This is a genomic window from Saccharothrix isguenensis, from assembly GCF_052936305.1.
Map to the genome: position 1 here is coordinate 7,942,104 of NZ_CP193626.1, position 56,722 is coordinate 7,998,825.

Sequence of the window (56,722 nt, forward strand, 5' to 3'; positions counted from 1 at the left end):
ACCGGGTACTCGACCACGCCCCCGACCAGCACGCCCTTGCTGTTGATGCTGCCGTGCACGTACGGGAACACGTGCCGGTCGACGTCACGGCCGATCCACAGGTGCTGGATGTCCGAGTAGCAGACCTCGGCCTTGTTGCGCTCCTCGTAGTCCGGCGCGCTGCGGCCCCACTGGTCGAACTCGGGACCGGTGCACCGGTCCTTGTTCAGGAAGCCGACGAACATCGTCAGCCCGCACAGGAGGACGACCGCGGCGAGCGCGACGCGACCGAACCGCGGCACCCGCGACCCGGCGTCCGCACGCTCGGGCACGGCCACCACCTCCCGTGTCGCGCTCATCGGCCCAGGTGCTCGCGGAGGAACGCGATGTCCGCCGCTTGGCCCTCGTCCGGTGTCTCGACCAGCACCGGGGAACCGGCGGCGGCGGCCACCGCGACCAGTTGCCCCGGGTCGATCGTGCCGGACGCGATGTTGGCGTGCCGGTCGCGCGCGGAGCCGAACTCGTCGCGCGAGCTGTTCAGGTGGACCAGGTCGATCCGGCCGGTGATGGCCTTCACCCGGTCGACGATGCCGACCAGGTCCTCACCGGAGGCGAACGCGTGGCACGTGTCGAGGCAGAACCCGGCGTCGAACTCGCCGACCGCGTCCCACAGCCTGCCGAGCATGTCGAACGTCCGCGCCATGGCGTTCTCGCCGCCCGCGGTGTTCTCGATCAGGATCGGCACGGCGAAACCGCCGCTGTCCGCCTGCCGCTCGAACATCTTCCGCCAGTTCGCGATGCCCTGCTCCGGGTCCTCACCCTTGGTGACGTGCCCGCCGTGCACGATCAGGCCCTTGGCGCCGACCTTCGCAGCCGCCTCGGCGTGCTGGAGCACGATCTTCCGGGACGGGATGCGGATCCGGTTGTTCAGCGACGCGACGTTCGCCAGGTACGGCGCGTGGACGAAGACGTCCAGGTCAGAGGCCAGCAACCCGTCGGTCTGCGGGTGTGGCGCGGGCGCCTTCCAACCCTGCGGGTCGGCCAGGAAGAACTGGACCACGTCGGCGCCGCGTTCGACCGCGGCGCCGAGCGGGTCGTCGTCGCGGACGTGGGCCCCGATGCGCATGACTGTGCAGGGTAGTCGGGCGCTGCAACGCATCGCCGACCGCCGCCGATAGGAAAATTGTCATCGCGGGGATGGTTCGCGTCACCATCTGCACCTACGCTCGTTACTTGCAAGTAGGTACCCGTGCTCGCCAGGGTCGTGAACGGACCCTGCACCGCCAGGAGGCCAGCCATGCGGACCCGGCTCACCCGATTGTTGAGCGCGGGCGCCGTCGTGTTCGCGGTCGGCGCGGCAGGAGCCGCCGCCGGGTCCGGGGCCGCCGCGGCCGCCGAACCCGTCGTCGTGGGCAGCTGCGCGACGACCGTGCGGGGCACGCCGGGCACGCCCGTGTCGCTGAGCCCGACCGCCGTGCTCGACCCGGTGGTCAACCTGATCCGGGCGATCCCGCTGCTCGGGCCGCCGCTCGCGGACCCGTTCCGGAAGACGTTCTCCGCCCTGCCGCCCATCCCGATCGGCCTGATCCCCACCGACACCGGTGTGGTCACCGGCGGCGAGATCGCGGACAAGGTCAACGCCGAGCTGGCCAAGCTGCCGCTGCTCGGGCCGGTCATCGTCACCCTCTCCAACGGCGTGCGCACCGAGCTGACCAAGCTGTGCGGCGTCACCATGCAGGGCGTCAACGCCGTCGCCGCGCCCGTCCAGGACGGGTCGAAGGCGATCGCGGACGGCTCCCAGCAGGCCGTCGGCGCGATCCCCGGCCTGCCGGGCGCCAAGCCTTCGCCGAACGAGCCGCCGCAGACGGGGCAGCCGGGTGGACAGCCCGGCGGCACCCCGAACCCGACGACCCCCGGCACCCCGACCGAGCGCGAGCGCCCGTTCGACCCGATCGGCGGCGTCGGCGGGCTGGACGTGCCGCTGTACGGCTCGAACCCGTGGGGCGGCAACTTCGGCCGCGTGCCGCTGTTCGGCTACGGCTCCCTGCCGTTCGCCATCCCCGGCCAGTACGCGCCGTCACCGGGCGTGCGCTACGGCGGCGGGGTGACCGGTTACCGGCCCGGCTACGGGCTGCCCGGCGGGGAGGACGCGGACGGCGTGCAGACGGCGGGGCGCGCCCAGGCGCTGCCCGGCATCGGTCGGATGGGCGGCGGCGGCGTCGCGGCTCCCGTGCTGCTGGCCGTGCTGCTGCTGTCCTGCGTGACGGGCGCGCTCGTGCGGACGTGGGTCCTGCGTCGCGCGCTGGCCTGACCTCTCGGCGCGAACCCCTCGGCGAGAACCCCTGCCCGAACCTCCGGCCCGAACGCCGTGGCCCGAACGCCGGGTGGCCGCGAGGCCGCGCAAAGGGGCACGTCCGGGGCCTGTTACCCTTCGTGAAGTTGCTGACGCGACGACCCTCCTGCCACGGAACGTCCGTGGCCGCCGAGTCCACAGGAGGTGAGTGGTCTTCATGCGTCATTACGAAGTGATGGTCATCCTCGACCCCAGTCTCGACGAGCGCACGATCGCGCCGTCCCTCGACACGTTCCTCAACGTCATCCGCACCACGGGTGGCAACGTGGAAAAGGTCGAGGTGTGGGGCAAGCGCCGGTTGAGCTTCGAGATCAACAAGAACCCCGAGGGCATCTACGCCGTCCTCGACCTGATCTCCAGCCCGGAAGCAGTGAAGGAACTGGACCGCCAGCTCGGTCTCCAGGAGACGGTGCTCCGGACCAAGGTCATCCGTCGCGAGCCCGCCAAGGCCGCCAAGGTCGCGGCGAGGATCGCCGCCAAGGCCGCGGTCAAGGCTGCCAAGAAGGCTTAGGAGCCCTCCCCATGGCAGGCGAGACGACGATCACGGTGGTCGGGAACCTGACCGCCGATCCCGAACTGCGCTTCACCCAGTCCGGCGCCGCGGTGGCGAGCTTCACCGTGGCATCCACCCCTCGCACGTTCGACAAGGCGAGCGGCGAGTGGAAGGACGGCGAAGCGCTGTTCCTGCGGTGCAACGTGTGGCGTCAGGTCGCGGAGAACGTGGCCGAATCGCTCACCCGCGGTTCGCGCGTGCTCGTTTCCGGGCGGCTGCGCCAGCGTTCCTTCGAGACGAAGGAAGGCGAAAAGCGCACCGTCATCGAGCTTGAGGTCGACGAGATCGGCCCCTCGCTGCGCTACGCGACCGCGAAGGTCAACAAGGTGAGCCGTGGAGACGGCGGCGGCGGCTTCGGCGGCGGCGGTCAGTCTCGCGGTGGCGGCGGCAGCGCCCCGGCCGACGACCCGTGGGGCTCCGCCCCGCCGGCCGGCTCCGGTGGCTTCGCCGACGAGCCCCCCTTCTAGACCCGGCACCGGTCCACTCCACACTTCACTGCGTAATACCAGGAGTTCACACATGGCCAAGCCGCCTGTGCGCAAGCCCAAGAAGAAGGTCTGCGCGTTCTGCAAGGACAAGAACGCCAACCTCATCGACTACAAGGACACCACCCTGCTCCGGAAGTACATCTCGGACCGGGGCAAGATCCGCGCCCGCCGGGTCACCGGCAACTGCTCCCAGCACCAGCGCGACGTCGCGGTCGCAGTCAAGAACGCCCGCGAGATGGCGCTGCTGCCCTACACCTCGACCGCTCGCTGAGAAAGGGGAGGGCATCGTGAAGCTCATCCTCACCGCTGACGTGACCGGCCTCGGCGGCCCCGGCGACATCGTCGAGGTCAAGGACGGCTACGGCCGCAACTACCTGCTGCCCCGCGGCCTGGCGATCCTCGCCACCAAGGGCGCGGCCAAGCAGGTCGAGGTCATCCGCCGGGCGCAGGACAACCGGCGGGTCCGCGACCTGGACCACGCCAAGGAGATCAAGGCCTCGCTCGAAGGCCTCGGCTCCGTGACGCTGAAGGCCAAGGCCGCGGCGGGCTCGAAGAAGCTGTTCGGCTCCGTCACCTCGTCCGACGTCGTGTCGGCCGTGCGTGCGGCCGGCGGTCCGACGCTGGACAAGCGGGCCGTCGAGATCGCGGGTCACATCAAGACCCTCGGCAAGCACTCGGTGAACGTCCGGCTCCACCCGGAGGTCACCGTGTCGCTCGCCGTCGAGGTCGCGAACGCGAGCTGACGTTCTCCACCGGACGCGCCGTTCGACCAGGTGTTCTGGTCGGACGGCGCTTTCGTGCGTTTGGCTGTGGACAACCCTTGTGACACGTTGCCCGCGACACGCCGTGCCGGCGGTTACACGCGACACGCCGAAGGTGTGACCCACTACTTTTCCACAAACTTATCCACAGGGTCTGACCTGCGGATACTTTTGTCTAAGGCCGAGTTGTACCCAGGTTGTCCACAGCTTTCCCCAGGCCTGTGGTCAGCTCGGCGCGCCCATCCCCAAGCTGTCCACCGGGTTGTCCACAGGCTCGTTTGCCTACGCCATCCAGGTGGCTCTAGCGTCGCTGAATCGCCGAGCGTGGCCTAGCCGAAAATTGTCGGACCCACGGGGTACAACATCCGCACGGCAGCAGATTGGGGTGAGCTCACGGTGGCGCTGGTGGACGACCGGGGCATGGCCGAGCCCGGCTTCGAACGGCAGCCGCCGCAGGACCTCGCCGCCGAGCAGTCGGTGCTGGGCGGGATGCTGCTGAGCAAGGACGCGATCGCCGACGTGGTCGAGGTCCTGGCGCCCAACGACTTCTACCGGCCCGCGCACCAGGCCGTGTACGACTGCATCCTCGACCTGTACGGGCGGGGTGAGCCGGCGGACCCGATCACGGTGTCGGCGGAGCTGGAGCGGCGGGGCGAGCTGCTGCGCGTCGGCGGGGCGCCGTACCTGCACACCCTCATCGCCACCGTGCCGACGGCCGCGAACGCGTCCTACTACGCCGAGATCGTGGCGGAGAAGGCCGTGCTGCGGCGGTTGGTGGAGGCGGGGACGCGGATCGTCCAGCTGGGGTACAACGGCGCCGAGGGCGCCGACGTGGACGAGGTGGTGGACCGGGCGCAGGCGGCGATCTACGAGGTCACCGAGCGCCGGACCACCGAGGACTACGTGGTGCTGGAGGAGCTGCTCCAGCCGACCATGGACGAGATCGACGCCATCGCCTCCCGCGGCGGCTCGTCCCTCGGCATCCCCACCGGCTTCGCGGACCTGGACGAGCTGACCAACGGACTGCACCCCGGTCAGATGATCATCGTCGCGGCGCGCCCCGGCGTCGGCAAGGCCCTCGCCCTCGGCACCCCGCTCGCCACGCCCACCGGCTGGACGACCATGGGTGAGGTGGCAGTCGGCGACCAGCTCATCGGTGCGGACGGTCTGCCCACCACCGTGGTCGCCGCGACCGCTGTCATGCAGGGCCGGCCGTGTTACGAGGTCGAGTTCTCCGACGGCTCGGTGCTAGTGGCCGATGCCGAACACCAGTGGCTGACCGAGACCCGGGCTTCGCGCCGTTCGGCGCGGCACAAGACGGCCGGTCCGGGGCGCGACCAGCGTGACGCCGGCGGCGTGCGAACCACGCGGGAGATCGCCGCGAGCCTGCGCTGCGAGACGGCGGACCGGCGGCTGAACCACTCGGTGGCCAACACTCGTCCGCTGGACCTGCCGGACGCGTCGCTGCCGATCGGCCCGTACACGCTCGGCGCGTGGCTGGGTGACGGTCACTCCGCCGGTGCCAGGTTCACCACGGCGGATCCCGAAATCGCGTGGAACATCGAGGCCGAGGGCTACGACGTGGTGCCGCGGGGTGGTCTGCTCCACAGCATCGAGACCGTTCAGGCGCTCCTGCGCGGCCTCGGTGTGCTGGGTGACAAGCACATCCCGGCGGTCTACCTCAGGGCATCCGTCGCGCAGCGGCGAGCGCTTCTGGCCGGGCTGCTCGACACCGACGGCACGGTGACGACCGGTGGGTCCGTGCAATTCGCGGTGACCAACCAGCGCCTCGCCGAGGACGTTCGTGAGCTGGTGGTGAGCCTCGGCTACCGGTGCTCGACCACGACCAAGCGGGTTCGCGGGCGAAGTGAGAGCACCTCCACCGCCTACATCCTGACCTTCGGCACCGATGACGACGTGTTCGGCCTGGAGCGCAAGCGACTGGTGTTGAAGGAACGCCGGCGCGCCAGGTCCGCGGTGCGGACCGGGTCGCGATTCATCGTCGACGTCCGCCCGATCCCGAGTGTGCCGGTGCGCTGCGTCGAGGTGGACAACCAAGACCACCTGTACCTCGCCGGCCGGTCGATGATCCCCACCCACAACTCGACCCTCGGGCTGGACTTCGCGCGGTCGTGCTCGGTGAAGCACGGGTTGACCAGCGCGATCTTCTCGCTGGAGATGTCGCGCACCGAGATCGTCATGCGCATGCTGTCGGCCGAGGCGCGGATCCGGCTCGGTGACATGCGCGGTGGGCGGATGAGCGATGACGACTGGACCAGGCTCGCGCGGCGGATGAGTGAGATCAGCGAGGCGCCGATGTTCGTGGACGACTCGCCGAACCTGACGATGATGGAGATCCGGGCCAAGGCGAGGCGGTTGAAGCAGCGGCACGACCTGCGGCTGGTGATCGTCGACTACCTGCAGCTGATGTCGTCGGGCAAGCGGACCGAGTCGCGGCAGCAGGAGGTGTCCGAGTTCTCCCGGAACCTGAAGCTGATCGCCAAGGAACTCGAAGTGCCGGTGATCGCGATCAGCCAGCTGAACCGTGGCCCGGAACAACGCACCGACAAGCGCCCGCAGCTGTCCGACCTGCGTGAATCCGGTTCGCTGGAGCAGGACGCCGACATGGTGATCCTGATCAACCGCCCGGACGCGTGGGAACGCGACGACCCGAGGGCGGGCGAGGCGGACCTGATCATCGCCAAGCACCGCGCCGGCCCGACCGCCACCATCACCGTCGCCCACCAGCTCCACTACAGCCGTTTCGCCGACCTCGCCCAGGGCTGACGTCGGTCAGAGCAGCTCCAGGAAGACGTTGTCCTCGGACTCGTCACCACCGGGTCCGTGGTGGCGGATGATGTCGACGATCACGTCGAACAGCGTCGGTCCCTCGCCACGCCGCGCGCTGTCGATCCCGGCCTTGACGGCGGCTCGGTTCGACGGGTGGCAGGTGAGCAGATTCCCCTCCAGCCACCGGGTTGTCGCCTCGTACCCGAGCGCGGATCGGGACGACTCGGAGTTGAGCCACCTGAAAACCCATCCGTTCTCAGGCGTCCCGAAGCCTCCTCGGAGCACGTCGTTGAAGGCGTCCAGATTCCCCCGCCACGTGTAGTGGCAGAGCAGCCGGGAGAACTCGCGGGCGAAGCCGTCGAGATCGGAGAAGCGCGCACCGTCGACGACCAGCACGGGTAGGTCGTCGCTGTGGTCGGCCACGGTCCGAGTATTCCATCGGTCCAAGCCGCCGGGGCTGTGACGCGTCCGGACCGGTCGCCGTGACCCTCGACGGATCGAGATCGACGGGTCACGCGCGCTCTGGTGGTCGTCGGTGCGTTCCCGGACCGCAGAAGTGCGCATACGATCAAGGGATGCCACCCGACGCGGCGCGGCGCAGCGACCGTTCGAGGCGGGCGATCCTCGTGGCCGCGATGGAGTTGGTCGAGGCGCTCGGCTACTCGAAGTTGACCATCGAGGCGGTGGCGGCTCGGGCCGGGGTGGGGAAGCAGACGATCTACCGGTGGTGGCCGTCGAAGGGCCCGCTGCTGTTCGACGCGTTCGTGGAGCTGGGGCCGGTCTGGGCTGGTGTGGCGCCCAGTGGCGACCTGGCCGTCGATCTCAAGCGTGAGTTGCGGGTCGCCGTGGAGGAGTTGGCGGAGCGGCGGTTCGACCAGGTGTGCCGGGTGTTGGTGCACGAGGCCCGCACGGACCTGGTGACGTTGCTGCTGGTGCCGCGCCGGGTGGTGTTGGAGGAACGGCTGGTCGCCGCGCAGCGGTCGGGGGAGGTCCGGGTCGACGTCGACGTGTCGGCGGCGGTGGAGTTGTTGCTGGGGCCGGTCTACCAGCGCTGGTTGTTGCGGACCGCGCCGTTGACCGGGGACTTCGTCGACGCGGTGGTCGATCTCGTGCTCCGCGCGCTGAGGGGGTGACCATGATCGGTAGTCTTCGCCGATCATGGAGTACGCCGTGGTCGACGTGGAGACGACCGGGTTCGCCGCGCGTGGTTCGGACCGGATCGTCGAAGTCGCTGTCGTGCAGCTGGATTCCGCCGGTCTGGTGACCGGAGAGTGGTGCACCCTGCTCAACCCCGGACGTGATCTCGGCCCGCAGCACGTGCACCGGATCCGCGCGGCGGACGTGTGGCACGCGCCGACGTTCGCGCAGGCGGCAGGCGCGTTGGCCGCACGGCTGGCGGGGCGGGTGGTCGTCGCGCACAACCTGTCGTTCGACGCCCGGTTCCTGACCACCGAGTTCGCCCGCATCGGGGTGGACCTGACGGTGGGCGGCCTGTGCACGATGCGGCTCGCCGACCGCTACCTGCCGAATCGGACCGGGCGGTCGTTGAAGGCCTGCTGCGAGGCGGCCGGCGTGGTGCTCGAATCGGCGCACTCCGCGTTGCACGACGCCCGTGCCACGGCGCGGTTGTTCGCCCACTACGTCAGGTTCGGCGTGCCGGACGCCGAGCCGGCGCCGGACGTGCCACTGGACGACGACGTGGTCGAGGTGCGGCGCGGGGCGGCGGCGGCGGTTCCGCAGCGGCGGGCCGAGTTGGTGGCGTTGGTGCGCGGCGACCGGGTGGTGTTCACCGGGCAGATGGACTCACCGCGGGACGAGTGGATCGACCGGGCCGCGTCGTTCGGGCTGGTCAGCCAGGGGTACGTGACCAAGGCGACCCGCGTGCTCGTGGCCGCGGACCCGTTCACGTTGTCGAGCAAGGCACAGCGGGCGCGGGCGTACCGGGTGCCGATCGTGTCCGAGGAGGACTTCGCCGGGATGCTCGGGCGGTTGGGCGTTACACCGCCGGCCAAAGATCACCGGACCGGGTGGCGTCGGGCCTATTGAAAAGCCCGTTGCCCGAGTGGAGGCTCTTCACGGACAGGCTCTGCGCTCGGCGGAAGGCACGAGTCCATGAGTACCGTGCAGATAACGGCTTCCCGTGCGGTGTGGGACGAGCTCGTCTCCGAACTGCCATTCGGGGTGCTGCTCCAGGACGAGAACGGCGTGGTCCTCGCGGCGAACCGGCTGGCGTCGACGCTGCTCGGTGACGCCCTGGCCCGTGACGATTCCGGGGCCCCGCTGCCCAGCTGCGCCGAACTGGCCGCGCAGGTGCTGCGCACCGGGTCCCCGCTGACGATCCCGATGGTGCTGCCGCACGCCCAGGTGTGGGCCGAGTACCACCCGATCACCTTGCGCGGCCAGGTGTTGGTGCTGCTCCGGCCGGTGCGGTCGGACGTGCCGCACAGCGCCGACCTGCTCGACGCGCTGACCGGTCTGCCGGGGCGGGCGCTGCTGCTCGACCGGCTGGACCAGGCGTTGACCCGGGCCCGGACGCAGGGCGCGTTGGCGTCGCTGGTGCTGGCGGACGTGCGCCGGATGGCGTCGGTGAACGCGGTCCACGGCTTCCGTCGGGGTGACGAGTTGCTGGCGGTGGTGGCCCGCCGGCTGCGGCAGGGATTACGGGCGGACTACACGGTCGCGCGGTACGGCGGTGGCTCGTTCGCCGTGGTCGCGGAACACCCGGACGGCACCGGTGAAGCGGTCGCGGAGCGGGTGCGCGAGCTGGCCGGCCGGGCGGTGCGGCTCGGCGGCGCACGGGTCCGGCCCGGCGTGCGGGTGTGCTGGGTGACCAGTGACGGCGAAGCGCCGCTGCACTCGGTGATCTCGCACGTGGAGGAACGCCTGCGCACCTGATCCAGGACGGCGCGCCGACCCGACCCGGTGGCTCGGCGGAAGTGGCTCGACGCAGCGATCCGGTGCAGCGGCCCGACACGGGACCGGGCCCCCGGCACGGTGTGCCAGGGGCCCGGTCGCGGGAGGGTGGTGGATCAGATGCGCGGCATCACGGTGGTGTCTTCGAGCGAGCTGAACACGGTGCGGGCGTCGATGCCGGCCAGCGCGGGCGCCTGGGTGCGGTCCGCGAGGTCGTTGCCCCGGAAGCCCTGGGTCGGGTTGACGTTCAGGCCGGTCAGGGACATCTGCGGCACGGCCGGGGCCGCGGTGCGCGGCTGCGCCAGACCGGGCACCGGCAGCACGAACGGCAGCGCGGCCGGGACCGCCACGGACAGGCCGCGGGTGACCTGGTGGGCAACCGGCACGCTCTTCAGCGGCAGGCGGTCCAGGCTCGGCACGGTGCCGATCTCGCCGACGACCGGCAGGGTGCCGTTCACCGGCAGGGTGCCGGTGAACGAACGCTCGCCCGACTCGGGCAGCTCGCGGGTGAGGCCCGAGAGCCGCTCCGTGACACCCGGCAGCGCGTGACGGGTCTGCTCGACCTTGCCGAGCGGGTCGACGTCGCCGATCCGCGGCAGCCGGTCGGTGACGGGCGCGAGCGCGTCCGCCCCCGGCACGGCGGGCAGCTGCTCGGTCGGCAGCTCCACCTTCGGCAGCACGGTCGTCGCCCCATCCAGGTCAGGGGCGGCGGGCAGCGCCAGGCCGGACGTCGGCGCCAGCAGCCCGCGGGCTCCCTGGTCGACGTCGACCAGGCCCTTGACCGGCAGACCGTGCAGCCCGCCCAGACGGGGCGTGTACAGCGGCAGGTGGCGCAGCATGTCGAGGCTCGGCAGCTCGGTGACGCCCAGCAGGCTGTCGATCGAGGTCGGGAGCTCGACGCCCATGCCGCGGGTCGCGTCGGCGGACGGTCCGTCGGTCGCCTTGTCCGCCCCGGTCCGCATGTCGTTGCGGTCCTGCGTGTTGGCGGTGGCGGTGCCGAGCACGTCCAGCGGGATGCCGAACAGGCGGGCGAACGCCTCGGTGGGCGCCTCGATGTCCCGCGCGCTGCCCGCGCCGTGGCCGGACGTGGTGGTCTCGCCACCGGACCAGCTGGTCGACCGGCTGCCGGTCGCGGTGTCGGCGAGGCCGCCGACGCTGACCGCGTCACCGTGGACCGCCGGGGCCACGCCCGCGGGGGCGGTGACCAGGTTGCCGGACCACGCGCTGTCCTCGCCCGACGTGAGGTGCCTGCCGCCGGCGACCAGGCCGGACTTGTTGTCCGTCCGGGACGAGCCGTTGCCGGCGACGGAGACGGCGTCGCCGAACACCTGCAGCGGGACGGCCGGCTGGGCGCCGACGCCGTTGCCCGAGAACGAGCCGTCGTCGCCGGACGTCTGCACGTCGCCGCCGGAGCGGGAGGCGAAGTCGTTGGTGCTGTCGGACCGGGCGTTGCCGCCCGCGCCGACCGCGCTGCCGAACACCTGCGGGGAGGACGATTCCGGCAGCGACACCACGTTGCCCGAGAGCGAGCCCTCGTCGCCGGTGGTCATCGCCGCGCCGCCCGAACGGGAGTCCATCCGGCTGTTCACGGCGGACGCGCCGTTGCCGACGCCGACGACGGAGTCGCCGAAGACCTGCGCCGGGTTCGAGGTGGGGACGTGCACGACGTTGCCCGACGCGGAGCCGTGCTGGCCGTTCGCGCTCGGCGGGTTGCCGAGGTCGATCGTGGTGTCGCTGTCGGTGCGCGACGTCGGGTTGGCGACCGCGCCGCCCGAGTTGCCGAACACCTGGCCGCCCAGGGCGGTCGGGGCCGACACGACGTTGCTGGACACCGTGCCGTTGTCGTCGATGCTGGTCGGCACGCGGCCCGAGCGGATGACCTTGTGCTCGGTGGCCCGGCCGGACGGGGTGCCCGCCGCGCCGACGCCGTTGCCGAACGCCTCGACCGGCGCGCCGATCGGGACCTGGCCGACGTTGCCGGAACCGACCGCGTCGTTGCCGGTCGTGCCGTTGTAGCCGCCGGAGTCCGCGATGACGTCGTTGCGGCAGCCGCCCTCGGCGATGCCGCCCGCGGTGCTGCCGTTGCCGCACAGGTCGACCGCGCCGGCCGGCGGCAGGTGCGCGCCGTTGGACGACAGCACGGACCGGTCGCCGTTGGTGAACGTGTCGCCGCCCGCGGTCGCGGTGGCCTCGTTCGAGTGCCGGGCCGTGGACGTGCCGAGGCCGGACGTCGCGTTGCCCGCGTTGGACACCGGCAGCGCCACCGGCGCGTCGGCGAAGTTGCCCGACAGCACGGAGTCCTGGCCGGAGGAGGAGCTGTTGCCGCCGGCTTCGGCGGTGTGCTCCATCGAGTTGTCGACGTTCGCGAGGCCGACGCCCGCCATGGCGTTGTCGCCCGTGGTGACGGGACCGGCGAACGCGGGTTGGACCGTGTTGCCGGCCAGGGTGCTGCCGTCGCCGGAGGTGGTGGACCACATCGGCGTGCCGTACCGGTTGACCCGGGTGTCGCCCGCGTCGGCGGAGGCCCGGTTCTCGGAGATCGCGTCGGCGGTGCCGGCCGCGGCGACCCCGTTGCCGCTGACCGCGACGATCGGGGCGAGCGGCGCGCCGATGACGTTGCCGCCGCCGGAGCTGCGGTCGCCGGTGGTGCTCAGCGAGCCGCCGGCGGCGGTGCTGTTCGACGCGGAGGCCTCGCTGTGCGAGTTGCCGCCCGCGGCGACCGCGTTGTCGGTCACCTGGACCGGCACGGCGCCCTGGACCGCGGCGATGTTGCCGGACAGCGAGCCGTCCTGGCCGGAGGTCTTGACGTCGCCGCCCGCCACGGCCTGCTGCTCGGAGGAGCCGCGCGTCTCGGCGTTGGCCAGCGCGGCGACCGCGTTGCCGTCGACCTGGGGTGAGACCGCCGCGGCGCCGTGCGCCACGTTGCCGGCCAGGGTGCCGTACGAGCCGTCGGTCTCGATGTCGCCGGTGCTGGCGACGGACCGGGCGCAGGTGCCGTCGCTGTAGGCGTCGCCGCCCGCCGCGACCGCGTTGCCGCAGGCGCTGAACGGCACGACCACGTCGGCGTCGGCGGTGTTGCCCCGGGTCACGTGGGTCGTGTCGACCCCGCCGAGCCGCTTCTGCGCGGTGCGCACCAGCGGGTTGGCCGGTCCGGTGACGCGGCGGGGGAGGAGGCTCGCCACGCTCGGCGTGCCGATCTCCCGGTGGATCGTCGGCAGGTCGCGGTTGCCCACCGGGGTGCCCAGGTTGTTGTGGTCGACGTCGACCGGGATGCGCACCTTCGCGTCGAGCGGGTTCGGCGGTGCGTCGGGGTTGACGTTGTCCTGGGCTGAAGCGATGCCCGTACCGAGCATCAGCAAACCACCAGTGACAAGTGCGGTCTGGAGACCGCGCTTGGCCCAGGTGTGCATGAGTTCTCCTTCTTTCGGTGTCCCTTGCGGGAGGTGAAGGGCGGTCGGACGCGGAGACCGCGTCACAGACGGACGACCACCCTGATCGGAGGGCGGGGAAGGCGCGGCATGTCGACCGGGAGATGAGCGCAGACGAACAGCGCGCCGGTCGATTACCGGGTCAGCTCGTGGAGAGCTGCCGCGGACCGCGCGCTGTGGTCAGTCGGGCGTGATGCCGGGCTGCTTGCCCGGCATCACGACGTTCCGCTCGGTGGCGGGGAACAGAGCCCGCGCCACCGCAGCGTCGTAGCGGTCGGCCGAGACGGCCGAGAACGGGCCGTTGCCGCCGCCGGCGGATCCGGAAGCGTCGCCACCGCAGGAGCAGTGGACCGGCGCGCCGAGGGGCGCGAACGGCATCAACGGCAGTCCGGACGGGTCACCGGGCAGCGACGACCCGGTGTCGCCCGGCAGTGCGGTGCTCGACTGCCGGGACATCTCCAGCCACGTGCGGCTGAAGGGGTGGGGCACCCCTTGCACCACCGGGGTACCGGCGTGAACCGGAACGGCGGTGGCGGCCGGGGTGGCCTCGGTGACGCGCTGCGCCTCGGTGCCGTCGACCACCGTGTCGGCGGGCGACGGCTGGGGCGAGCGCGTCTGGAACCAGTCGCCCACGTGGTCGACGGCGTCGCGGAGCTCTCCGGTGACGCGGCCGATGGGCGGGCTGGGCTCACGCACCTGCGAGGTGCGGAGCGCGGTGTCGAGCTCCCGGACGGCTTCGCCGATCGGGGCCGGCACGACCGGGTTCTGCGTGGTCGCGTCGAGCGCGGCCTCGAACCTGTCGTGCCGCGCCGCCCCCGTGACGTCGGTGAGCGAGGTGATGCCGGTGACCTGGTCTACCGGTTCCTGCGCCGACGCCGGAGCCGCGGCCAGCGCCCAGGCGGCGGCGGAGCCGGCCAGCGTGCCGCCGACGACCAGCAGGGCGCGGGAGAGCAGCCGCCGAACGCGGCTCGCCCCCGTTCCCACTCGCTGGTCAACGCGCGACATCACTGCTACCTCCGCCGAAAAGCACCGGGATTCGCCGGCGACGTGATCCGATGATCAAGCCGACGACCGAGAGCGTGCCAGTAGGTGAGCCGGCCGCGCACTCATTCGCCGCCCTGTTCGCCGTATCGTGTGACGAACACTCCGTGTTGTCGGTCGCGACGGTGAGTGATCAGACCCGCTTGAGGACCCGCGCCGCGCCGGCGGCGGCCGTGGACGCCAGGATCCAGCCCACCGCGATCAGCGTGCTGGAGATCCACTGCGAGGCGCCGCTGAACCGCCACTTGCCGTCCTGGCCGAGGTCCACGATCGGGATCAGCAGGTCCATCGACAGCAGCCACGCGTTCCACGACGGCGACTCGTCCTCGTTCAGCTTCGGCATCTCGTGGGCCAGGAACCACCCCGCGCCGGCCAGCCAGAACGCGGCCAGCCACGCGATCGCGAGCCACGGCCGGTAGCCGTAGCCGACCGTCCAGCGCTGGAGGAAGCCCCAGACCCGGCCCGCCACGCCGAGTTCCGAGTAGCGCCGGTGCTGCTTCTCCAGCTGCACGACCTGCGCCAGCTCCTCCTCGCCGCCGTCCCGGTACACCGCCGCCAGCTGCTCGTACGGTCCGGGCGCGAAGTCCGGCTGCACCTCGCGCAGCCACCGCAGCCGGGTGCGCACGCCGACGTGCGGCGTGGACGAGATCGAGCTGAACGTGAAGTCCTCCACGTCCACCCCGCCGGTCGCGGCCCACAGCCCCGGCCCGTCCATCACGGTCGTCGCGCTCACCCTGGTCAGCACGACCCGGCCGACCGGGATGCGGTCCTCGGACAGCCGCAGCACGAGTTGGCTCACCGTGAGCCCGTAGGCGTTGAACGCGATGTCGCTGTCCGGACCGCCCAGCCGGGCGCCGGCGAACGTGGCCATCTTGCCGACCTCGGCCAGCCGGATCCGCACGCCGCCGACCGCCGTGAAGCCGTGGCTGCACAGGAAGTCCTTGCCGATGGTGGCCACGCGGGCGTCCAGCGACGGCTTCACCGTGCCGTCGGGGCGGCGGCGCGGTGCGAGGAGGGACGCGCCGGAGCAGTCGAGGGTGGAGCCGATCTCGGCGTTCTGCAGGCGCAGCGATCCCTGGGCGCGCAGGTCGCGGAGGAACAGCGTGCCGCCGACCCGGAACCGGTCGGCGAACAGGACGTCCATGCCGGGGCCGTGCAGTTGCACGCCGGAGAGGGACGCGCTTCCCCTCACGTGCGCGTCCACCAGGCGCACCTGCCCGTACGCGCGCAGGGCGGAGTCGCGCTCGCCGTCGCCGTGGAAGCCGCCGTCGACCGCGCCGCGCGCTTCGAGGTCGCCCTGCACGCGGATGCCGTCGGCGTGCAGCGCCACCGGGATGCGCTGCTCGCCGGTCGTGTCCGCCAGGTCCGCCACCGCGTCCTGCCGGCCGATCACCGCGCCGGACAGCCGCAGGTAGCCGCCGATGTCGGCGTTGGGCAGGCGGACCGTGCCGGACGACGTGAAGCCGTCGTCCAGCTCCACGTTGCCGTCGACCCTGATCCGGTCGGCGACGAGCGCGGCGGCCTCGTCGGCGGTGCCGCGCGGGATCACCAGCACCGGGCGGTCGACCACGCTGGCGTGCAGGCGGGCGCCGGAGAACACCACGCTGCCACCGACGCGCGCGCCGTCCAGCAGGATGCGGCCCTCGGCGGTGAACCGGCCGCCTTCGGCGTCGCAGAACAGGTTGCCCGCGATGGTGACGCCGGTGGCGTCCAGCGCGTTCTGGCCGGCGTTGAGCAGGCGCGCGCCGCCGAGGTGCACGTTGCCGCCGACGTTCGCGCCGCGCAGCCGCACCTCGCCGCCCGCGCGCAGCGCGATGGCCTGGAGGGAACCGGACAGCCGGATGCGGGCGGCGAGCAGGGCGTGGTCGCCGCCCTTGCCCCGCAGCACGGCGCCGGCCAGCCGGAACGTGCCGTCGACCGTGGCGTCGGTCAGGTCGACCACGCCGTCGCTGGTGAAGCCGGCCTCCAGCACCAGGTCGCTGGCGACGCGCAGGTTCCGGCCCCACAGGCCCGGCACCTTGCAGCCGCGCATCCGCAGGCCGACCAGGCGGGCCATCCGGAAGTCCGGCGGCCGTTCGAAGGTGCAGTCGAGGAAGTCGATCACTTGGTCGACCCGCGCGCCCTCCACCGAGAACAGGCCGACGACGTTCGCGCCGACCAGCCGGAGGGCGGCGTTGCGGGGGCCGTGGGCGAGGAGGGACGACAGGAGTTCGCCGCGGACCGTGCGGTCGCGCTTGGGCGTCCTCGGGTCGAACCGCAGCGGGCGTCCGGCGGCGAACGCGGCCCGCACGGCGTCGTCGGCGGTCCGGGCGGCGGTCCGGGCGGCGTCGGTCCGGGCGGCGTCGGCCGTCGTCCGGGCGGTCTCAGCGGCGGCGGTGGTCCGGGCGTCGACGGTCTCGGCGGTGTCGTCGGCGGTCACGTTCCGATCCGATCACCCCCACCGCCGGTTCCGCCAGGGTTCGCCGCAACTCGAAACGTGTGGTTCGACATGCCCGAACGGAGCACCGGCGATGTCGGAGCAGCCCGCTCGCGAGGCCGGTGCGGGCTACCGTGATCAGCGTGACGGGGATGGATTCGGAGATCAGCAAGAGGGTGCCGCGGATGCTGCGCGTGTCCGCGGCGTTGAGCTGGCGGTTCGTAGCGGTGGTCGCCGCCCTCTACGTGGTGTTCCACGTGGTCGGCTTCCTGGCCACGATCATCATCCCGACCGGGGTGGCGCTGTTGCTGGCGGCCCTGCTGTCGCCGGCGGTCTCCCAGCTGACCCGGGCCGGAGTGCCGCGCGGTCTGTCCACGGGCCTGGTGCTGATCGGGGGCATCGCGGTCGTCGGCGGGGTGCTGACGTTCGTCATCACCGAGTTCTCCAAGGGCCTGCCGCAGTTGCAGGAACAGGTGGGCGCGAGCCTCGACACGATCCGCGGCTGGCTCAGGGACGGGCCGCTGCACCTGAGCGACCTCCAGCTCCAGGAGTACCTCGACCGGGTGGTCGAGACGATCAAGGAGAACCAGTCCGAGATCACGTCGGGCGCGCTCACCACTGCGGCCACCGTCGGCGAGCTGCTGACCGGGATCATCCTCGCGCTGTTCATGCTCATCTTCTTCCTGCACGACGGCGACGGGATCTGGAAGTTCATGATCCGGATCGTGCCGCACGACGTGCGCGAGCGGGCCGACGTGGCGGGACGGCGCGGCTTCGCCTCGCTCGTGTCGTACGTGCGGGCGACGGCGCTGGTGGCCGTGGTGGACGCGGTCGGCGTCGGCATCGGCCTGTGGATCGTGGACGTGCCGCTGGTGGTGCCGCTGTCGGCGCTGGTGTTCCTCGGCGCGTTCATCCCGATCGTGGGCGCGGTGATCACCGGCGCGGTGGCGGTTCTGGTGGCGCTGGTGGCCAACGGGCCGATCGAGGCGTTGATCATCCTGGCCGTGCTGATCGGCGTGATGCAGCTGGAGAGCCACGTGCTGCAACCGCTGCTGCTGGGACGCGCGGTGAAGCTGCACCCGTTGGCCGTGGTGCTGGCGATCACCACCGGGTTGGTCGTCAGCGGCATCTCGGGCGCGCTGCTGTCGGTGCCGCTGCTGGCGGTGCTGAACTCGGGGATCAGGTCGTTGCTGTCCGAGTCGGACCGCACTGTCGCGCCGCGCCAGGTGGACGTCCTCGAGCCGCAGGAGAGCGGGCCGGTGGACACCGGCGGGGACCGGGTCGAGGACGTCGGCGACCAGGAGCGCCCCGACTCGGAGCACAGCGGGAACAAGTAGGCGGGTCAGGCCATCTCGACCAGGTTGCGGCCGTAGCCCTTGGCGGCGAGCAGCGCGGCGTCGGCCGCCACCAGCAGGTCGGGCAGCTCGTAGCCGAACCGCTGGGTGGTGGCCACGCCGATGCTCACGGTCAGCCCGGTGAGCAGGTGTTCCCGGCCGTCCGTGCCGACCGTGGGCACGGCCAGTTCCGCCACGGCGTGCCGCAAGCGTTGGGCCACCGAACGGGCGACGGCCGGTTCCGCGTCGGGGAGGAGCACGACGAACTCCTCACCGCCGAACCGGCCGACCAGGTCGCCGCCGCGGACGGTGCTGGTGAGCAGCAGCGCCACCGCGCTCAGCGCCGAGTCGCCCGCCAGGTGGCCGACCTCGTCGTTCACCCTCTTGAAGTGGTCGAGGTCGAGCAGCAGCACGGCCATCGGCCGGTGGCGGGTCCGCGCCTTCGACAGCTCGTACCGCGCCCGGCTGTCCCAGTGCACGGCGTTGGCCAGGCCGGTCTTCGCGTCGCGCTGCGCGGAACGCCGCCAGTGCGGCAGCTGCGCGGCGCGTTCCAGCAGGGCCAGCGGCGGGCCGGCCATCAGCGCGTGCACCGCGGTGGTGGCGGAGGCGAAGCCCATCAGGCCGCCGATGCTGACGGCGACGACGCCCAGCACGACGTCGATGGGCTCGCCGACGACCTCCTCGGCGCGGGCGCTCGGGTTGCGCAGCTTCAGGCCCAGCGCGATCAGGCCGGCCCGGACCACCAGCAGCACCGTCGCGCCGAGCACCATGACCGCCAGGTCCGTGCTCGGCTCGGCCCAGCCGATGACGTAACGGGTGCTGAACACGGCCAGCGCGGTGGCGGAGAGGGTGAACACCCAGCGGTGCGACTCGGGGCGCTGGGCCAGCACGCCGTGCAGCGCGGGGCCGAAGAGCAGCAGCACGAGCAGGTTGCACGGCAGCACCACCAGGCCCGCCGTGAGGTAGCAGAGGTGCGCGGCCCACGGGTTGCGCTCGGGCTCGCCGACCCGGTTGCTGTAGATCGACGTGCCGATGATCACCGCGCCGGCGGTGCCCGCGATGGCCGCGAACCGGCCGATCTGGACGGGTGTGGGCTGCGGTGACGACACGATCGCGAAGACGACGACGGCCAGTGCGCCGAGGTAGACGAGCAGCCAGTAGGCCAGCGCGGACCGCCTGAGCGTCCACAGTGGCCAGCGGCGCACGCTGAGCCCTCCCTCGCCACAGCAGCCTGCGAGCGCCCCCTCCCCCCAAGGGTCACGCTCCGTGACCTCCGTCAGCCTTCCACACATGTCGATGTCGGAACAGACGGCCACCTGGGGGTTAGCCACACCACTCGGACACGGCAAGATTGGAGCTGAAGGGAGCACACTGTGCACACAAGGCCAACCGACCAGGCTCCATCGGTGATGGAGGACCCGGTCGCGCACCTCTGGCGGGGAACGGTAGCTCTACGCATAGTGACGTTCCTGTTCGCCTTGGGGAACGTCGTGATCCACCGCGACCAGTTCGAGCGCGAGTGGCTGGCGTGGTCGGCGATCGGTGCGATGGCCCTGTGGTCGGCGTTCACCATCCACGCCTACAGCCGGGTGAGCGGGCGGCGGCCGTGGATCGTGGTCGCGGACGTGCTGGTGACGTGCGGGCTGATGTCCCTGTCCAAGTTGATCATGACGGACGCCCAGCTCCTCTTCAACATCCCGCTGATCACGACCATCTGGGCGGCCGGACCGCCGGTGGCGGCGGGCGCGCTCGGCGGGCAGGTCGCGGGCGCGCTGTCCGGGTTCGCGGTCGGGCTGAGCACGTACCTCAGCCGCGGTGGGCTCACCCTCGACGTGGTGCGGGACGTGGTGCTGCTGACCGGCGCCGGGTTCGTGGTCGGCATGGCGTCGTCCACGGCGCGGCGCTCGGCGGTCCGGTTGGCGCAGGCGTTGCGGACCGAGGCGGCGACGGCGGAGCGGGAGCGGCTGGCGCGGTCCATTCACGACGGTGTGCTGCAGGTGCTGGCGCGGGTGCGCAAACGTGGCAACGAGCTGGGCGGTGAGGCGGCGGAACTGGCCGAGCTGGCCGGTGAGCAGGAGGTCGCGCTGCGGTCGCTGGTCGCCGCCGCGCCGACCGACTCCACCATGGACGGCGACGCGGACCTGCGGCCGGCGTTGCAACTGCTGGCCACGTCGCGGGTCCAGGTGTCCACGCCGGCGACGCAGGTGATGCTGCCCGCAGCCACGGCGTTCGAGCTGACGTCCGTGGTGCGGGAGGCGCTGTCCAACGTGGACAAGCACGCGGGCGCGGACGCTCGGGCGTGGGTGCTGCTCGAAGACCTCGGCGACGAGGTGGTGCTGAGCATCCGCGACGACGGCCCCGGCATCCCCGAGGGTCGGCTCGCGTCCGCCGAGGCGGAGGGCCGGATGGGTGTCGCCCAGTCCATCCGGGGCCGGGTGGAGGCGCTGCGTGGGACCCTTGAGCTGCAAACGGGGCCGGGGGAGGGCACCGAATGGGAGGTGCGGGTCTACAGATGAGCGTTTCCGTGATGGTGGTGGACGACCACCCGCTGTGGCGTGACGGCGTCGCGCGCGACCTGGCCGAACGGGGCTTCGAGGTCGTCGCGACGGCGGGTGACGCCGCGTCGGCGGTGCGGATCGCCCGTGCGGTGCGGCCGGACGTGGTGCTGATGGACCTCAACCTCGGTGCGACGACGGGGGTCGAGGCGACCACGATGATCACCGGGGCGCTGGAGGGCACCCGGGTGCTGGTGCTGTCGGCCAGCGGTGAGCACAGCGACGTGCTGGAGGCGGTGAAGGCGGGCGCCTCCGGTTACCTGGTGAAGTCGGCGTCGGCCGAGGAACTGGTCGAGGCGGTGAACCGGACCGCGGCGGGTGACGCGGTGTTCACCGCGGGCCTGGCGGGGCTGGTGCTCGGCGAGTACCGGCGGATGGCCGCCACGCCGGACGAGGACAAGCCGCAGCTCACCGAGCGGGAGACCGAGGTGCTGCGACTGGTGGCGAAGGGGCTGACGGCGCGGCAGATCGCGAACCGGCTGGTCATCTCGCACCGCACGGTGGAGAACCACGTGCAGTCCACCCTGCGCAAGCTCCAACTGCACAACCGCGTCGAACTGGCGCGGTACGCGATCGAGCACGGGCTCGACGTCGAGCCGGAGGACTGAACCATGACCGACCCGGGCACGAACGACCCGGCCAGGATGGACCCCAAGGACTTCAGGGTGTCCGACGCCGAGCGCGAGCACGTCGTCGGCATCCTGCAGAAGGCGATCGGCCGCGGGCTGATCACGTTGGACGAGTTCACCGAGCGCACGGACACGGCGCTGGCCGCCCGCACGCGCGCGCAGCTCAACGCCGTGCTGCTGGACCTGCCGGGGGTGGTGAGCAACGAGCAGGTGTTGCCGGTGGCGAAGGACCGGCAGGAGCTGAAGGCCACCATGTCCACGGTCAACCGCAAGGGCGCCTGGGCGGTGCCGCGGCAGCTCGTCGTGCACAGCCGGATGGGGTCGACGGAGCTGGACTTCCGCCAGGCCTCCATCCCGCACGCGGTGGTGGACATCGAGCTGGACGTGACGGCCGGGTCGGTGAAGCTGGTGCTGCCGGAGGGCGCGACGGTGAACGCGGACGGGGTCGAGCTGGCCGCGAGCAACCTGAAGGACAAGGTGGGCACGGGCGCGAACGGCCGGCCGCACTTCGTGGTGCACGGCCAGGTGCGGGCGGGCAACGTGGAGATCAGGATGAAGAGGTCCCGCTGGCTCCGGCACGCGTGACGCGAACGGGCGGTTGATCAGCATCGCCGGTTTGCTGTGAAGCTGCGCTTACGAGTGAATTCAGAAAGACCTGATGGACTGCACAAGCGTCCAGGAGCACACTCGCCGGCATGAAGGCACTGGTCAAGGCGACCGCTGGTCCGGGACTGTCCCTGACCGACGTCCCGGACCCCACCCCCGGCCCCGGTGACGTCCTGGTGCGGGTGCTGCGCACCGGCATCTGCGGCACCGACCTGCACATCGACGCCTGGGACGACTGGGCCGCGCACAACATCACGGCGCCGCTCGTGCTCGGGCACGAGTTCGTCGGCGAGGTGGTGGAGGCGGGCGCCTCGGTGACCGGGGTGAAGGTCGGCGACCTGGTCAGCGGCGAGGGCCACCTGGTCTGCGGCACGTGCCGGAACTGCAAGGCCGGCCGCCGCCACCTGTGCGCCAACACGCGCGGCCTGGGCGTGCACGACGACGGCGCGTTCGCGCAGTACGTGGTGCTGCCCGAGCAGAACGCCTGGGTGCACCGAACGCCCGTCGACCTCGACGTGGCGGCGATCTTCGACCCGTTCGGCAACGCCGTGCACACCGCGCTGTCGTTCCCGGTCATCGGCGAGGACGTGCTGATCACCGGCGCCGGCCCGATCGGGATCATGGCGGCGGCCGTGGCCAAGCACGCGGGCGCCCGCAACGTCGTGATCACCGACGTCAGCGACCACCGGCTGGACCTGGCCCGGAAGGTCGGCGTCGACCTCGCGCTGAACGTCTCCGAGCACTCCGTCGCCGAGGCCCAGGTCAAGCTGGGCCTGTCCGAGGGCTTCGACATCGGCATGGAGATGTCCGGCAAGCCGGTCGCGTTGCAGGACATGATCGCGAACATGACCCACGGCGGCCGGATCGCGATGCTCGGCCTGCCCGCCGAGGACTTCCCGGTGGACTGGAGCAGCGTCGTGCTGAAGATGCTGCAGATCAAGGGCATCTACGGCCGGGAGATGTTCGAGACCTGGTACTCGATGTCGGTGCTGCTGCAACGCGGCCTCGACCTGACCCCGGTGATCACGCACAGGTTCGACCACACGGCGTTCGCCGAGGCGTTCGCGACGGCGCGCGAGGGCAAGTGCGGCAAGGTCATCCTCGACTGGACGGGAGCTCACTGATGTACGGCGCGATGCGCGAGGACCTGCGGGCAGGCTTGGACGAGATCCGGGCGGCCGGGCTCTACAAGGCGGAACGGGTGATCGGCACACCGCAGAACGCCGCCGTCCGCGTGGGCTCCGGCGCCGAGGTGCTGAACTTCTGCGCCAACAACTACCTGGGCCTGGCCGACCACCCGCACCTGGTGCGAGCGGCGCACGAGGCGTTGGACCGGTGGGGATTCGGCATGGCGTCCGTGCGGTTCATCTGCGGTACGCAGGAGCCCCACAAAGCGCTCGAACTGCGGCTCTCCGAATTCCTGGGCACCGAGGACACCATCCTCTACAGCTCGTGCTTCGACGCCAACGGCGGCCTGTTCGAGACCCTGCTCGGTGCCGACGACGCGATCATCTCCGACGAGCTGAACCACGCGTCCATCATCGACGGCGTGCGGCTGTCGAAGTCCCGGCGGTACCGGTACAAGAACCGCGACATGGACGACCTGGAACGGCAGCTCAAGGACGCCGCCGACGCGCGGTACCGGCTGATCGCCACCGACGGCGTGTTCTCCATGGACGGCTACCTCGCGCCGCTGGACGAGATCTGCGACCTCGCCGACCGGTACGACGCGCTGGTGATGGTGGACGACTCGCACGCCGTCGGCTTCATCGGCCCGAACGGCCGCGGCACGCCGGAGCTGTTCGGGGTGCAGGACCGGGTGGACATCGTCACCGGCACGCTCGGCAAGGCGTTGGGCGGCGCTTCCGGCGGCTACACGTCCGGGCGGGCGGAGATCGTCGAGATGCTGCGGCAGCGGTCGCGGCCGTACCTGTTCTCCAACTCGCTCGCGCCGTCGATCACGGCCACCGCGATCGCCACGCTGGACCTGCTCAGCTCGTCCGGCGAGCTGCTGACCCGGCTGCGCGAGAACACCGCCCTGTTCCGGTCGCGGATGACGGACGAGGGCTTCGACCTGCTGCCGGGTGAGCACCCGATCATCCCGGTGATGATCGGTGACGCGGCACGCGCGGCGCGGATGGCGGACCTGCTGCTGGAGCAGGGCGTCTACGTGATCGGCTTCTCGTACCCGGTCGTGCCGCACGGCAAGGCGCGGATCCGGACCCAGATGTCGGCGGCGCACACGACCGAGGACGTGAACCGGGCCGTGGACGCGTTCGTGGCGGCACGCGCCCGGATGTGACCGGCGCCGGTGTGACCGGCGCCGAGGTGAGCACCGCCGGACCGGGGCCGGCGTCGGACTTGCCGGCGTCGGACTCGGGCCGGCGGCGGCTCGGCCGGCGCCTGCCCCGGGTGCCGAGGCCCGCGATGACCGGTGCCGGGGTGCGGTTGGATCGCACGCCCTTTCGTACCGCGCCTGCGGCGCTACCGCTTCGCGACCTCGAAGAGGACCCGCTGGGAGTGCGCCACGAACGGGCCGTGGCGCTCGATGAAGTCGTGCAGCCGGGCCAGGCGGTCCCGGTAGGCGGCCACGGTGAAGCCGGGGACGGTCCAGATCACCTTGCGCAGGAAGTGGACCACCGCCGCGATGTCGTGGAACTCCATCCGGAGGGCTTCCTGGCGCAGGTCCACGACCTCCAGCCCGGCCGCTTCCGCCTCGGCCACGAGCACCATCGGGCTCCGGCCCGGGTGCACCGGCTGCGGACCCATCATGGCGTCGGTCAGCTCGCGCACCGAGCCGGCCCCGACCTGCTGGGACAGGTACGCGCCGCCCGGACGCAGCACGCGGTGCACCTCGTCCCAGCGGGTCCGCACCGGGTGCCGGCTGACCACCAGGTCGAAGTGGTCGGCCGGGAACGGCAGGTCGGCCGCGTCGTCGACCTCGCGCACGTCGGCGTCGAACTTCGCCAGCGTGCGGCGGGCGATGTCGAGGTTCGGCGGCCACGACTCGGTCGCCGCCAGGACGGGTGGCGCGACCGGGATGGTGGCCAGCACCTCGCCGCCGCCGGTCTGGAGGTCGAGCGCCGCCTCGGCCTCCGCCATCCGGTCGGCGACCAGGCGCGCGTAGCCCCACGAGGGACGCTGCTCCGTCGCGCGACCGGTGAACCAGGAGAAGTCCCACCCCTCGGTCGGCACTGTCTCGCCCTCGGCGACGAGGTCCTCGAAGGTCCGCATGGGGAGAGGGTGGCAGGTGGCGGTTGTCCACGCACCGGCATTACGCGGTGGGCGAGGATGTGCCGGTGATCGACCCACGAAGGCTCCGGGTGCTGCGCGCGCTCGCCGACCACGGCACCGTGACCGCGGCGGCGCAGGCGTTGCACCTCACGCCGTCCGCGGTCTCGCAGCAGTTGGCGGCGCTGGAGTCCGAGGTGGGGCACCCGCTGCTGCGGCGGCGGGGGCGGCGGGTGTCGTTGACGGCGGCCGGTGAGCTGCTGGTCGGGCACGCCAACGCGGTGGCGGCGGAGCTGGAACGGGCGCAGGCGACGTTGGCCGCGTTCACGTCGGGCACCACCGGGCCGGTCGAGGTGGGGAGCTTCGCGTCCGCGATCACGCAGGTCGTGGCGCCCGCGTTGGCCGCGTTGCGGGTGTCCGCGCCGGGCGTGACGCTGCGAGTGCGGGACGTGGAGGGGCACGCCAGCGTGCCGCTGCTGCTGGACGGCGAGATCGACCTGGCGATCACCGAGGAGTACCGGTTGCGGACGGATGACCGGCGGCTGACCCGGTTCCCGCTGTACACCGAGCCGTTCGACGTGGTGCTGCCGCCGGGGCACCGGCTGGCAGGCCGGTCGGACGCGGCGGACGTGGACCCGGCGGACGTGGACCCGGCGGACGTGGACCCGGCGGACGTGGACGTAGCGGACGTGGACCTGGCGGACCTGGCCGACGACGACTGGGTGGTGACGCTGCCCGGCAACCCGGTGCGGGACGTCGTGCAGCTGGCCTGCGAGCACGCCGGTTTCGCGCCCCGGATCACGCACACGTCCGACGACTTCCGTGCCATCGACGCGCTGGTTCGCGCCGGGGCGGGGGTCGCGCTGGTGCCGCGCAACGCGGTGCGCGGCGTGCCGGTGCGCGGCACGGCCCCGCTGCGGCGGGTGGTCGCGGCGGTGCGGCGGGGCAGCGAGGAGCACCCGTTGATCAGGCTGGTGCGGGACGCCCTGCTGGACGCCGTGCGCCAGTGAGCTGGACGCCGTGCGCGAGTGGGGCGCGGGCGGTCACCGCACGTCCGGATCAGCCGGGACGTACTCGGACTCGTAGAACCACACGACGTCCTTGACGTGGATCGGGGCGCAGGTGTCGTACCCGCCGTTCTGGTCGACCTCGACCAAGTAGGCCCCGTATAGACCGCCATCGCACTGCCCTGCGCTCAACTGCTCCAAGGCCCACAGCCGCACGCCGCTCTTCAGCTCGTCGGGCGTGGCGTTCGGGTCTACCGGCGTCCGCCGCACAAGCCGCTCCCACTGCCCCACGCCCCCCTGGTTCTTGACCTCGCACAGCACATAAGCGATCACTAGGACACCTCCTGGTCAACCTTGCGATGCAAAGTTAACTTTGCAGGCTCTACGTGACGATCCCCTGTTCGAGTACTGATCAAGCGGGCGAGCACACTGGAATCGATCACAGGGAGGGGACGACAGTGGCCGAGACCGAACCGCCCATGCTCAGCCCTACGGTGGGTCGCCGCTGGCTCGCCCAGGAGATCCGTCGGTTGCGCGAGGCGGCCGGCCGGAAGCAGTCGGAGGTGGCCGGTCGGCTGCGCTGCAAGCCGGCCAAGATCGCGCACATCGAGAGCATGCGCAACTCGGTGAGCGGGCCGGACCTCGAAGCGATGCTGCCGTATCTGGGCGTGGCGCCGGAGCGGATCGACTGGTACCTGCGGATCTGCGACACCTCCAAGGAGAAGGGCTGGTGGGACGGCGACCAGTCGATCCCGGACTGGTTCTCGATCTACGTCGGCCTGGAGGCCGGTGCGAGCGAGGTCAAGTGTTGGGACGCGGGCTACATCACCGGCCTGTTCCAGACCACCGAATACGCATCCGTGATGCTGGCCGACGAAGGTGCGGCCAAGGCTCGGCTCCGTCGCCAGGAAGCGTTGCACCGCAGAGAGAACCCACTCACCGCGCACGCGATCCTGGACGAGGCGGTGTTGTTCCGGCGGATCGGCGACGCCGGGATCATGCGGTCGCAGTTGGATCACTTGGTCGTGCTCGGCAAGAGTCGTAATATCACCATTCAGGTGATGCCCTTCGGCACCGCAGGCCATCGGGGGCACCTGGGGTCCTTCAAGTGGCTGGGCTTTCCGCAGGCGGGTGATCCGGGCGCGGTCTACCTGGAGAACCAGTGGGGTGGACTGTTCCTGGAGAAGCCCGAGGAGCTGGCCGTGGCCCACGCCCAGTTCGCCGACCTGGCCGAGCGGGCGCTCCCACCGGAGGACAGCGCCGCCCTGATCGCCCGGCGAGCGGAGGAATTGCGATGAACTGGCGCAAGAGCAGCCACAGCGGCCCGAATGGCGGCGACTGCGTCGAGGTGGCGCACACCGTCGAGGTGACCGGTGTGCGCGACTCGAAGAACCCGGATGGGCCGGTGCTGCGGTTCGACGGGACGGCGTGGACGCGCTTCCTAGTGGGGGGCGCGGGCGGCGAGCTTCGCTGAGGCCGGGTCGGCGGCGGCGAGGGCGCCTTCGGCGGCCAGTTGGCACAGGTCGAAGCTGGTGGACGCGAGTTTCGCGCCGACGCCCGCCAGCGCCGTGTGGTTCATCGACAGGCTCGTCACGCCCAGGCCGGTCAGCACGCACGCCAGCAACGGGTCGGCGGCGGCTTCCCCGCACACGCCCACCGGCTTGCCCATGGCCGTCCCGGCGTCGCCGACGAGCTTGATCAGCCGGAGCAGCGCGGGCTGCCACGGGTCGTTGAGCGCGGCCACCGCGCCTACCTGGCGGTCCGCCGCGAAGACGTACTGGGCCAGGTCGTTGGTGCCGATGGACACGAAGTCGACCACGTCCAGGATCTCCCGGGCGGCCAGCGCCGCCGCCGGGATCTCGATCATCACGCCCGCGCGCTGGACGCCTGCCGCACGCGCCCGTTCCACGAACCACGCGGCCTCGGCGGCGGTGGCGACCATCGGTGCCATCACGGACACCTCGGCCTCGGTCTCCGCGCCCGCCAGCGCGATCGCTTCGAGCTGGCGTTCCAGCAGATCCGGGCGGCCGAAGGCGACCCGCAGGCCGCGCACGCCGAGCGCCGGGTTCGGTTCAGGCTCGGGGGACAAGAACGCCAGGGGCTTGTCCGCGCCGGCGTCCAGCGTCCGCACGACCACGGGCTTGCCGGCGAACGGGGCGAGCACCGCCACGTACGCGGCCCGTTGTGCGTCGACCGAGGGCTCCGACGACGCCGACAGGAAGCAGAACTCGGTCCGGAACAGGCCGACGCCCTCCGCGCCACCGGCTGCGGCGGCCACCGCGTCGGCGGGCGAGCCGACGTTGCCCAGGACCTTCACCCGGTACCCGTCACGCAGCACGCCGACGCCGTTCCACGACGCCCGGCCGGCCACGTGCGCCGCGCGCACCGTCCCGTCGGACACGTCCACCACACCGGTGTCGCCGTCCACGGAGAGCGCCGACGCCTCCAGGTCCAGCACGCCGCGGCACGCGACCACGGCCGGGATGCCCAGCGACCGGGCCAGGATCGCGGTGTGCGAGGTGGGGCCGCCCTCCTCCGTGACCAGCGCCAACACCTTGCTCGGGTCCAGCCCGGCGGTGTCGGCGGGGGCGAGGTCGCGGGCCACCAGCACGGACGGCGACGTCATCGACGGCACACCGGGCGCGGCGACGCCGAGCAGTTCGGCGACCAGCCGGTCCCGCACGTCCCGCACGTCGCGGGCGCGTTCGGCCATGTACCCGCCGGCTGCCTCCAGCGCCGAGATGAACCCCGCGGCGGCCTGGTGCACGGCCCGTGCGGCGGGCAGCGAATCGGAGACCACCAGCTTCTCCGCCTGGGACAGCAACGCCGGGTCGGCCGCCATCGCGGCGGTCGTCTCCAGCACGTCCTTGGCGTCACCGCCGGCGTTGGCCGCCCGCGCGTGCAGCCGGGCCACCACCACGTCCGCGGCGGGCCTGATCCGCGCCGCCTCGGCCGCCGGGTCCGCGGGCGCGGGCGCGGCGGGTGGCTCACCCAGCGGCTCGGCCACCCTGACCACCGGACCGGAAGCCCGACCGGAACTCACTCCGACACCGCTCAGCCGCGCGCTCGACATGGTCTAGACCATACCCTCCAGCTCGACGGGACGTGAAGGACAAGACCCCTGAAGGGACAAGCCAACGCCACTCGTGCCCGACCCGCTACCCCACCCGCTGCCGCAACCACCGCACCGCCGGCACGCCCTGCGCCGCCTGGAACGCCCGCAGCGTCGGCAGGCCGGGCGGCGCCGGCAACAACGACGAGTGCACGAAGTACCCCGCACTCGCCGCTACAACCGCCGTCACCGCGTCCGGATCGGCTCCCCGCGACAACGGCGACGACCGCCAGACGTCCTCCGGCTCGGGTCCGCCCTGCATCGCCAAGCACGGCAGCAGGAGCACCAGGTCCACCCACGGCGCACCCGAACCGGCCTGCGGCCAGTCCACGAACACGACACCGGACGAGGTCAGCAGCACGTTGTCGGCCCGAACGTCACCGTGCACCAATGACGTGCCGACGGCAGCCTCGGCCCACTCCGACTCCCACTCCGCCAACTCGTCCAACCGCTCCGACGCCCACGGGTCGACCCCAGGCAACGGTTGAGCGGCCAACGACCGCCACCCCGAGAACACGTCCGGATCAGCACCGACGGACCGCAGCCACCCCGGTGCCTCGACCGACGCCAGCGCGACCACGGCGGCGTGGACCCGTTCCCACTCGTGCGCGACCCACGGCAGCGCCGGCGCCCGACCGACGACCTCCTCGAAGACCAGGGCGACCCAGTCCCCGTCGTCGTAGGACCACAGCAGCCGGGGACCGGGGACGACCGCGGCGACCTCGGCCTCACGCCGGTGCATGGTCGGGCTGTGGTTGCACACCGACCCCACCACCTTGGCGAACACCCGCCGCCCGTCCGCCAGCTCCAGCCGCGACGCCAACCCCGGCGAGAACCCGCCCGCGCAGTTCACCGCCCGGACCACCGGAGACCCGAGCCCGTCCTCGATCGCGGCACGGACCGCCACGGGCACCTCGGCCCACGTCAACCGGTTGCCACCGACTCCTTCCACGTCACCATCGTGCCGGCTGCGAGGCTGGGGATCACCTCGTCTTCCGGACCTGCTCCAGCGTCGGGTACGACGGCTGCGCGCCGGCGGACGTCACCGACAGCGCGGCCACCCGGGCGGCGAACCCGGCGGCGTCCACCAAGGACGAGCCGGACGACAGGCCGAACGCCAACGCGCCCGCGAACGCGTCACCGGCGCCGGTCGTGTCCACAACCGACACTTCAGGCGCGCCCACCTCGACCACCCCGGACGACGTGACCACGGCCGTGCCCAGCGCGCCCAACGTGACCACGGCGGACCGCGGCCCCAGCTCCAGCAGACCTTCGAACGACGACGCCAGCGAGGCCGCCTCGTGCTCGTTCACGATCAGCGGGTCCAGCAGGGCCAACGTCTCCGCCGGCACGTCGACCACCGGCGACAGGTTCAGCACCGGCCGCACCCCGCGGGAAGCCGCCACCCGCACCGCGTGCGACACCGTCGGGACCGGCACTTCCAGCGAGCACGCCAACACCGTGACGTCGTCCCAGGTCAACGCGTCCACATCGGACACGTCCAGGTCCGAGTTGGCGCCGGGCGCGACGACGATCGAGTTCTCCCCGTCCGGGGTCACGGCGATGTAGGCGATGCCGGTGGGCCGGGACGACCGGCGCACGAAGTCCGTGCGAACACCCGACGACGACAGCGATGCCAGCAGCAGATCGCCGTACTGGTCCGCGCCGACCGCGCCGACGAACCCGACCGACGCCCCCAGGCGGGCGGCGGCGACGGCGGTGTTGGCGCCCTTGCCCCCGGGCAGCACGACCGTGTCACCGCCGAGCACCGTCTCACCGCCGGCGGGGCGGCGTGGCACGGACACGACGAGGTCGGCGTTGGCCGAACCGAGCACGAGAACGGTCACGGGGGAACTCTGCCAGGTCCTGGCGTGACCGGTTGGGTACCCGGTTGAGTAGTGGTACGGATTCCGGATACACGCCGGAGCGGCGACCCTGGTCACATGACCGGGATCGGGCAGGACCCCCTGACAAGGCTGGCAGACGAACTCGGCCACCTGGGCCGTCGCTTGGAGGCGGTGGGGCAGGAACTGCACCGGGTGGGCAGTGCCCGGTCGGTGGCCACCCCGCCGGCGCCCGCTGCCCCAACGTCAGCCGGCGCACCGGCCACCAGCACCGCCGGCGAGCAGGGACCGGCTCAGCCCGGGACCGACCGGCAAGCCGCACCAGCTCCGGCCCAGTCCGGCGAGCAATCGGTGACCACGCCCATCAGCTCGACCGCGCACGTCCAGGGCCAGTCGGGCTCGACCGCCGCCGCCTGGGGTCAACCCGGCTCGGCCGGACACGACCCGGGTCAGTCCGCCGCGGTCACCAGTGGTCAGCCCGGCCAGCCCGGCCAGGCCGGGTACACCGCAGGTCAGCCCGGCCAAGCCTCGTACACGCCAGGACAGTCCGGTCAGTCGCGCCCGTCCGGCCAGCCAGGACGGTCCGGATACGCCCCCGGCCACTCCGGCCCCTCCGCGTACCCGCCGCCGCAGCAGCCCCAGCCCTGGGGCGCACCAGTCCCGCACTGGACGCCCGTCCCCCCGCAGCCGCCCCGCCCCTCCCTCTTCGACCGCCTCAGCCAGGACGGCGCGGGCAGCAAGCTCCTCGCGTGGGTCGGCGGCGCGGTCACCCTGCTCGGGGTCGTCCTCCTCCTCGTCCTCGCCGTGCAGCGCGGCTACCTCGGCCCGCTGCCCCGCGTCCTCGGCGGCGCGGCGCTCGGCGGGGTGCTGGTCGGCCTCGGCCTGTGGCTGCACCGCACCCCGGCCGGCCGCACCGGCGCGTTCGCCCTCGCCGCCACCGGCATCGCCGTCCTCTACCTGGACGTCATCGCGGCCACCTCGATCTACGAGTACCTGCCCGCGGGCGGCGGCCTCACCGCCGGGCTGCTCATCGCGGGCGGAGGGCTGCTGCTCGCCCTGCGCTGGGACTCGGACATCCTCGCCATCGGCGTGGTGGCCGCCTGCGCCGTGTGCGCGCCCGTCCTCACCCAGGGCTTCACACCGCTGCTCGTCGCGTTCCTGCTGGTCCTGAAGATCGCCGCCAGTCCCGTGCACCTCAAGCGCGACTGGCCGTGGCTCGCGGTCACCGCGGGCGTTCCCCCGCTGCTCGCCTCGGTCCTCGTCATCGGACGCACCGACCAGCACACGCTCGCCGGGATCGCCCTGCTGGCAGCGGTGATCGGCGTGGCCGCCGCCGTCCTCACGATCAAGGCCCGGCCGAACGACATCACCGCGCTCGCGCTCGCCGTCGGCTCGCCCATGCCCGCCCTGCTCACCACCGCCGTCCTCGACCGCCACCTCGGTGCGGCGGTCGCCGGTGCGGTCGCGGTGATGATGATGGCGCTGTGGGCGGCCGGGCGGCGCGCGTTGCCGGCGAACTTCAGCGCCGCGGTCGGCGGTGTCGGTGTGTTCGCGTTGTTCCAGGCGACCTCGCTCGCCCTGGACGGCAGCACGCGCGCCGCGGTGGTGTTGGCCGAAGCCTTGCTGTTGGCGTTCCTGGCCAAGGTCCTCGCGTCCCGCGGCCCGCTGCTGGGTTCCGCCGTGTTCGGTGGCCTCGGGTTCGTGCTCGCCGTGTCGCACGCCGTGCCGCCGCGGCTGATCCTGGACGAACCGTGGCGCGTGGACAGTGCCGGTTTCCTGGTGTCCGGCATGCTGACCTCGCTGGTCCTCGGCGTGCTGATGGTCGTGCTGCCGTGGGTGGCGACCAGCCTGGACGTCCTCGGCAGGCACCCGTTCCCGTGGGTCGCGGGCGGTGTCATCCTGCTGTACGCGGCGGCCGGGGTCGTGTTGTGCGCGGCGCTGCTGGTGTCGCAGGACGTGACCGGATTCCTCTTCGGTCACTCGATCGTGACGGTGTCGTGGACGGTCGCCGCACTGGTGCTGCTGGTACGCGGCATCGACCGGAAATCCCTGCGGGTGGCCGGATTGGTGCTGGTCGGAGCCGCGGTGGCGAAGCTGCTGCTGTTCGACATGGCCGCGTTGGACGGTATTGCGCGCGTCCTCGCGTTCATCGGCGCCGGTCTCGTCCTCCTGACAGCGGGCACGCGTTACGCCAAGTTGGTGGCAACTCGACGAATTTCGGCTGATTCGTAGCTGTCGGGATCCAAAACGGCCCGGATTACGTCAACCTGGTGGTAGTTCTAAGTCGTCGGGGTGCGACCACCGGTGCATTGCACCGGCAGGTGTCCGGCGTCGGTCGTTTCGCCCCCCGAGCGACCGGCGCCGGGCAGACAACCCCGCTGCCGCCCGTCCCGCCGTCGCGGGCGGCAGCCGGACACGCGATTCCCGTGGCCGCCGGACGCGCGGTCCCGGTCGCAGCCGGGATGAGCCGTTCCCCTGTCAGGTCACCCGGTCCGGCACAAATGGCACCCGTCCGTAGGACGAAGGTGGAAGCGGCCCGAGCGGCGGTGTTCCCATCCAGGCCATGTGGGGACGACGACGCACCGCAGCCCTCGGCACCGCCGCCCTCCTGATCTCCGCCGCGCTCGCCGCCGCCGGCCAGTCGCGATCACCCCTGATCACCGCCACCGGCAGCCCCGCGCCCAAGGCGTACGTCATCGCGCACAACGGCCGACTGCAGGTCCTCGACACGACCGACGGCCGGATCCTCGCCGGCGCGAACACCGGCGCGTGGAGCACCGGCGCCGCGGTCGGACCGGGCGGCCACCGGGTGTACGTGGTCAACGGCTGGGCGGGCGTGATCACCGCGGTGGACCCGGCGGCGGGCAAGGTCGTCGGCCGCATCGACGCCGGCGCGCGCCTCTCCCAGGCCGTGCTGAGGCCGGACGGCGGGCGCCTCTACGTCACCGGCAGCGGCTCGGTCGCCGTGGTGGACCCCGCCACGTTCCGCCTGGTGGCGGCGATCCCGGTGGGCGGCCAACCGCACGGCATCGCGGTCACCCCGGACGGACGGCGGCTGTACGTGGCCAACGCGCAGGACGGCACGGTGAGCGTGCTCGACACCGGCTCCGCCCGTCCCAAGACCACCGTCGACGTCGGCGGCCTGCCCCGGCACGTGGCGGTCAGCCCGGACGGCGACGCGGTCTACGTCAGCTCGCTCGACCTCGCCGACGGCGGCGGCACCGTCTCCATGATCGACCCGCACACCGACGAACTCCGCTGGTCCGCGCCGGTCGGCAAGGGCGCGGGCAGCATCGCCGTCACCCCCGACGGCCGGCACGTCTACGTCGCGCTCGACCGCGAGGTCGCGGTCCTGGACACGACCACCCGTGCCACCAGGACCTTGCCGTTCACCGCCAAGGCGTTGGCCATCGCGCCCGCCGACCGCCGCGTGTTCCTGGCCACCGGCACCAGCACGACCGTGCTGGACAGCGCGGACGACGAAGTGCTGACCACGTTCCAGCTGAGCGCCCTGGACGGCGATGGCCGCGGCTTCGCAGCCGCGGCCATCGCATTCGAACCGTTCGAGGACGTGCCCTAGACCCGTTGCGGCACCTTGGTCTGGCCGCCGTCGCCGCCGGCGTTCTCGTCCTCCGCCGGCGCCTCGTCGTGGATCGCCATCCGCTCCTGGATCCGCCGCAGCGGCCCGGGAGCCCACCACACCGCGTCGCCGAGCACCTTCAGCACGGCCGGCACCAGCAGCATCCGGACCACGGTGGCGTCCAGCGCGAGCGCCAGGATCATGCCGACGCCGACGAACCGCATGAGCGTGATCTGGGAGAACGCGAACGCGCCGGTCACCACGATCAGCAGCAGCGCCGCCGCCGTGATCACCCGCCCGGTCTTGGCCAGGCCGGTGGTCACCGCCTCCTCGGTCGACTCGCCGCGTCCGCGCGCCTCGACCATCCGGGACAGCAGGAACACCTCGTAGTCCGTGGACAGCCCGAACACCATGGCCGCCATCAGCACCACGATCCCGGACTCCAGCGGCGCGGGCGTGACGCCGAGCAGCGACGCGCCGTGGCCGTCCTGGAAGATCCACACCAGCACGCCGAACGTCGCGGCCAGGCTCAGGGTGCTCATCAGCACGGCCTTGATCGGCAGCAGCACCGAGCCGAACGCCAGGAACATCAGGACGAACGTCGCGCCGACCAGCAGCAGGACCATCCACGGCAGCTTCTCGCCGATCGCGTCGAGGCTGTCGGTCACCAGCGCCGTGCTGCCGCCGACGAGCACTTCGCCACCCGGTCCGGGCAGCGCGCGCACGTCCCGCAGCGCCTGCTTCGACTCGTCGCTGAACGTGTCCTGGTCGAGGCCCGCGTTGATCAGCCAGACGCCGTTGGCGGGTTCCGCCGCGATCTGCGCGTCGCCGACGCCCTGCACCGCGCTCACGTCACCGACGAACTCCTGCACGTCGGCGGGCGACGGGTCGCCGGTCACCACGATCTTGAAGCCGGAGTTGGACAGCGCGGCGAAGTCCGAGTTGACCGTCTCGACGGCGACGCGCGCGGCGTGGCCCTCCGGCAGGACCTTCTCGGTGACCTCGCCGAACTTCACGCCGAGGAACGGCGTGCCGAGCGCGAGCAGCACCAGCACGATCGGCAGCGCGAACAGCACCGGGCGCTTCATCACCCGGGCGGCCAGCCGACGCCAGCCCGCCTCCGACGGCGGCTTCTTCTTGCGCCACGGCATGGCCAGCTTGTCCACGCGGTGGCCGAGGATGCCGAGCAGCGCGGGGAGCAGGGTCAGCGACACGATCGCCGCGATCGCCACCGCGGACATGCCGCCATAGCTGAGGGACTTCAGGAAGCCCTGGGGGAACAGCAGCAACCCGGCGAGCGCGATCACCAGCAGCGTCGCCGAGAACATCACCGTGCGACCCGCCGACATGACGGTCCGGCGCACCGCGTCCGGCGTGGTGCGGCCCGCGGCCAACTCCTCGCGGAACCGACCCACCATGAACAGCCCGTAGTCGATCGCCATGCCGAGCCCGAGCAGGCTGGCCACGTTGACCGCGAACGTGTTCACGTCGGACGCGTACGAGATGGCGTGCAGCACGCCGAGCGAGCCCATGATCGCCAGGCCGCCGACGAGCACCGGCAGGGACGCCGCGACCAGGCCGCCGAAGATGATGATCAGCAGGAGCAGCACGATCGGGAGCGAGACGGTCTCGGCCTTGGTGAGGTCCGAGGCGGACAGGTCGTTGATCGCCTTCTGGGTCGGGATCAGACCGCCGATCTGGGTGTCCAGCCCGTCCACGGGCAGCTGCCCGGCGATCCGGTCGTACTGCGCGACCTGCTCGTTCGGGCTGCTCGACCGCAGCGTGATCACCGCGAGCGACTTGCCGCTCTCGGGCGAGGGGAACAGCGGCTGCACCTTGAGCACGGCGTCGGACGGCAGGGCGGACAGCCGGTCGGTGATCTTCTGGAGCTGCGCGGGTTCGGTGGTGTTGTAGACCACGAGGACGTCGCCGCCCTGGCGGCCGAACGCGTCCTGGGCGACCTGGTTGGCCCGCGCGGCCTCACTGTTCGGGGCTTCGTAGCCGCCCTGGCCGAGGCGGTCGAACACACCGAGTCCCCAAATGCCGCCGACCACCGCCAGGGCCACTGTCGCGACCAGCACCACCCACCTGCGGCGGTACGCCAGCGATCCCCACTTCGCGAACACGCGTCCTCCCAGGACTGATGCGTTACCGTTTGAGTGAATGGCGTCAACTTCGTAAACACCGTTCACTGACAGTGTCGAAGTTATACCCCGTGAACACCGTTTACAACGCGATTGGGTGACATATGACCGAGGCCACTCGCCGAGAGCGGCTACGCGCTGAGACCGAGCGCGACATCCGGCGACAGGCCCGTGCCCTGCTCGTCGGGGGCGGCCGGGAAGCCGTCACTCTTCGTGCCATCGCACGAGAACTCGGCATCACCGCTCCCGCGCTCTACCGGTACTACGACTCGCGCGAGGACCTGCTGCGCAGGCTCGCCGACGACATCTGCACCGACCTGGCCGCCGAGCTGAACGCCGACCTCCAGCAGATCCGGGAGGACGACATCAGCGAGCAGGTCTACTCGGTGTGCCGCGGCTTCCGGCGGTGGGCGCTCGTCCACCCGCAGGAGTTCGCGCTGGTGTTCGCGTCCACGGAGGACACCCTGGGCAGCTGCGGCCCGGACGGGGAACGCGACCACGTCGGCGACCAGTTCGGCCGGGTGTTCCTGGAGGTCGCGGGCCGGTTGATCGCCAGCCACCCGCTGCCCGACGGCATCGGCGCCGACGTGCCGAAGGACCTGCACGCCGACCTGGCCGAGTTCCAGCAGATCCTGCTCGCCACCGTCAACGAGCGCGGCGTCGCGGTGGACGAGAAGGTCCTGCCGCTCGGCGCGGTCTACCACATGACGCAGTCGTGGGTGCGCATCTATGGGCACGTGGCCCTGGAGGTGTTCGGCCGCTTCCCGTTCGCCGTGTCCAACCCCGAACCCATGTTCGACAACCTGCTGGCGCAGATCCTGGGGGAGATGGGTTTCCCTCCGCAACCATGAGCTGCGACTTCCGGGCACACCTTATGGGCCGTTCGAGGGCTTTTCACCCACCGGGGGCAACGAGGGCCCGGGATGGCGGTTCCATGGGGCGTCCGCGGAAGCGAGGACGTCTGGGACCGGGGGAATGGTGGCACGGAAGGCAGGCGGGTCCGACAAGGGTTCGGGCGGTGTGGCGTTTGCCGCAGCGGTCCTGGTCGTCCTCGCGGGGGCGGGTGGCGCCGGTGGCGCGGCCCTGAACTCCGGTGCGAGCGGTGGCGGCGGGGCGGTGGCGGCGGAGAGCATCAGCGTCCGGAAGTGGGACGCCAAGCGCGCGGCGCGCGGTGGGGACGCCGAGCGCGCCATGGGCCACCTCGGGGTCGAGATCAGCAAGCAGGCGCTCAAGCAGGAACTCGACTGCGCGGAGAACTCGTTCGGCCAGGTGCGCGACTTCTTCCTCCGCACGCCCTGCACCTCGCTGGACCGCCTGCTGCTGGCCGTGGGCGACCGGGCCGGCAACGCGGCCGTCGTCTCGGTGGCGTGGGTGACGTTCCCCGGGCGCATCCAGGCGCGGCAGTTCGACCGGATCATCGACGTCGCCGGCTCGGGTGACGTGAAACCGCTGGCCGGCGGGGTCATCGGCATGCCGGACGTCCAGTTCACCGCCCGGCACTACTCGTCGGAGACCACGGACACGACGATCACCATCGCCGAGGCGGAACCGGCAACCGGGCACGTCGAGCCGGACCTGCTCGACGCCATGACCGAAGTCGCCGCCCAGTTGCCGCGTCCGTGAACCTCCTCCACCCGCCTACAGCACCACGTTCACCAGCCGGCCGGGCACCACGATCACCTTGCGCGGCGTGCCGCCGTTCAGCAGCTCGGCCACCTTCTCGTCCGCCAGCGCCGCCGCCTGGACCTCGTCCGCCGACGCCGACGCGGACACCACGACCCGCGCCTTCACCTTGCCGTTGACCTGGATCGGGTACTCCACCGTGTCCTCGACCAGGTACTTCTCGTCCGCCTTCGGGAACGGGCCGTGCGCCAGCGACTCGTCGTGCCCCAGCCGCGACCACAGCTCCTCGGCGATGTGCGGGCTCAACGGCGCCAGCATCAGCACCAGCGGCTCGGCCAGCACTCGCGGCGCGCCACCGGCGAAGTGCTTGGTGACGTAGTTGTTCAGCTCGATCAGCTTCGCGCCCGCCGTGTTGTAGCGCAGGTGCACGAAGTCCTCGTGCACACCGGCGATCGTCTTGTGCAGCAGCCGCAGCGCTTCCTCGCCCGGGTCCACGTCGGTGACCCGCAGCTCACCCGTGGTCTCGTCCACCAGGCTCCGCCACAGCCGCTGCAGGAACCGCTGCGCGCCGACGACGTCCTTCGTCGCCCACGGCCGCGACACGTCCATCGGACCCATCGACATCTCGTACAGCCGGAACGTGTCCGCGCCGTACTTCGCGCACATCTCGTCCGGCGTCACGACGTTCCGCAGGCTCTTGCCCATCTTGCCGTACTCGCGGCGCACCTCTTCGCCCTCGAAGAAGTACTTGCCGTCGCGCTCCTCCACCTGCTCGGCGGGCACGTACGTCCCGCGCGCGTCGGTGTACGCGTACGCCTCGATGTAGCCCTGGTTGAACAGCCGCCGGTACGGCTCGTCACCGGACACGTGACCCAGGTCGAACAGCACCTTCTGCCAGAAGCGCGCGTACAGCAGGTGCAGCACCGCGTGCTCCACACCGCCGATGTACAGGTCCACGCCGCCCGGGTCGGACTCGCCGTGCTCGCCGGTGCGCGGGCCCAGCCAGTACCGCTCGTTCTCCGGGTCGACGAACCGCTCGGTCTCCGTCGGGTCCACGTACCGCAGCTGGTACCAGCACGAACCCGCCCAGTTGGGCATGGTGTTGGTCTCGCGCCGGTACTGCCGCGGCCCGTCGCCCAGGTCCAGCTCGACGGTGACCCAGTCCTGCGCGCGGGACAGCGGCGGGGACGGCTCGGAGTTCGCGTCCTCCGGGTCGAACGTCCGCGGCGAGTAGTCGTCCACGTCGGGCAGTTCGATCGGCAGCATCGACTCCGGCACGGCGATCGGCGCACCGTCCTCGTCGTACACGATCGGGAACGGCTCGCCCCAGTACCGCTGGCGCGAGAACAGCCAGTCGCGCAGCTTGTACTGCACGGTGCCCTTGCCCCGGCCCTGCTCCTCCAGCCAGGCGATGATCTTCTTCTTGGCCTCGGCGACGTCCAGCCCGTCCAGGCTGGTGCTGCTGTCGTGGCTGGAGTTGATGGCGGGCCCGACGCCCGTGTACGCCTCGCCGTCGAAGTCCGCGGGCGGCTGCACGGTCCGGATGATCGGCAGGTCGAACGCCTTGGCGAAGTCCCAGTCGCGCTGGTCCTGGCCCGGCACGGCCATGATCGCGCCGGTGCCGTACCCCATCAGCACGTAGTCCGCGACGTACACCGGGATCTGCGCGCCGTTGACCGGGTTCGTCGCGTGCGCGCCGGTGAAGACGCCGGTCTTCTCCTTGTTCTCCTGCCGGTCCAGTTCGGACTTGCGGGACACCTCGCGCCGGTACGCCTCGACCTCCCCGACCCGCTCGGGCGACGCGATCACGTCCACCAGCGGGTGCTCGGGCGCCAGCACCATGTACGTCGCGCCGAACAGCGTGTCCGGCCGCGTGGTGAACACCTCGATGTCCACGGACGAGCTCTCCACCGCGAACCTGACCCGCGCGCCGTGCGAGCGCCCGATCCAGTTGCGCTGCATGGCCTTGACCTTCTCCGGCCAGTCCAGCCGGTCCAGGTCGTCGATCAGCCGGTCCGAGTACGCGGTGATCCGCATCATCCACTGGCGCAGCGAGCGCCGGAACACCGGGAAGTTGCCGCGCTCGCTGCGGCCGTCCGCGGTGACCTCCTCGTTCGCCAGCACTGTCCCCAGGCCGGGGCACCAGTTCACCGGCGCCTCGGACAGGTACGCCAGGCGGTACTGCCCCAGCAGCTTCTGCCGCTCCACGCCGGTCAGCTCGGCCCACGGCCTGTCCGGGGTGGACCGCTCACCCGAGGCGAACTCCGCCTCCAGCTCGGCGATCGGCCGCGCCTTGCCCGCCGCCGTGTCGTACCAGGAGTTGAAGATCTGCAGGAAGATCCACTGGGTCCACTTGTAGTAGCCCGGGTCGATGGTGGAGATGCGGCGGCGCTCGTCGTGGCCCAGGCCCAGCGCGCGGATCTGCCGCAGGTACGTCTGGATGTTCTCCTCGGTGGTCTTGCGCGGGTGCTGCCCGGTCCGCACCGCGTACTGCTCGGCGGGCAGGCCGAACGCGTCGAAGCCCATCGTGTGCAGCACGTTGCGGCCGGTCATCCGGTGGTACCGGGCGAACACGTCGGTGCCGATGAAGCCCAGCGGGTGGCCGACGTGCAGGCCGGTGCCCGACGGGTACGGGAACATGTCCTGGACGAACAGCTTGTCGGCCGGGACGTCACCCTTGAGCGGCCCGACCGGGTTCGGCGCGTGGAAGGTGCCGCGCTCCTCCCAGTGCTGCTGCCACCGCTGCTCGATCTCGCCCGCCAGCTCGGCGGTGTAGCGGAAGGCGGGCGTCTCGTCCGCCGCGTCGGTGCTCATCGGGGTGTCCCTCTCCATCGGTACCTGCCCTTGACATGACGAAACCCCCCAGCCCGGAAGGGCATGAGGGGTTGCCGCGCGGACCTGGCTGTCGAGGTCTGCGCGGCTAGCTAAGGAGCAGGCGGGCCTTGCTCATGCCGTCAACGGTATCAGCGCGCCGCGAGCGCGATGAACCGGGTGAACCCCTCCGCGGCGGGGCCGTCGTCGCTGACCAGCGGCAAGGCGCGATCGCCGGAGGGCGGCCGGGCGGGAGGGCGAGCGGCCCAGACCACTGGACCGATCGTGGTCCAGGAGCCGCCGCAAGGACACCTCCAGGTGAAGTCGGGGCTGGTTCGACCAAGATCGAAAGACCGGCCTACCCTCGTCAGGGTGAACATCGTGCTGCCTGTGGTGCTGGCTCTGATCGGCGTCGCCTTCGGGACGATCGGTTTCCTCGGCGTGCGGGGCACGCTCCGGCGGAACCGCTTCTTCGGCGTGCGCACCAAGGCCGCGCTGCGGGACGACGAGACGTTCGCCCTGGCCAACAAGGTCGCCGGCGTGCCGAACGTGACGGCCGGTGCGATCGCCCTGGTGGCGGCCGTCGCGGCGGCGGTGACCCCGGCCCTGGCGCTGGTCATCGGCCTGGTCGGCCTGGTCGGCAGCCTCGTGCTCGCGGGCGCGGGCGGCGTGCTGGGCCACCGCGCGGCCGAGGCCGTGCCCGTTCAGGCCCCCGCCGGGTGCGGCGGCTGCGCGTGCTCCTCCGGTGGCGGCTGCGGAGTGCTCACCCGCGCCTGAGCGTTCGGCTCAGGGTGTCCGAGCGCTCGGTTCAGGGTGTCCGAGTGGACGACTCGCGGTGCCTGAGTGGACGACTCGCGGGTGCTAGTTGCGGTGGACGTCGGTGGGGTAGGTCGCCAGGAGGGCGGTCGGCATGCCCTGGCGGCGCAGCACCCTGCCCCAGAGGTCGACGTTCGGCGGCGTGAGCACGTCGTCCGGCAGGCCCTTCACCACGATCCAGTCGCCGCGCGAGATCTCGTTGCCCAGCTGGCCCTCGCCCCAGCCCGAGTAGCCCGCGAACACGCGCATCCCGCGCACCTTCGCGACCAGGGCGTCCGGGTCCGCGTCCAGGTCGACCAACGCCACCGGACCGTGTACGCCGACCACACCGTCGAGTGACGCCAGGTCCTCGCCCGTGCGCAGCGCGGCCAGGCACAGCGCCGTCTTCTGCTCCACCGGCCCACCGATGTACACGGCCTGCGGACGGGTGACGTGCGGCCCCCACGCGGGCAGGACGTCGTGGACGGCCACCTCGCTCGGCCGGTTCAACACCACCCCGAGGGTGCCTTCGCCCCGGTGGTCGATGACGTAGACCACGGTCCGGCGGAAGTTCGAGTCGGTCAGGCTCGGTGCCGCGACCAGCAGCGAACCCGGTTCGACGTCGGCATCAGGGCGCACGGTGAGCATGATCCCAGACGACGCCCGTCATCCCGGCCACGCAGCACGCCCGTCCCACGAACGCGTCCGTCGCGGAACATCCGGGCTACCGTGTTCGTTGTAGGAGATGTCAGGCGCCATCGAGTCCCCCGGGCCCACTGAACAGCCTGCGCGGAATACCGTTCGGCTGGAGCCGCGTAGTGCCACCCGCCGAGAGGCGACCGGGCGCCTGGCACCAGGGAGGCCGGACCCGTCGGGTCCGGCCTTCGTGGTTCCCGCACCCTTCCCGGCACGTCGTCGCCGCACGTCCAGGCATAGGCTCAACGGCGTGACCACTGCCGGCAGCACCGCGGCGAAGCACCACCTCGGTGTCCGGAAGCTCCTCGCCGTAGCCGACTTCCGCAGGCTGCTGGCCTCCAGGCTGGCGGCCCAGTGGGGTGACGGCCTGTTCCAGGCCGGTCTCGCGGGCGCGGTCCTGTTCAACCCGGAGCGCCACGCCGACCCGCTCGCCGTCGCGGCCGGGTTCGCCGTGCTGCTGCTCCCGTACTCCCTGGTCGGGCCGTTCGCCGGCGCCCTGCTGGACCGCTGGGACCGCCGCCGGGTGCTCGTCGTGGCGAACCTCACCCGCGGGGTCTTCATCCTGCTGACCGCCGCGGCCGTCGGCGCCGGGCTGGACGGCCTGCCGCTGTACGCGGCGGCGCTGTTCGTCACCGGGGTGAGCCGGTTCGTCGGCTCCGGTCTGTCCGCGTCCCTGCCGCACGTGGTCGACGGCGACCACCTGGTGGAGGCGAACGCGTTCGCCATCACGCTCGGCGCGCTGACCGCCGTGCTCGGCGCGGGCTGCGCGGTGGGCTTGCGGTCGGTGCTCGGCTCGGGTGACGGCGGCTCGGCGTGGACCACGACGTTCGCCCTCGCGGGGTCGCTCGGGGCCGCCTTCCTGGCGTCCCGCTTCGCGCGTGGCGCCCTCGGACCGGACGAGGTGGACGAACCCAGCCGGACGGTCACCGCGGTCGCCATGGGTCTGCTGGACGGCGCACGGGCCGCGTGGCGGACGCCCAGCGTCGCGGGCGCCCTGCTGGCCCTGCTCGCGCACCGGGCCGGGTTCGGCATCTCGCTGCTGCTCACGCTGCTGCTGATGCGCAACTCGTTCACCGACTACGGGCCGCTCAAGGCGGGCATGGCGGGGCTCGGCGAGGTGGCGATCGCGGGCGGTGCGGGCATCCTGCTGGCGGGATTGCTGACCGACCGGGTGGTGGACGTGCTCGGCCGGCGCGGCACGGTCTGCGCGGCGCTGCTGCTGGCCTCGGCCACCCAGCTCGGCCTCGGCCTGCCCATGCTGCTGCCCACGATCGTGGCCGCGTCGTTCTTCCTCACGTTCGCCGGCCAGGTGGTGAAGCTGTGCGTGGACGCGGCCGTGCAGGGCGACATCGGCGACGAGGTCCGCGGCCGGGTGTTCGCCCTGTACGACACGCTGTTCAACGTCACGCAGGTGGCCGCCGTCACCGCCGCGGCGGCCGTCGTCCCGCTGGACGGCCGGTCACCCGGCCTGGTCGTCGCCGCGACGGTGGCGTACCTGCTCGGCCTGCTCGGCTACCTCATGCTGACCAAGCGGGCATCCCGGTAGCGGCCTCGCCCGCCGTTCGCGGGGCAGCGGCCGTTCACCGCGGTAGCGGCAGGCGGATGATCCCGGTCTCGTGGGCGTAGACCACCGCGGCCATCCGGTCGCGCAGGTTCAGCGCCCGCAGGATCTCCGACACCACCGCCCCCACCTGGTGCTGGCTCAGCGCCAGCACCCTCGCTATCTCGTGGTCGGCGAGCCCCCGGGCCAGGCAGCGCAGCACCGCGCGCTGCCGGTCGGTCAACGCGTCCAGCCCCTGTGCCCGGGTGCCCCCCTCGGACAGTCCCCAAGCATTCATACGACACCACCCCCAGTGCGCGTGTGACGCACACAGTCATGGTCCCGCAACAGGCTGTCACTGGCCAAGCCGTAAGCGCGAGATTGGTCAGTTGGTGTCAGCCCCGGGCGGCTCGACGCCCTCCGAACGCGCCCACGCCAGCAGCTCGGCGACCGCCTCGTCGTGGTCCAGCGGACCACGGTCCAGGCGCAGCTCCTTGAGGAACTTCCACGCCTTGCCGACCACCGGGCCCGGCGGCAGGCCGAGCAGCCGCATGATCTCGTTGCCGTCGAGGTCGGGCCGGACCCGCTTCAGGTCCTCCTCGGCGGCGATCCGCTCGATCCGCCGCTCCAGGTCGTCGTACGTGCGCTGGAGCGCGTTGGCCTTCCGCTTGTTCCGGGTGGTGCAGTCGGCCCGCACGAGCTTGTGCAGCCGGGTGAGCAGGTGACCGGCGTCGGTGACGTACCGGCGCACCGCCGAGTCGGTCCACTCGCCGCTGCCGTAACCGTGGAACCGCAGGTGGAGGTACACGAGGTCGGCGACGTCCTCGACGATCTCCTTCGAGTACTTGAGGGCGCGCAAACGCTTGCGGACCATCTTCGCCCCGACCACCTCGTGGTGGTGGAACGACACCCCGCCGCCCTCCTCGAACCGCCGGGTGTCCGGCTTGCCGATGTCGTGCAGCAGCGCGGCCAGCCGCAGCACCAGGTCGGGCTCCGGTCCGTCCTCCAGGTCGATGGCCTGGTCCAGCACGACCAGCGAGTGGTGGAACACGTCCTTGTGCTGGTGGTGCTCGTCGATCTCCAGCTTCATCGCGGGCAGCTCGGGCAGCACGACGTCGGCGAGCTTCGCCTCCACCATCAGCTCGACGCCCGTCCTCGGGTGCGCGCCGGTGAGCAGCTTGGACAGCTCGACCTGCACCCGTTCGGCGGTGATGCGGGTCAGCTCGCCGGACATGGACGCCATGGCGTCGAGGACGCGCGGCGCCACGGTGAAGCCGAGCTGGGACACGAACCGGGCCGCGCGCAGCATCCGCAGCGGGTCGTCGGAGAACGACTCCTGCGGGGTCGCGGGCGTGTCCAGGACCTTGGCCCTCAGCGCCGCGCGCCCGTCCGTCGGGTCGATCAGCTGCCGGTTGACCACGTCGTACGCCATCGCGTTGACGGTGAAGTCACGCCGGACCAGGTCACCCTCGATGGTGTCGCCGAAGGTCACCTCGGGGTTGCGGGTCACGCCGTCGTAGGCGTCGGCGCGGAACGTGGTGATCTCGACGGTCTGCCCGTTCTTGGTCGCGCCGACCGTGCCGAACGCGATGCCGGTGTCCCAGATCGCGTCCGCCCAGCCCTTGACCAGCGCCAGGATCTGCGGCGGGCGGGCGTCGGTGGTGAAGTCGAGGTCGCCGGAGAGCCGGCCGAGCATCGCGTCCCGCACGCTGCCGCCCACCAGGTAGAGGCGGTGACCCGCCGCGGTGAAGCGGGCGGCCAGGTCTTCGGCGACGGGGATGGCGCTCAGCAGTTCCACCACGGCATTGTCCTGCCCAGCGGCGGTGGAGGTGAGGGGTCCGGACACGAAGAGCCAGCCTACTGGTCGGCCGCGGGCCACCTGACCGAGTTGTCCACAGGCGCGCCCACCCGAGCAGGTTGATCACAGTTCGCTACAGGGTTGTCACGTCCCGTAATGGCAGGTCGCTACTACCATCAGGGCATGCCCCAGTCGCCCGGTCGCTCCGGCGGTCCCAAGCCGAGGCGCCGGAACAGGCGCCGAGGGAGGCGGCTGAAGACGGTCGACGAGACGTCCGCGGGCGGATTGGTGCTGGACTTCGAGCAGCACGTCGCCGCGGTGATCGGGCGGCTGGACCGACGCGGCCGGTTGTTGTGGTCGCTGCCCAAGGGGCACATAGAAGCTGGTGAGACCGCGGAAGAGACCGCGGTGCGCGAGGTCGCCGAGGAGACCGGTATTCATAGCAGGGTGCTGCGACCGCTCGGCTCGATCGACTACTGGTTCGTGGCCGAGGACCGACGGGTGCACAAGACCGTCCACCACTTCCTGCTGGAAGCGCTGGGCGGCGAGCTTTCCGATGACGACGTGGAGGTCACCGAGGTGGCGTGGGTGCCCCTTGGCGAACTGGACGACCGGCTCGCCTACGCGGACGAGCGTCGACTGGTGCGCCGAGCCGCCGAACTGCTCTGCGAGTACCAGACGGACGGGGCGGAATCGGCGTGAAACGGCTGCTGGCCGCACTGGCGGCGGCGGGGGTCCTGGTCGTCACGACGGGATCGCCGGCCGCCGCCGCGCCCTACGACGGTGAGCGGTTGCCCGTCCGACCGGCGCCCGCGACCCAGGTGTGGGCGACCAGGGCGCTGTCCGGCCAACCGGGCCAGCAGTCGCAGGTGTGGCTGCGCCTGGACGTCGAGGAGATGGCGCCCCGGGTGGTCACCGCGGCCGGCCCCGACACGATCACGATCGCCGGCCAGGTGGTCAACGTCAGCGACCGGGCGATCAAGGACATCGAGCTGCGCCTGGAGCGCGGCGACCCGATGACCAGCGAGGACGACGTCCGCAAGGCGCTGCGCGAGCCGACCGACGCGGAGGTCGTGCAGCCGCGCTTCACCCGGATCGCGGACCGCCTGGAGCGCAACGAGTCGAAGCCGTTCACGCTCACCGTCCCGCTGCGCGGCGGCGCGGACCCGACCGCGCTGCGGATCACCCAGCCGGGCATCTACCCGATCCTGGCCAACATCAACGGCGTGCCGGACTTCGGCGGCCGGGCCCGGCTGGCCGCGCTGAGCACCCTCCTGCCGGTGCTCGCGATGCCGGGCGGCACGGGGCCGAGCGCGCCCGCGAACCCGGCCAAGATCACCCTGCTGTGGCCGCTGGCCGACCGGCCGCGGCTCGTCTCCACCATCCCGACGGTGCTCACCGACGACGAGCTGGCCGGCTCGGTCGCCATGGGCGGCCGGTTGTACGGCCTGCTCAAGGCCTACGAGTCGGCGCTGACCGGCCCGCTGGCCCCCGGTGTCTGCCTGGCCGTCGAACCCGACCTGCTCCGCACGGTCGCCGCGATGAGCGAGGGCTACGAGGTGCGCGGGCTCGGCGCGGGCAAGGGCGCGGGCGAGGCCGAGCTGTGGCTGGCCCAGCTGCGCCTCCTGGTCGCCGGCCGCTGCGTGATCGCGTTGCCCGACGCGGACGCCGACCTGGTCGCGCTGTCCCGGGCCGAGCTGACCGAGCTGACCGACCTCGCGCTGGACGGCGCCGAGGTGGTCCGCCAGATCCTCGGCGTGCAGCCGACCCAGGGCCTGACCTGGCCCGAGGACGGCGTCCTCGACCAGCAGACGCTGGCCGCCCTCACCGCGCAGGGCGTCACGTCCCTGGTGGTCGACCAGTCGGCCGTCGCCGGCACGCCCGGCACCGGGCCGGTCCGCCTCGACGCCGCGGCCGATCGACCGGTCACGGCGGTGCGCGTCGACGGGATGGTGTCCGACGCGCTGCGCGGCGCGGCGACGACCCGGCCGGTCGCGGGCGTGACCACGCCGAGCGAGACCCGGCCGGTGTCGGTGCAGAACGCGCTGGCCGCGCTGACCTTCCGGGCCGGGTTCCAGGACACCGGCCAGAACGTGGTCATCGCGCCGCCGCGCCGCTGGAACGCGCCCACCGGTGAGCTGCGCACGCTGCTCCAGACGACGAGTTCGCTGGTCGAAGGCGGGTTCGCCGCGCCGGCGGCGCTCGGGTCGCTGCTGGAGACCACGCCCGAGCAGCGGGCGACGTTGAGCTACCCGGTCGAGTCGGGCGCGCGCGAGGTGCCGCCCGCGGTGACCGCGGCGATCGGCCAGTCGTGGCAGCGGGTCCAGCAGCTCTCCGACGCGATGCGGCAGGAGGACGCGGCGTCCGCGAACCCGGGCGACCTGGTCGGCCCGCTGCGGCTGGACCTGCTGCGTGCCGCGTCCGGCGCGTGGCGCGGTGACGAGAGCGGGGCGCGCGCCGCGCTGGCGCGAGGCCGTGAGCGGATCGACGCGTTGCAGAGCCAGGTCTCGGTGACCGAGCCGAACAGCCCGATCCTGCTCGGCTCCGGCGACAGCCCCATCCCGCTGTCGATCAAGAACCGGCTGGACGTGCGGGTCACCGTGCGGATCGTGATCGAGGACACGCCGGGGATCGTGGCCAAGGAGTCGACGAACATCGAGCTGCCCGCGCGGGGTGACCGCCTGGTGCGGATCCCGGTCGAGGTGCAGCGGTCCGGGCGGTTCCCGGTGCACGTCCGACTGGTCACGCCGAGTGGTGTGGAGCTGGGCGGACGGGCCCGGCTGGAGGTGTCGTCCTCCGCGTACGGGACCATCACCATCGTCATCACCTGCCTGGCCGGTGCCGCGCTGGTGCTGCTGTCGGCCCGGCGCATCTACCGGCGGGTGCGGGCCGCGAAGGCCGCCGCCGCGCAGGTGCCGGACGACGCGAGCGGGGTCATCACACCGCCGGAGAGGTCGAGCACGAGTTGAGCGGAACGAGCACGGTGGCCCAGGAACAGCAGCAGCAAGGTCCGTCGCTGGCGCGCGCCAGCGGCTCCATGGCCATCGCCACCATCGTCAGCCGGGCCTCCGGGCTGCTGTCCAAGCTGCTGCTGATCACGATCCTCGGCATCAACGTGCTGAGCGACTCCTACAACGTCGCCTCCACGCTGCCGACGATGATCAACGAACTGCTCCTCGGCGGCGTGCTGACCAGCGTGGCGATCCCGCTGCTGGTGCGCGCCGAGAAGGAGGACGAGGACGGCGGCGAGTCGTACGCCCAGTGGATGATCACCATGTCGGCGGTGGTGCTGGGCATCGGCACGGTCATCGCCGTCGCGTGCGCGCCGCTGTTGACGGCGATGTTCATCGGCTCGTCGAAGGCCAACCCCGAGCTGGTCACCGCGTTCGCGTACCTCGTCCTGCCGGGCATCGTGTTCTACGGGCTGTCGGCGCTGCTCGGCGCGATCCTGAACACCCGGCACGTGTTCGGCCTGCCCACGTGGGCGCCGGTGCTGAACAACCTCGTGGTGATCGTGACGCTCGGCGTGTACTGGCTGATGCCGGGGGAGATCTCGCTCGACCCGGTGCGGATGGGTGAGCCGAAGCTGCTGGTCCTCGGCCTCGGCACGATGCTGGGCGTCGGCGTGCAGGCCGCCGTGCTGCTGCCCGCGTTGCGGCGGACCGGGTTCAAGCTCCGCTGGCGGTGGGGCTGGGACCGGCGGCTGTCGGAGTTCGGCGGCCTGGCGTTCTGGGTGCTGCTGTACGTGGCGCTCGGTTTCGTCAGCATGATGGTGCTGACCAGGGTCGCGACCCACGACGACGGCGCGATCACGGCGTACAACATGCAGTGGCTGGTCGCGCAGGTGCCCTACGGGGTGCTCGGCGTGTCGCTGCTGACGGCGCTGATGCCGAAGATGAGCCGCGCGGCGGCGGCGCACGACAACGACGCGCTGGTCGGCGACCTGTCGTTCGGCAACCGGATGTCGGCGATCCTGCTGATGCCGTTCAGCGCGCTGCTGACGGTTTCCGGGGTCTCGATCGGCCTGGCCGTGTTCTCGTTCGGCGAGGCGGGGCCCGGTGGCGAGGCGATCGGCACGGCGCTGGCCCTGTCCGCGTTCGGGCTGGTGCCGTATGCGATGACGCTGCTCCAGCTGCGGGTGTTCTACGCGATGAAGGACGCCCGGACGCCCACGCTCATCCAGGCGATCATCGTGGTGGTGCGGATCGCGCTGCTGTACGGGTTCCTGGCGTTCTCGCCGCCGGGGAAGCTCGCGGTCGGCGTGTCGATCGCGATGTCGCTCAGCTTCGTGGTCGGCGCGGTGGTGGGTCAGGTGTGGCTGCGGGTCCGGCTCGGCCGGCTGCGCACCGGCTACACGGCGTGGACGATCTGCCTCACCGTCGTGGCGTCCGCGATCGCGTTCGGCGCGGCGACCGGGCTGGCGTGGCTCGCCGTCCGCTTCTTGGGAATCGAGTCCCGCTTCGTGGGCGCGTGGGTGGAAATCGTGATCCAGGCGGTCGTCGGGCTGCCGCTGAGCTTCCTGCTGCTGGCCCTGTTCCGAGTGCCCGAGGTGAAGCCGGCGGTCGCCAAGATCAGTCGTTTGGTGGGGCGGCGATGACACCTCTGGCACGCTCCGTTCACGTACTCTCAGCCCCGTGAGCAGCGGTCCGATCCAGAACACCTCGCTGGTGCCCGGCGGGGTGATCGGCGACGGCCGGTACCGGTTGCTGGCGCGGTCCGGTGTGGACCGCAGGTGCGACGCGCACCTGTGGCGGGCGCGGGACGGGCAGCTCAACCGGGACGTGGCGCTGACCGTCCTGGTGGGCAACGCGGCCGACCACGCCGCAGCGGCGCGGGCCAAGCGGACCGCGGAACGCGCCATGCACGCGGCCAGCTTCACGCACCCGGGCGTGGCCCGGGTGATCGACGTGCTGACGCCCGGCGCCGGGATCAAGCCCGAGGAGGGCATCCTCGGCGTGATCGTGGCCGAGTGGACCCGGGGCACCGACCTGATGGACCTGATCGCCGAGGGGCCGTTGCCGGCGGGAGCGGCGACCCGGCTGCTGGAGCCGTTGGGCGCGGCGATCGAGGGCGCGCACCACGCCGGCCTCGTGCTCGGTGCGGACCACCCGCACCGGATCCGCGTGACGTCCGACGGCAGGCTGCGGCTCGCGTTCCCCGGCCCCCGGCCGGACGCGATCGCGCGGGACGACGTCAAGGGCCTCGGCGCGATCCTGTACCTGTTGCTGACCGGGAAGTGGGCGTTGCCCGAAGGCCCGGACGGCGTGCCGGTCGCGCCGACGGGGCCGGACGGCTCGGTGGTCGCGCCGAGCGCGCTGTACCCGTACGTGCCGCACGAGTTGTCGTCGGTCGCGGTGCGGAGCCTGGAGGACACCAGCGTCGGCGGCATCCGGACGAGCGCGGCGATCCTGCAGGTGCTGGACCAGATCGCCCAGTCCGAGGCGCAGACGTCGCTGATCCAGCCGGTCCAGGACGACGTGCCGGACGACGGCGCGGTGTGGACGACGCAGCGGCCGGTGCGGGACCAGGGCCGCAAGCGGAAGCTGATGATCAGCGTGGCGGTGCTGACGGTGGCGACGCTGTCCGTGATCGTCTGGCTGGGCGTGCAGATCGTGAGCTTCTTCAGCGACGAGCCGTCCCGCGGCGGCGGACCCACGGTGGTGATCGGCCAGTCCGAGGCGCCGGGGCAGAGCGGCCAGCCCGCCGCGCCCGCGCCCCAGCCGGCCGGTCCCGTGCAGCCCGCGTCGGTGGGCGTGTACGACGTGACGAACCAGCCGGACAACGCCAACCGGGCGAACCGCGCGGTGGACAGCAACCCGACCACGGTGTGGCAGACGGAGAACTACTTCCAGCCGTTCCCGGCGTTGAAGCCGGGGATCGGGCTGATGGCCGGGTTCGCCGAGCCGGTGAAGCTCGCGTCGGTGACGATCACGTCGCCCAGTGCGGACACGATGGTGGAGATCCGGGTCGCCGGGGCGGCGGACGCGCCGCTGACCGAGACGAAGGTCATCGCCACCGCGACGCTGTCGGCGGGGCAGACCCAGATCCAGCTCAACGACCACGACCCGACCCAGCACGTGCTGGTGTGGATCACGAAGCTCTCGGGCAGCGGCAAGAACAACAAGTCCGAAATAGCGGAACTCGTCTACACCCGCGCCCAGTGAGCGCGACCACCCCCGCCGCTACCGTCTGCCCGGCGAACCCGGGACGCGGTGACGCGGTGTCGTGGCGGGGGAGCGCTGTGGGTGACGGCCTTCACCTGTACAGGTGATCGGAGCGGGGTTGCCCCAGCCCGATAGGCTCCCGGCGTGACCGCCGCAGCCAGCTCGGACGCAGACCTCATCGCGGCACACGCCGCGGGTGACCCACACGCCTTCTCCGAGCTCGTGCGCAGACATCGGGATCGCTTGTGGGCGGTCGCGCTGCGCACGCTGCGCGATCCCGAAGAGGCCGCGGACGCCCTGCAAGAGGCGTTCATCTCGGCCTTCCGGGCGGCGGGGAGCTTCCGCGCCGAGTCCCAGGTCACCACCTGGCTGCACCGAATAGTCGTGAACGCCTGCCTCGACCGGATGCGCAGGCGGCAGACCAGACCCACGGTGCCCCTGCCCGAGGCAGGCCCTGGTGAACCGGTCGCACCCAGGGACGCGATGGCCGAACGGGAGACCCGGCTGGTCGTGCAGGCCGCCCTCCTGGAGCTCCCGGAGGAGCAGCGAGCGCCGATCGTGCTGGTCGACGTGGAGGGTTATTCCGTCGCCGAAACGGCGCAGCTGCTGGGTATCGCGGAAGGCACGGTCAAGTCGCGCTGCGCGCGCGGGAGGGCCAAGCTGGCCAAAGTTCTGGGTCACCTCCGGAACCGGAGTGCAGATGCGAACGTCCCAATGAACGATGTGCAGGTGCAACAGGGACGTCAGTTGGAGGAACGATGACCGGCAATGCGCGGCGTTCAGGGCCGCCGTGGTCCGTCGACCTGCTGGCTGATCTGCACGCGGGGGCTCTGGACCCGCGGACCGAGGCCGAGCTCCGGCCACTGGTCGAGAACGACCCCGAGGCGCGGGAGATCCTGGCCGCCCTCGACGCGACGCTCGAAGACCTGCACGACCTGCCGCCGATCCCCATGCCGCGCCACGTGGCCGAACGGATCGACGCGGCGCTCGCCGAAGAGGCGCGCCCGACCGCCCCGGTGATCGACTTCGCCGCCGCCAAGGCCCGCCGCAACAAGCGGCTCGGCTGGGGCGCGGGCTTCCTCGCCACGGCCGCGGTCGCCATCGGTGTCGCAGTGGTCGCGATCCCGCAGAACACGACCGCGGGTGACGGTGGCGTGGCCCAGGAGAACCCGACGTCGACCCCGGTCGCGGGCAGCGCGACGCCCGACGACCGGATGCCCGCGGTGCGCGGCCAGAACTTCGGCCCGGTGGTCGGCGACGTGCTCAAGGCCCAGAACTACGGCCCCCTGGAGAACCAGGAGCAGCTCGCCGGCTGCCTGCGCGGCGCCAACGTCACGGCGGGCAAGCCGCTCGGGGTCAGCCCCATCTCGCTGGACGACAAGCCGGCCGTGATGGCGATCCTGCCCGGGGGCTCTCCCGGCGCGTACCGGATCGTGGTGGTCGACCCGCGCACGTGCGGCCCGGACAACCCCGACGGCGTGCTGGCGAACAGCGTCATCAACCCGTAGCCGACCCCGTAGCCCAACTCACCCCGGGGCGCGGAATTACCGCGCCCTACGATCCGTTGTGCGAAGTGCCGGGCCGGGATTGATCCCGGCCCGCAAGCGACTAACGGAGGTCGAGGGTGTCGGACGTTCGGAACCTGATCGTCGTGGGATCGGGGCCCGCCGGGTACACCGCGGCGGTCTACGCCGCGAGGGCCCAGCTCGAACCGCTGGTGTTCGAGGGCTCGCAGTACGGCGGCGCGCTGATGACCACGACCGAAGTCGAGAACTACCCCGGTTTCCGCGACGGCATCATGGGCCCCGACCTCATGGAGCAGATGCGGGAGCAGGCCAAGCGCTTCGGCGCCGAGCTGCGCTCCGAGGACGTCGACGCGCTGGAGCTGGACGGCCCGGTCAAGTACGTCACCGCCAACGGTCAGCGCTACGCCGCCCGCGCGGTCGTCCTGGCCATGGGTGCGGCGGCCCGCTACCTGCACGTCCCCGGTGAGCAGGAGCTGCTCGGCCGCGGTGTGTCGTCCTGCGCCACGTGCGACGGCTTCTTCTTCCGCGACCAGGACATCGCGGTGATCGGCGGCGGCGACTCGGCGATGGAGGAGGCGACGTTCCTGACCAAGTTCGCCCGGACCGTCACGATCATCCACCGCCGCGAGGACTTCCGCGCCTCCAAGATCATGCTGGAGCGCGCGCGGAGCAACGAGAAGATCAAGTGGCTGCTGAACGCCGAGGTGACCGAGGTGCTGGGCAGCGGTTCGGTGTCCGGGGTGAAGACCCGCGACACGCAGACCGGTGAGGTCACCGAGCACGCGTTCACCGGTTTCTTCGTCGCCATCGGCCACGACCCGCGCAGCGAGCTGGTCAAGGGCCAGGTCGAGGTGGACGGCGAGGGCTACGTCCAGGTCGTCGGCCGGACGACTCACACGAACGTGGACGGCGTGTTCGCCGCGGGCGACCTCGTCGACCACACGTACCGCCAGGCGATCACCGCCGCCGGGTCGGGCTGCGCCGCCGCGATCGACGCGGAGCGCTGGCTCGCCGAACACGGGACCACGGAGGCCGCGGTCACCGCCGAGCACGTCGGCGGCGGCTACAGCGAGGCCGTCTCCAGCAGCTGAACCACGTCTCCGGCAGCTGAACCACTTCTTTCCCGAGGGAGAAACAACATGGCAGGGTCCACCGTGGTCACGTCCGCCAAGACGTTCACCGAAGATGTCCTGACCAGCGACAAGCCGGTTCTGGTCGACTTCTGGGCAACCTGGTGCGGCCCGTGCAAGATGGTCGCCCCGGTCCTTGAGGAGATCGCCGCCGAGCACGCCGACAAGATCACCGTCGCGAAGCTCGACATCGACGCGAACCCGTCGATCGCGAGGGACTACCAGATCATGTCGGTGCCGACCATGATCTTGTTCCAGGGCGGTGTCCCGGTGAAGCAGATCATGGGCGCCAAGCCGAAGGCCATGCTCCTGAAAGAGCTCTCCGACGTCCTGTGAGCACGCCCGTCCGAGTGACCCGTTCGTCTTCCCGGAAGGCGGACGGGTCACTCGTTTGTGGACGGTCGACCACTCGCAGTAGCCCCGTCCGTGGCATCGGCGCGAGCAAGGCACAATAGGGCGTCAAGTTCGCGTCGACGGATGTCGGCGCCTTAGTGAGCGAGGGGTGCATGCCGCTACTCCGCCGCGGGGATTTCGGTCCGGACGTCGCCGAGGTCAGGGCAACGCTGACGAAGCTCGGTCTGCTGTCCGATCCGCAGCCGTCACAGGTGTTCGACCTACCGGTCGAGCACGCTGTGCGTGCGTTCCAGCAGCAGCGGGGTCTGATCACCGACGGTGTCGTCGGCCCGGCCACCTACCGCGCGCTGCGCGACGCGACCTACCGCCTCGGCGACCGGCCGTTGGCGTTCCTGATGGCACAGCCGGTGACCGGCGACGACGTGTCCACCCTGCAGGAACGCCTGCTGGAGCTGGGTTACGACGCCGGACGGGCCAACGGTGAGTTCGGTCACCAGACCGAACTGGCGCTGCGGAGCTTCCAGCGCGACTACGGCCTGATCGTGGACGGCATGTGCGGTCCCGACACGGTGCGTGCGCTGCGCCAGCTGCAGCCCAAGGTGCGCGGCGGCCGGCCGGTGTTCCTGCGCGAGCAGGAGCGGGTTCGGCGGGCCGGGCCGAGGCTGTCGGGCAAGCGCATCATCATCGACCCCGGTCACGGCGGCGACGACCGCGGTATCGAGGTCGAGGGCGTGTCCGAGGCCGACGTCATGCTCGACCTGGGCAGGCTGCTCGAGGGCAAGATGGCCGCCACCGGGATGGAGGCCCTGCTCACGCGTGGGCCGAACAACAACCCGGACGAGGGTGAGCGGGCGCGGTTCGCGAACGAGGCGGGCGCCGACCTGATCCTGTCGCTGCACGCCGACCGCAACGCGTCGCCGTTGGCTTCGGGGGTGTCGACGTTCCACTTCGGGACGGGCAACGGCACGTCGTCCACGGTCGGTGAGGCGCTGGCCGGGTTCATCCAGCGGGAGATCGTGGCGCGGACCGGGATGCTCGACTGCCGCACGCACCCGAAGACGTGGGACATGCTCCGGATGACCCGCTGCACGGCGGTCCGGGTCGAGGTCGGCTACCTGACCAACGAGGGCGACCGGCAGCGGCTGGCGAACCCGTCGTTCCGGGACGTGGTGGCCGAGGGCATCCTGGTCGCGGTGAAGCGGCTGTACCTGTTGGGCAAGGACGACCAGCCGACGGGCACGTTCACGCTGGACGACCTGCTGCGGCACGAGGTGGCCACCGGCAAGATCCGCTGACTTGACCACCAATCACGTTCGCGGCCGACGTGGTCCCTTGAGGTGGATTACCGGTCTGAGCAGCGCTTACGCCCTCGTGGGGCGCTGGCTTCGGCCGCTATGGGACTGCGATCGACGCCGTTGCGGCTGACCACCGTGCGCAGCAGGGAGTTGGGCGAGGAGCTTCGGCGGGCGAGGATCCGGACCGAGGCACGAGCCGAGCACGCGTCCAGGTCGTTGGGCTGGT

The 56,722-nt window shown here is 71.7% G+C and carries 52 protein-coding genes (2 of these 52 only partly in view); 34 read left to right on the top strand and 18 right to left on the bottom strand.

Translation table 11 applies throughout. From position 1 onward, the window contains the following. A protein-coding gene (locus ACRAKI_RS36050) for a glycosyltransferase family 87 protein (RefSeq protein ID WP_447004929.1) crosses the window boundary here: on the bottom strand, positions 1 to 338 show its 5' portion. Its footprint begins 1,075 nt before the window's first position; the window shows 338 of its 1,413 coding nt (coding positions 1-338); the start codon lies at positions 336 to 338; the stop codon falls past the left edge of the window. After that, a complete protein-coding gene (locus tag ACRAKI_RS36055) occupies positions 335 to 1,105 on the bottom strand; it encodes a deoxyribonuclease IV (RefSeq protein ID WP_447004930.1) in 771 nt (256 codons plus the stop codon). Before ACRAKI_RS36055 ends, ACRAKI_RS36050 begins: the two co-directional genes overlap by 4 nt. A 171-nt stretch (positions 1,106 to 1,276) precedes the next feature. On the opposite strand from ACRAKI_RS36055, the gene ACRAKI_RS36060 reads away from it, so the two are divergent. From ACRAKI_RS36060 to dnaB, 6 genes are all read left to right on the top strand, one after another. Next, positions 1,277 to 2,290, top strand: a complete 1,014-nt coding sequence (locus ACRAKI_RS36060) for a hypothetical protein (protein ID WP_447004931.1) — start codon at positions 1,277 to 1,279, stop codon at positions 2,288 to 2,290. Positions 2,291 to 2,489: 199 nt separating this feature from the next. Then, positions 2,490 to 2,843, top strand: a complete 354-nt coding sequence (gene rpsF / locus ACRAKI_RS36065) for a 30S ribosomal protein S6 (protein ID WP_081915380.1) — start codon at positions 2,490 to 2,492, stop codon at positions 2,841 to 2,843. An 11-nt stretch (positions 2,844 to 2,854) separates the two neighbouring features. Beyond that, the gene (locus ACRAKI_RS36070; protein ID WP_033436338.1) at positions 2,855 to 3,352 is read left to right on the top strand and encodes a single-stranded DNA-binding protein; all 498 of its coding nucleotides are present in this window, start codon (positions 2,855 to 2,857) and stop codon (positions 3,350 to 3,352) included. A gap of 52 nt (positions 3,353 to 3,404) precedes the next feature. Next, positions 3,405 to 3,644 (top strand): 30S ribosomal protein S18, encoded by a 240-nt coding sequence (gene rpsR, locus ACRAKI_RS36075; protein WP_015805710.1) that lies wholly within the window; start codon positions 3,405 to 3,407, stop codon positions 3,642 to 3,644. A 13-nt stretch (positions 3,645 to 3,657) separates the two neighbouring features. After that, a complete protein-coding gene (gene rplI / locus ACRAKI_RS36080) occupies positions 3,658 to 4,116 on the top strand; it encodes a 50S ribosomal protein L9 (protein ID WP_447008608.1) in 459 nt (152 codons plus the stop codon). Positions 4,117 to 4,530: 414 nt separating this feature from the next. Beyond that, on the top strand, positions 4,531 to 6,921 hold the full coding sequence (gene dnaB, locus ACRAKI_RS36085; RefSeq protein WP_447004932.1) for a replicative DNA helicase: 2,391 nt from the start codon (positions 4,531 to 4,533) through the stop codon (positions 6,919 to 6,921). 6 nt (positions 6,922 to 6,927) lie between these two features. Here the strand turns inward: dnaB and ACRAKI_RS36090 are convergent, their stop codons facing one another. Further along, entirely contained in the window at positions 6,928 to 7,347 is a 420-nt protein-coding gene (locus ACRAKI_RS36090) for a barstar family protein (protein ID WP_447004933.1), read from the bottom strand. A gap of 152 nt (positions 7,348 to 7,499) precedes the next feature. Here ACRAKI_RS36090 and ACRAKI_RS36095 point away from each other — a divergent pair, with 152 nt between their 5' ends. The 3 genes from ACRAKI_RS36095 (at position 7,500) to ACRAKI_RS36105 (ending at position 9,819) form a co-directional block, all read left to right on the top strand. Beyond that, positions 7,500 to 8,057, top strand: a complete 558-nt coding sequence (locus ACRAKI_RS36095) for a TetR/AcrR family transcriptional regulator (RefSeq protein ID WP_447004934.1) — start codon at positions 7,500 to 7,502, stop codon at positions 8,055 to 8,057. 25 nt (positions 8,058 to 8,082) lie between these two features. Then, the gene (locus ACRAKI_RS36100) at positions 8,083 to 8,970 is read left to right on the top strand and encodes an exonuclease domain-containing protein (RefSeq protein ID WP_447004935.1); all 888 of its coding nucleotides are present in this window, start codon (positions 8,083 to 8,085) and stop codon (positions 8,968 to 8,970) included. 66 nt (positions 8,971 to 9,036) lie between these two features. After that, complete coding sequence (locus ACRAKI_RS36105; protein ID WP_447004936.1) at positions 9,037 to 9,819, top strand: diguanylate cyclase domain-containing protein; 783 nt, start codon at positions 9,037 to 9,039, stop codon at positions 9,817 to 9,819. A gap of 134 nt (positions 9,820 to 9,953) precedes the next feature. On the opposite strand, the gene ACRAKI_RS36110 is transcribed toward ACRAKI_RS36105, so the two are convergent. From ACRAKI_RS36110 to ACRAKI_RS36120, 3 genes are all read right to left on the bottom strand, one after another. Next, positions 9,954 to 13,247 carry a hypothetical protein gene (locus ACRAKI_RS36110; protein WP_447004937.1) on the bottom strand — a complete coding sequence of 1,098 codons (3,294 nt, stop codon included), beginning with the start codon at positions 13,245 to 13,247 and terminating at the stop codon, positions 9,954 to 9,956. 198 nt (positions 13,248 to 13,445) lie between these two features. Further along, a complete protein-coding gene (locus ACRAKI_RS36115) occupies positions 13,446 to 14,270 on the bottom strand; it encodes a hypothetical protein (RefSeq protein WP_447004938.1) in 825 nt (274 codons plus the stop codon). A gap of 169 nt (positions 14,271 to 14,439) precedes the next feature. Then, positions 14,440 to 16,725 carry a hypothetical protein gene (locus ACRAKI_RS36120; RefSeq protein WP_447004939.1) on the bottom strand — a complete coding sequence of 762 codons (2,286 nt, stop codon included), beginning with the start codon at positions 16,723 to 16,725 and terminating at the stop codon, positions 14,440 to 14,442. A 149-nt stretch (positions 16,726 to 16,874) separates the two neighbouring features. Between ACRAKI_RS36120 and ACRAKI_RS36125 the strand changes: the two genes are divergently transcribed. Next, positions 16,875 to 18,059: an AI-2E family transporter gene (locus ACRAKI_RS36125; protein ID WP_447008609.1), complete on the top strand. Its 1,185-nt coding sequence runs from the start codon at positions 16,875 to 16,877 to the stop codon at positions 18,057 to 18,059. A 5-nt stretch (positions 18,060 to 18,064) separates the two neighbouring features. Here ACRAKI_RS36125 and ACRAKI_RS36130 read toward each other — a convergent pair whose 3' ends face one another. Continuing rightward, entirely contained in the window at positions 18,065 to 19,261 is a 1,197-nt protein-coding gene (locus tag ACRAKI_RS36130; RefSeq protein ID WP_447004940.1) for a GGDEF domain-containing protein, read from the bottom strand. 204 nt (positions 19,262 to 19,465) lie between these two features. Here ACRAKI_RS36130 and macS point away from each other — a divergent pair, with 204 nt between their 5' ends. The 5 genes from macS (at position 19,466) to ACRAKI_RS36155 (ending at position 24,148) form a co-directional block, all read left to right on the top strand. Further along, positions 19,466 to 20,572, top strand: coding sequence for a MacS family sensor histidine kinase (macS, locus tag ACRAKI_RS36135; protein WP_447008610.1), 1,107 nt, complete (start codon positions 19,466 to 19,468; stop codon positions 20,570 to 20,572). Then, positions 20,569 to 21,219, top strand: a complete 651-nt coding sequence (locus ACRAKI_RS36140) for a response regulator (protein WP_447004941.1) — start codon at positions 20,569 to 20,571, stop codon at positions 21,217 to 21,219. The genes macS and ACRAKI_RS36140 overlap by 4 nt, the downstream gene beginning before the upstream one ends. Before the next feature lie 3 nt (positions 21,220 to 21,222). Then, positions 21,223 to 21,825: a DUF1707 SHOCT-like domain-containing protein gene (locus ACRAKI_RS36145; RefSeq protein WP_447004942.1), complete on the top strand. Its 603-nt coding sequence runs from the start codon at positions 21,223 to 21,225 to the stop codon at positions 21,823 to 21,825. Between the two features lie 110 nt (positions 21,826 to 21,935). Beyond that, positions 21,936 to 22,970: an L-threonine 3-dehydrogenase gene (tdh, locus tag ACRAKI_RS36150; protein ID WP_447004943.1), complete on the top strand. Its 1,035-nt coding sequence runs from the start codon at positions 21,936 to 21,938 to the stop codon at positions 22,968 to 22,970. Then, a complete protein-coding gene (locus tag ACRAKI_RS36155) occupies positions 22,970 to 24,148 on the top strand; it encodes a glycine C-acetyltransferase (RefSeq protein WP_447004944.1) in 1,179 nt (392 codons plus the stop codon). Before tdh ends, ACRAKI_RS36155 begins: the two co-directional genes overlap by 1 nt. Positions 24,149 to 24,330: 182 nt before the next feature. On the opposite strand, the gene ACRAKI_RS36160 is transcribed toward ACRAKI_RS36155, so the two are convergent. Further along, on the bottom strand, positions 24,331 to 25,080 hold the full coding sequence (locus ACRAKI_RS36160) for a class I SAM-dependent methyltransferase (RefSeq protein WP_447004945.1): 750 nt from the start codon (positions 25,078 to 25,080) through the stop codon (positions 24,331 to 24,333). A 65-nt stretch (positions 25,081 to 25,145) separates the two neighbouring features. On the opposite strand from ACRAKI_RS36160, the gene ACRAKI_RS36165 reads away from it, so the two are divergent. Continuing rightward, complete coding sequence (locus tag ACRAKI_RS36165; RefSeq protein WP_447004946.1) at positions 25,146 to 26,087, top strand: LysR family transcriptional regulator; 942 nt, start codon at positions 25,146 to 25,148, stop codon at positions 26,085 to 26,087. Between the two features lie 33 nt (positions 26,088 to 26,120). On the opposite strand, the gene ACRAKI_RS36170 is transcribed toward ACRAKI_RS36165, so the two are convergent. Then, positions 26,121 to 26,417: a hypothetical protein gene (locus ACRAKI_RS36170; RefSeq protein ID WP_447004947.1), complete on the bottom strand. Its 297-nt coding sequence runs from the start codon at positions 26,415 to 26,417 to the stop codon at positions 26,121 to 26,123. A 125-nt stretch (positions 26,418 to 26,542) separates the two neighbouring features. Between ACRAKI_RS36170 and ACRAKI_RS36175 the strand changes: the two genes are divergently transcribed. Both ACRAKI_RS36175 and ACRAKI_RS36180 read left to right on the top strand, forming a co-directional pair. Continuing rightward, complete coding sequence (locus ACRAKI_RS36175; RefSeq protein WP_447004948.1) at positions 26,543 to 27,382, top strand: helix-turn-helix domain-containing protein; 840 nt, start codon at positions 26,543 to 26,545, stop codon at positions 27,380 to 27,382. Continuing rightward, positions 27,379 to 27,558: a DUF397 domain-containing protein gene (locus ACRAKI_RS36180; RefSeq protein ID WP_447004949.1), complete on the top strand. Its 180-nt coding sequence runs from the start codon at positions 27,379 to 27,381 to the stop codon at positions 27,556 to 27,558. Before ACRAKI_RS36175 ends, ACRAKI_RS36180 begins: the two co-directional genes overlap by 4 nt. Here ACRAKI_RS36180 and ptsP read toward each other — a convergent pair. The 3 genes from ptsP to ACRAKI_RS36195 form a co-directional block, all read right to left on the bottom strand. Continuing rightward, positions 27,526 to 29,157, bottom strand: a complete 1,632-nt coding sequence (ptsP, locus tag ACRAKI_RS36185; protein ID WP_447004950.1) for a phosphoenolpyruvate--protein phosphotransferase — start codon at positions 29,155 to 29,157, stop codon at positions 27,526 to 27,528. The two genes, ACRAKI_RS36180 and ptsP, sit on opposite strands and share 33 nt — an antisense overlap. 85 nt (positions 29,158 to 29,242) lie before the next feature. Continuing rightward, positions 29,243 to 30,148 (bottom strand): phosphotransferase family protein, encoded by a 906-nt coding sequence (locus tag ACRAKI_RS36190; RefSeq protein ID WP_447004951.1) that lies wholly within the window; start codon positions 30,146 to 30,148, stop codon positions 29,243 to 29,245. A 31-nt stretch (positions 30,149 to 30,179) separates the two neighbouring features. Further along, positions 30,180 to 31,043 (bottom strand): ribokinase, encoded by an 864-nt coding sequence (locus ACRAKI_RS36195; protein WP_447004952.1) that lies wholly within the window; start codon positions 31,041 to 31,043, stop codon positions 30,180 to 30,182. Positions 31,044 to 31,391: 348 nt separating this feature from the next. Here ACRAKI_RS36195 and ACRAKI_RS36200 point away from each other — a divergent pair, with 348 nt between their 5' ends. Both ACRAKI_RS36200 and ACRAKI_RS36205 read left to right on the top strand, forming a co-directional pair. Further along, positions 31,392 to 33,272 (top strand): DUF2339 domain-containing protein, encoded by a 1,881-nt coding sequence (locus ACRAKI_RS36200; protein WP_447004953.1) that lies wholly within the window; start codon positions 31,392 to 31,394, stop codon positions 33,270 to 33,272. Positions 33,273 to 33,603: 331 nt separating this feature from the next. Further along, positions 33,604 to 34,620 carry an outer membrane protein assembly factor BamB family protein gene (locus tag ACRAKI_RS36205; RefSeq protein WP_447004954.1) on the top strand — a complete coding sequence of 339 codons (1,017 nt, stop codon included), beginning with the start codon at positions 33,604 to 33,606 and terminating at the stop codon, positions 34,618 to 34,620. On the opposite strand, the gene ACRAKI_RS36210 is transcribed toward ACRAKI_RS36205, so the two are convergent. Next, complete coding sequence (locus ACRAKI_RS36210) at positions 34,617 to 36,746, bottom strand: MMPL family transporter (RefSeq protein WP_447004955.1); 2,130 nt, start codon at positions 36,744 to 36,746, stop codon at positions 34,617 to 34,619. The two genes, ACRAKI_RS36205 and ACRAKI_RS36210, sit on opposite strands and share 4 nt — an antisense overlap. A gap of 122 nt (positions 36,747 to 36,868) precedes the next feature. Here ACRAKI_RS36210 and ACRAKI_RS36215 point away from each other — a divergent pair, with 122 nt between their 5' ends. Both ACRAKI_RS36215 and ACRAKI_RS36220 read left to right on the top strand, forming a co-directional pair. After that, a complete protein-coding gene (locus tag ACRAKI_RS36215; protein WP_447004956.1) occupies positions 36,869 to 37,615 on the top strand; it encodes a TetR/AcrR family transcriptional regulator in 747 nt (248 codons plus the stop codon). 169 nt (positions 37,616 to 37,784) lie between these two features. Continuing rightward, entirely contained in the window at positions 37,785 to 38,387 is a 603-nt protein-coding gene (locus ACRAKI_RS36220; RefSeq protein ID WP_447004957.1) for a hypothetical protein, read from the top strand. 15 nt (positions 38,388 to 38,402) lie between these two features. On the opposite strand, the gene leuS is transcribed toward ACRAKI_RS36220, so the two are convergent. Further along, entirely contained in the window at positions 38,403 to 41,201 is a 2,799-nt protein-coding gene (gene leuS, locus ACRAKI_RS36225; protein ID WP_447004958.1) for a leucine--tRNA ligase, read from the bottom strand. A 149-nt stretch (positions 41,202 to 41,350) separates the two neighbouring features. Further along, complete coding sequence (locus tag ACRAKI_RS36230; RefSeq protein ID WP_447004959.1) at positions 41,351 to 41,473, bottom strand: hypothetical protein; 123 nt, start codon at positions 41,471 to 41,473, stop codon at positions 41,351 to 41,353. 97 nt (positions 41,474 to 41,570) lie between these two features. Here ACRAKI_RS36230 and ACRAKI_RS36235 point away from each other — a divergent pair, with 97 nt between their 5' ends. After that, positions 41,571 to 41,975, top strand: a complete 405-nt coding sequence (locus ACRAKI_RS36235; protein ID WP_447004960.1) for an SdpI family protein — start codon at positions 41,571 to 41,573, stop codon at positions 41,973 to 41,975. Positions 41,976 to 42,059: 84 nt separating this feature from the next. Here ACRAKI_RS36235 and ACRAKI_RS36240 read toward each other — a convergent pair whose 3' ends face one another. Further along, positions 42,060 to 42,641, bottom strand: coding sequence for a YqgE/AlgH family protein (locus ACRAKI_RS36240; RefSeq protein ID WP_447004961.1), 582 nt, complete (start codon positions 42,639 to 42,641; stop codon positions 42,060 to 42,062). 298 nt (positions 42,642 to 42,939) lie between these two features. On the opposite strand from ACRAKI_RS36240, the gene ACRAKI_RS36245 reads away from it, so the two are divergent. Beyond that, positions 42,940 to 44,235 carry an MFS transporter gene (locus tag ACRAKI_RS36245; protein WP_447004962.1) on the top strand — a complete coding sequence of 432 codons (1,296 nt, stop codon included), beginning with the start codon at positions 42,940 to 42,942 and terminating at the stop codon, positions 44,233 to 44,235. A 34-nt stretch (positions 44,236 to 44,269) separates the two neighbouring features. On the opposite strand, the gene ACRAKI_RS36250 is transcribed toward ACRAKI_RS36245, so the two are convergent. Together ACRAKI_RS36250 and ACRAKI_RS36255 are read right to left on the bottom strand one after the other, a co-directional pair. Next, the gene (locus ACRAKI_RS36250; RefSeq protein WP_081915319.1) at positions 44,270 to 44,527 is read right to left on the bottom strand and encodes a response regulator transcription factor; all 258 of its coding nucleotides are present in this window, start codon (positions 44,525 to 44,527) and stop codon (positions 44,270 to 44,272) included. An 87-nt stretch (positions 44,528 to 44,614) separates the two neighbouring features. Beyond that, positions 44,615 to 46,075: a CCA tRNA nucleotidyltransferase gene (locus ACRAKI_RS36255; protein ID WP_447004963.1), complete on the bottom strand. Its 1,461-nt coding sequence runs from the start codon at positions 46,073 to 46,075 to the stop codon at positions 44,615 to 44,617. Positions 46,076 to 46,210: 135 nt separating this feature from the next. Between ACRAKI_RS36255 and ACRAKI_RS36260 the strand changes: the two genes are divergently transcribed. The 10 genes from ACRAKI_RS36260 to ACRAKI_RS36305 form a co-directional block, all read left to right on the top strand. Then, the gene (locus ACRAKI_RS36260) at positions 46,211 to 46,729 is read left to right on the top strand and encodes an NUDIX hydrolase (RefSeq protein ID WP_447004964.1); all 519 of its coding nucleotides are present in this window, start codon (positions 46,211 to 46,213) and stop codon (positions 46,727 to 46,729) included. Further along, positions 46,726 to 48,996 carry a DUF6049 family protein gene (locus ACRAKI_RS36265; protein WP_447004965.1) on the top strand — a complete coding sequence of 757 codons (2,271 nt, stop codon included), beginning with the start codon at positions 46,726 to 46,728 and terminating at the stop codon, positions 48,994 to 48,996. The genes ACRAKI_RS36260 and ACRAKI_RS36265 overlap by 4 nt, the downstream gene beginning before the upstream one ends. After that, the gene (murJ, locus tag ACRAKI_RS36270; protein WP_447004966.1) at positions 48,993 to 50,624 is read left to right on the top strand and encodes a murein biosynthesis integral membrane protein MurJ; all 1,632 of its coding nucleotides are present in this window, start codon (positions 48,993 to 48,995) and stop codon (positions 50,622 to 50,624) included. Before ACRAKI_RS36265 ends, murJ begins: the two co-directional genes overlap by 4 nt. Before the next feature lie 37 nt (positions 50,625 to 50,661). Beyond that, the gene (locus ACRAKI_RS36275) at positions 50,662 to 52,191 is read left to right on the top strand and encodes a protein kinase family protein (protein ID WP_447004967.1); all 1,530 of its coding nucleotides are present in this window, start codon (positions 50,662 to 50,664) and stop codon (positions 52,189 to 52,191) included. 144 nt (positions 52,192 to 52,335) lie between these two features. Continuing rightward, a complete protein-coding gene (sigM, locus tag ACRAKI_RS36280) occupies positions 52,336 to 52,953 on the top strand; it encodes an RNA polymerase sigma factor SigM (RefSeq protein ID WP_447004968.1) in 618 nt (205 codons plus the stop codon). Then, on the top strand, positions 52,950 to 53,699 hold the full coding sequence (locus tag ACRAKI_RS36285; RefSeq protein WP_447004969.1) for a hypothetical protein: 750 nt from the start codon (positions 52,950 to 52,952) through the stop codon (positions 53,697 to 53,699). The genes sigM and ACRAKI_RS36285 overlap by 4 nt, the downstream gene beginning before the upstream one ends. 116 nt (positions 53,700 to 53,815) lie before the next feature. Then, the gene (gene trxB / locus ACRAKI_RS36290; RefSeq protein ID WP_447004970.1) at positions 53,816 to 54,808 is read left to right on the top strand and encodes a thioredoxin-disulfide reductase; all 993 of its coding nucleotides are present in this window, start codon (positions 53,816 to 53,818) and stop codon (positions 54,806 to 54,808) included. A 48-nt stretch (positions 54,809 to 54,856) separates the two neighbouring features. After that, on the top strand, positions 54,857 to 55,183 hold the full coding sequence (trxA, locus tag ACRAKI_RS36295) for a thioredoxin (RefSeq protein WP_447004971.1): 327 nt from the start codon (positions 54,857 to 54,859) through the stop codon (positions 55,181 to 55,183). Positions 55,184 to 55,353: 170 nt separating this feature from the next. Next, the gene (locus tag ACRAKI_RS36300) at positions 55,354 to 56,496 is read left to right on the top strand and encodes an N-acetylmuramoyl-L-alanine amidase (protein WP_447004972.1); all 1,143 of its coding nucleotides are present in this window, start codon (positions 55,354 to 55,356) and stop codon (positions 56,494 to 56,496) included. 99 nt (positions 56,497 to 56,595) lie between these two features. Next, positions 56,596 to 56,722, top strand: the 5' end (the start) of a protein-coding gene (locus tag ACRAKI_RS36305) for a Scr1 family TA system antitoxin-like transcriptional regulator (protein WP_447004973.1). Its footprint extends 620 nt past the window's final position; only the first 127 of its 747 coding nucleotides appear in the window; its start codon is at positions 56,596 to 56,598; the stop codon falls past the right edge of the window.

What these genes read in the sequence shown, in the direction of transcription:
- ACRAKI_RS36055 (WP_447004930.1), bottom strand. Translation starts at nt 1,105, where the DNA reads ATGCGCATCGGGGCCCACGTCCGCGACGACGACCCGCTCGGCGCCGCG.
- ACRAKI_RS36060 (WP_447004931.1), top strand. Translation starts at nt 1,277, where the DNA reads ATGCGGACCCGGCTCACCCGATTGTTGAGCGCGGGCGCCGTCGTGTTC.
- rpsF (WP_081915380.1), top strand. Translation starts at nt 2,490, where the DNA reads ATGCGTCATTACGAAGTGATGGTCATCCTCGACCCCAGTCTCGACGAG.
- ACRAKI_RS36070 (WP_033436338.1), top strand. Translation starts at nt 2,855, where the DNA reads ATGGCAGGCGAGACGACGATCACGGTGGTCGGGAACCTGACCGCCGAT.
- rpsR (WP_015805710.1), top strand. Translation starts at nt 3,405, where the DNA reads ATGGCCAAGCCGCCTGTGCGCAAGCCCAAGAAGAAGGTCTGCGCGTTC.
- ACRAKI_RS36095 (WP_447004934.1), top strand. Translation starts at nt 7,500, where the DNA reads ATGCCACCCGACGCGGCGCGGCGCAGCGACCGTTCGAGGCGGGCGATC.
- ACRAKI_RS36100 (WP_447004935.1), top strand. Translation starts at nt 8,083, where the DNA reads ATGGAGTACGCCGTGGTCGACGTGGAGACGACCGGGTTCGCCGCGCGT.
- ACRAKI_RS36105 (WP_447004936.1), top strand. Translation starts at nt 9,037, where the DNA reads ATGAGTACCGTGCAGATAACGGCTTCCCGTGCGGTGTGGGACGAGCTC.
- ACRAKI_RS36110 (WP_447004937.1), bottom strand. Translation starts at nt 13,247, where the DNA reads ATGCACACCTGGGCCAAGCGCGGTCTCCAGACCGCACTTGTCACTGGT.
- ACRAKI_RS36115 (WP_447004938.1), bottom strand. Translation starts at nt 14,270, where the DNA reads ATGTCGCGCGTTGACCAGCGAGTGGGAACGGGGGCGAGCCGCGTTCGG.
- ACRAKI_RS36125 (WP_447008609.1), top strand. Translation starts at nt 16,875, where the DNA reads ATGGATTCGGAGATCAGCAAGAGGGTGCCGCGGATGCTGCGCGTGTCC.
- macS (WP_447008610.1), top strand. Translation starts at nt 19,466, where the DNA reads ATGGAGGACCCGGTCGCGCACCTCTGGCGGGGAACGGTAGCTCTACGC.
- ACRAKI_RS36140 (WP_447004941.1), top strand. Translation starts at nt 20,569, where the DNA reads ATGAGCGTTTCCGTGATGGTGGTGGACGACCACCCGCTGTGGCGTGAC.
- ACRAKI_RS36145 (WP_447004942.1), top strand. Translation starts at nt 21,223, where the DNA reads ATGACCGACCCGGGCACGAACGACCCGGCCAGGATGGACCCCAAGGAC.
- tdh (WP_447004943.1), top strand. Translation starts at nt 21,936, where the DNA reads ATGAAGGCACTGGTCAAGGCGACCGCTGGTCCGGGACTGTCCCTGACC.
- ACRAKI_RS36155 (WP_447004944.1), top strand. Translation starts at nt 22,970, where the DNA reads ATGTACGGCGCGATGCGCGAGGACCTGCGGGCAGGCTTGGACGAGATC.
- ACRAKI_RS36160 (WP_447004945.1), bottom strand. Translation starts at nt 25,080, where the DNA reads ATGCGGACCTTCGAGGACCTCGTCGCCGAGGGCGAGACAGTGCCGACC.
- ACRAKI_RS36180 (WP_447004949.1), top strand. Translation starts at nt 27,379, where the DNA reads ATGAACTGGCGCAAGAGCAGCCACAGCGGCCCGAATGGCGGCGACTGC.
- ptsP (WP_447004950.1), bottom strand. Translation starts at nt 29,157, where the DNA reads ATGTCGAGCGCGCGGCTGAGCGGTGTCGGAGTGAGTTCCGGTCGGGCT.
- ACRAKI_RS36205 (WP_447004954.1), top strand. Translation starts at nt 33,604, where the DNA reads ATGTGGGGACGACGACGCACCGCAGCCCTCGGCACCGCCGCCCTCCTG.
- ACRAKI_RS36215 (WP_447004956.1), top strand. Translation starts at nt 36,869, where the DNA reads ATGACCGAGGCCACTCGCCGAGAGCGGCTACGCGCTGAGACCGAGCGC.
- leuS (WP_447004958.1), bottom strand. Translation starts at nt 41,201, where the DNA reads ATGAGCACCGACGCGGCGGACGAGACGCCCGCCTTCCGCTACACCGCC.
- ACRAKI_RS36240 (WP_447004961.1), bottom strand. Translation starts at nt 42,641, where the DNA reads ATGCTCACCGTGCGCCCTGATGCCGACGTCGAACCGGGTTCGCTGCTG.
- ACRAKI_RS36250 (WP_081915319.1), bottom strand. Translation starts at nt 44,527, where the DNA reads ATGAATGCTTGGGGACTGTCCGAGGGGGGCACCCGGGCACAGGGGCTG.
- ACRAKI_RS36260 (WP_447004964.1), top strand. Translation starts at nt 46,211, where the DNA reads ATGCCCCAGTCGCCCGGTCGCTCCGGCGGTCCCAAGCCGAGGCGCCGG.
- ACRAKI_RS36285 (WP_447004969.1), top strand. Translation starts at nt 52,950, where the DNA reads ATGACCGGCAATGCGCGGCGTTCAGGGCCGCCGTGGTCCGTCGACCTG.
- trxA (WP_447004971.1), top strand. Translation starts at nt 54,857, where the DNA reads ATGGCAGGGTCCACCGTGGTCACGTCCGCCAAGACGTTCACCGAAGAT.
- ACRAKI_RS36300 (WP_447004972.1), top strand. Translation starts at nt 55,354, where the DNA reads ATGCCGCTACTCCGCCGCGGGGATTTCGGTCCGGACGTCGCCGAGGTC.